At 69.2% G+C, this 57,671-nt stretch carries 45 protein-coding genes and 1 riboswitch (2 of these 46 cut by a window edge); of the genes, 29 read left to right on the top strand and 16 right to left on the bottom strand.

Annotated features, from left to right (window positions below):
• From ACZ60E_RS37380 to ACZ60E_RS37395, 4 genes are all read left to right on the top strand, one after another.
• On the top strand, positions 1-1,190 hold the 3' portion of the coding sequence (locus ACZ60E_RS37380) for a M16 family metallopeptidase (RefSeq protein ID WP_469446420.1). It extends 175 nt beyond the left edge of the window; the window shows 1,190 of its 1,365 coding nt (coding positions 176-1,365); its start codon lies off the left edge, out of view; it ends in the stop codon at positions 1,188-1,190.
• Entirely contained in the window at positions 1,187-2,575 is a 1,389-nt protein-coding gene (locus ACZ60E_RS37385) for a M16 family metallopeptidase (RefSeq protein WP_385830750.1), read from the top strand. Before ACZ60E_RS37380 ends, ACZ60E_RS37385 begins: the two co-directional genes overlap by 4 nt.
• Before the next feature lie 247 nt (positions 2,576-2,822).
• Positions 2,823-2,978, top strand: a riboswitch (cyclic di-AMP (ydaO/yuaA leader).
• A gap of 12 nt (positions 2,979-2,990) precedes the next feature.
• Positions 2,991-3,764 carry a M23 family metallopeptidase gene (locus ACZ60E_RS37390; RefSeq protein ID WP_469446361.1) on the top strand — a complete coding sequence of 258 codons (774 nt, stop codon included), beginning with the start codon at positions 2,991-2,993 and terminating at the stop codon, positions 3,762-3,764.
• Between the two features lie 260 nt (positions 3,765-4,024).
• Positions 4,025-4,717, top strand: a complete 693-nt coding sequence (locus ACZ60E_RS37395) for a GntR family transcriptional regulator (protein WP_384798586.1) — start codon at positions 4,025-4,027, stop codon at positions 4,715-4,717.
• Positions 4,718-5,034: 317 nt separating this feature from the next.
• Here the strand turns inward: ACZ60E_RS37395 and ACZ60E_RS37400 are convergent, their stop codons facing one another.
• Positions 5,035-5,316, bottom strand: coding sequence for an HPr family phosphocarrier protein (locus ACZ60E_RS37400; protein ID WP_107021509.1), 282 nt, complete (start codon positions 5,314-5,316; stop codon positions 5,035-5,037).
• Between the two features lie 172 nt (positions 5,317-5,488).
• On the opposite strand from ACZ60E_RS37400, the gene ACZ60E_RS37405 reads away from it, so the two are divergent.
• The 4 genes from ACZ60E_RS37405 (at position 5,489) to ACZ60E_RS37420 (ending at position 11,076) form a co-directional block, all read left to right on the top strand.
• On the top strand, positions 5,489-8,521 hold the full coding sequence (locus tag ACZ60E_RS37405; RefSeq protein ID WP_469446364.1) for a bifunctional acetate--CoA ligase family protein/GNAT family N-acetyltransferase: 3,033 nt from the start codon (positions 5,489-5,491) through the stop codon (positions 8,519-8,521).
• Positions 8,522-8,562: 41 nt separating this feature from the next.
• The gene (locus ACZ60E_RS37410; RefSeq protein ID WP_107021511.1) at positions 8,563-9,150 is read left to right on the top strand and encodes a DUF5998 family protein; all 588 of its coding nucleotides are present in this window, start codon (positions 8,563-8,565) and stop codon (positions 9,148-9,150) included.
• A complete protein-coding gene (locus tag ACZ60E_RS37415) occupies positions 9,150-10,337 on the top strand; it encodes an alkaline phosphatase family protein (RefSeq protein ID WP_469446366.1) in 1,188 nt (395 codons plus the stop codon). The genes ACZ60E_RS37410 and ACZ60E_RS37415 overlap by 1 nt, the downstream gene beginning before the upstream one ends.
• 82 nt (positions 10,338-10,419) lie before the next feature.
• Positions 10,420-11,076 carry a thymidine kinase gene (locus ACZ60E_RS37420; protein WP_384798578.1) on the top strand — a complete coding sequence of 219 codons (657 nt, stop codon included), beginning with the start codon at positions 10,420-10,422 and terminating at the stop codon, positions 11,074-11,076.
• Between the two features lie 10 nt (positions 11,077-11,086).
• Here ACZ60E_RS37420 and ACZ60E_RS37425 read toward each other — a convergent pair whose 3' ends face one another.
• Positions 11,087-11,881: a VOC family protein gene (locus ACZ60E_RS37425; protein ID WP_384798575.1), complete on the bottom strand. Its 795-nt coding sequence runs from the start codon at positions 11,879-11,881 to the stop codon at positions 11,087-11,089.
• Positions 11,882-12,194: 313 nt separating this feature from the next.
• On the opposite strand from ACZ60E_RS37425, the gene ACZ60E_RS37430 reads away from it, so the two are divergent.
• The gene (locus ACZ60E_RS37430) at positions 12,195-13,022 is read left to right on the top strand and encodes a sulfurtransferase (RefSeq protein WP_469446368.1); all 828 of its coding nucleotides are present in this window, start codon (positions 12,195-12,197) and stop codon (positions 13,020-13,022) included.
• A 170-nt stretch (positions 13,023-13,192) separates the two neighbouring features.
• On the opposite strand, the gene sepH is transcribed toward ACZ60E_RS37430, so the two are convergent.
• The 3 genes from sepH to ACZ60E_RS37445 form a co-directional block, all read right to left on the bottom strand.
• Positions 13,193-14,287, bottom strand: coding sequence for a septation protein SepH (gene sepH / locus ACZ60E_RS37435; RefSeq protein ID WP_384798570.1), 1,095 nt, complete (start codon positions 14,285-14,287; stop codon positions 13,193-13,195).
• 471 nt (positions 14,288-14,758) lie between these two features.
• Positions 14,759-16,078 (bottom strand): D-arabinono-1,4-lactone oxidase, encoded by a 1,320-nt coding sequence (locus ACZ60E_RS37440; RefSeq protein ID WP_469446370.1) that lies wholly within the window; start codon positions 16,076-16,078, stop codon positions 14,759-14,761.
• Positions 16,038-17,276 carry an MFS transporter gene (locus tag ACZ60E_RS37445; protein WP_384798564.1) on the bottom strand — a complete coding sequence of 413 codons (1,239 nt, stop codon included), beginning with the start codon at positions 17,274-17,276 and terminating at the stop codon, positions 16,038-16,040. The genes ACZ60E_RS37440 and ACZ60E_RS37445 overlap by 41 nt, the downstream gene beginning before the upstream one ends.
• Positions 17,277-17,439: 163 nt before the next feature.
• Here ACZ60E_RS37445 and ACZ60E_RS37450 point away from each other — a divergent pair, with 163 nt between their 5' ends.
• The gene (locus ACZ60E_RS37450; RefSeq protein WP_469446372.1) at positions 17,440-18,567 is read left to right on the top strand and encodes a ferrochelatase; all 1,128 of its coding nucleotides are present in this window, start codon (positions 17,440-17,442) and stop codon (positions 18,565-18,567) included.
• Entirely contained in the window at positions 18,564-19,388 is an 825-nt protein-coding gene (locus tag ACZ60E_RS37455) for an inositol monophosphatase family protein (RefSeq protein ID WP_384798558.1), read from the top strand. The genes ACZ60E_RS37450 and ACZ60E_RS37455 overlap by 4 nt, the downstream gene beginning before the upstream one ends.
• Positions 19,389-19,527: 139 nt before the next feature.
• On the opposite strand, the gene ACZ60E_RS37460 is transcribed toward ACZ60E_RS37455, so the two are convergent.
• Positions 19,528-19,701, bottom strand: a complete 174-nt coding sequence (locus ACZ60E_RS37460) for a hypothetical protein (RefSeq protein WP_169801958.1) — start codon at positions 19,699-19,701, stop codon at positions 19,528-19,530.
• Positions 19,702-20,126: 425 nt separating this feature from the next.
• Here ACZ60E_RS37460 and ACZ60E_RS37465 point away from each other — a divergent pair, with 425 nt between their 5' ends.
• From ACZ60E_RS37465 to ACZ60E_RS37480, 4 genes are all read left to right on the top strand, one after another.
• Positions 20,127-20,780, top strand: a complete 654-nt coding sequence (locus ACZ60E_RS37465; protein WP_006380516.1) for a response regulator transcription factor — start codon at positions 20,127-20,129, stop codon at positions 20,778-20,780.
• Positions 20,781-20,786: 6 nt separating this feature from the next.
• On the top strand, positions 20,787-22,028 hold the full coding sequence (locus tag ACZ60E_RS37470) for a sensor histidine kinase (protein WP_210889176.1): 1,242 nt from the start codon (positions 20,787-20,789) through the stop codon (positions 22,026-22,028).
• A gap of 392 nt (positions 22,029-22,420) precedes the next feature.
• On the top strand, positions 22,421-22,717 hold the full coding sequence (locus ACZ60E_RS37475) for a DUF4193 domain-containing protein (RefSeq protein WP_005481602.1): 297 nt from the start codon (positions 22,421-22,423) through the stop codon (positions 22,715-22,717).
• Positions 22,718-22,730: 13 nt separating this feature from the next.
• Positions 22,731-23,627: a hypothetical protein gene (locus tag ACZ60E_RS37480; protein WP_469446374.1), complete on the top strand. Its 897-nt coding sequence runs from the start codon at positions 22,731-22,733 to the stop codon at positions 23,625-23,627.
• Positions 23,628-23,837: 210 nt separating this feature from the next.
• On the opposite strand, the gene ACZ60E_RS37485 is transcribed toward ACZ60E_RS37480, so the two are convergent.
• On the bottom strand, positions 23,838-24,299 hold the full coding sequence (locus tag ACZ60E_RS37485; protein WP_469446375.1) for a DUF3093 domain-containing protein: 462 nt from the start codon (positions 24,297-24,299) through the stop codon (positions 23,838-23,840).
• 58 nt (positions 24,300-24,357) lie between these two features.
• Here ACZ60E_RS37485 and ACZ60E_RS37490 point away from each other — a divergent pair, with 58 nt between their 5' ends.
• The 10 genes from ACZ60E_RS37490 to ACZ60E_RS37535 all read left to right on the top strand — a co-directional run bounded on the left by ACZ60E_RS37490 (position 24,358) and on the right by ACZ60E_RS37535 (position 34,484).
• Positions 24,358-24,942, top strand: coding sequence for a PaaI family thioesterase (locus tag ACZ60E_RS37490; protein WP_384798547.1), 585 nt, complete (start codon positions 24,358-24,360; stop codon positions 24,940-24,942).
• On the top strand, positions 24,939-25,460 hold the full coding sequence (dut, locus tag ACZ60E_RS37495; RefSeq protein ID WP_469446377.1) for a dUTP diphosphatase: 522 nt from the start codon (positions 24,939-24,941) through the stop codon (positions 25,458-25,460). The genes ACZ60E_RS37490 and dut overlap by 4 nt, the downstream gene beginning before the upstream one ends.
• Before the next feature lies 1 nt (position 25,461).
• Positions 25,462-26,220: a DUF3710 domain-containing protein gene (locus ACZ60E_RS37500; RefSeq protein WP_469446378.1), complete on the top strand. Its 759-nt coding sequence runs from the start codon at positions 25,462-25,464 to the stop codon at positions 26,218-26,220.
• A gap of 443 nt (positions 26,221-26,663) precedes the next feature.
• Positions 26,664-27,554 (top strand): peptidoglycan-binding domain-containing protein, encoded by an 891-nt coding sequence (locus ACZ60E_RS37505; RefSeq protein WP_469446379.1) that lies wholly within the window; start codon positions 26,664-26,666, stop codon positions 27,552-27,554.
• A gap of 122 nt (positions 27,555-27,676) precedes the next feature.
• On the top strand, positions 27,677-28,927 hold the full coding sequence (locus ACZ60E_RS37510; protein ID WP_469446380.1) for an alginate lyase family protein: 1,251 nt from the start codon (positions 27,677-27,679) through the stop codon (positions 28,925-28,927).
• Between the two features lie 85 nt (positions 28,928-29,012).
• Positions 29,013-29,720 (top strand): ABC transporter ATP-binding protein, encoded by a 708-nt coding sequence (locus ACZ60E_RS37515; RefSeq protein WP_384798535.1) that lies wholly within the window; start codon positions 29,013-29,015, stop codon positions 29,718-29,720.
• 243 nt (positions 29,721-29,963) lie between these two features.
• A complete protein-coding gene (locus tag ACZ60E_RS37520; protein ID WP_469446381.1) occupies positions 29,964-32,618 on the top strand; it encodes a DUF4118 domain-containing protein in 2,655 nt (884 codons plus the stop codon).
• Complete coding sequence (locus tag ACZ60E_RS37525; protein WP_385830789.1) at positions 32,615-33,298, top strand: response regulator; 684 nt, start codon at positions 32,615-32,617, stop codon at positions 33,296-33,298. Before ACZ60E_RS37520 ends, ACZ60E_RS37525 begins: the two co-directional genes overlap by 4 nt.
• A 46-nt stretch (positions 33,299-33,344) precedes the next feature.
• The gene (locus ACZ60E_RS37530) at positions 33,345-33,743 is read left to right on the top strand and encodes an OB-fold nucleic acid binding domain-containing protein (protein ID WP_107021532.1); all 399 of its coding nucleotides are present in this window, start codon (positions 33,345-33,347) and stop codon (positions 33,741-33,743) included.
• A gap of 3 nt (positions 33,744-33,746) precedes the next feature.
• Positions 33,747-34,484, top strand: a complete 738-nt coding sequence (locus tag ACZ60E_RS37535; RefSeq protein WP_210889158.1) for a DUF3159 domain-containing protein — start codon at positions 33,747-33,749, stop codon at positions 34,482-34,484.
• A gap of 76 nt (positions 34,485-34,560) precedes the next feature.
• Here ACZ60E_RS37535 and ACZ60E_RS37540 read toward each other — a convergent pair whose 3' ends face one another.
• Positions 34,561-35,238: a potassium channel family protein gene (locus ACZ60E_RS37540; protein ID WP_384798527.1), complete on the bottom strand. Its 678-nt coding sequence runs from the start codon at positions 35,236-35,238 to the stop codon at positions 34,561-34,563.
• The gene (locus ACZ60E_RS37545) at positions 35,238-35,909 is read right to left on the bottom strand and encodes a potassium channel family protein (RefSeq protein ID WP_189774659.1); all 672 of its coding nucleotides are present in this window, start codon (positions 35,907-35,909) and stop codon (positions 35,238-35,240) included. The genes ACZ60E_RS37540 and ACZ60E_RS37545 overlap by 1 nt, the downstream gene beginning before the upstream one ends.
• A 540-nt stretch (positions 35,910-36,449) precedes the next feature.
• Between ACZ60E_RS37545 and ACZ60E_RS37550 the strand changes: the two genes are divergently transcribed.
• The 3 genes from ACZ60E_RS37550 (at position 36,450) to ACZ60E_RS37560 (ending at position 41,906) form a co-directional block, all read left to right on the top strand.
• On the top strand, positions 36,450-38,501 hold the full coding sequence (locus ACZ60E_RS37550; protein ID WP_384798524.1) for an APC family permease: 2,052 nt from the start codon (positions 36,450-36,452) through the stop codon (positions 38,499-38,501).
• Between the two features lie 145 nt (positions 38,502-38,646).
• Positions 38,647-39,987: a class I SAM-dependent RNA methyltransferase gene (locus tag ACZ60E_RS37555; RefSeq protein WP_384798521.1), complete on the top strand. Its 1,341-nt coding sequence runs from the start codon at positions 38,647-38,649 to the stop codon at positions 39,985-39,987.
• A gap of 1,196 nt (positions 39,988-41,183) precedes the next feature.
• Positions 41,184-41,906, top strand: coding sequence for a hypothetical protein (locus tag ACZ60E_RS37560; RefSeq protein WP_469446385.1), 723 nt, complete (start codon positions 41,184-41,186; stop codon positions 41,904-41,906).
• Between the two features lie 6 nt (positions 41,907-41,912).
• On the opposite strand, the gene ACZ60E_RS37565 is transcribed toward ACZ60E_RS37560, so the two are convergent.
• The 4 genes from ACZ60E_RS37565 to ACZ60E_RS37580 all read right to left on the bottom strand — a co-directional run bounded on the left by ACZ60E_RS37565 (position 41,913) and on the right by ACZ60E_RS37580 (position 45,531).
• Positions 41,913-42,968 (bottom strand): hypothetical protein, encoded by a 1,056-nt coding sequence (locus ACZ60E_RS37565; RefSeq protein WP_469446387.1) that lies wholly within the window; start codon positions 42,966-42,968, stop codon positions 41,913-41,915.
• 494 nt (positions 42,969-43,462) lie between these two features.
• Positions 43,463-43,624 carry a transposase gene (locus ACZ60E_RS37570; protein ID WP_469446389.1) on the bottom strand — a complete coding sequence of 54 codons (162 nt, stop codon included), beginning with the start codon at positions 43,622-43,624 and terminating at the stop codon, positions 43,463-43,465.
• Between the two features lie 60 nt (positions 43,625-43,684).
• Positions 43,685-44,845, bottom strand: coding sequence for an ImmA/IrrE family metallo-endopeptidase (locus ACZ60E_RS37575; protein WP_469446391.1), 1,161 nt, complete (start codon positions 44,843-44,845; stop codon positions 43,685-43,687).
• A 32-nt stretch (positions 44,846-44,877) separates the two neighbouring features.
• Positions 44,878-45,531, bottom strand: a complete 654-nt coding sequence (locus tag ACZ60E_RS37580; RefSeq protein ID WP_469446393.1) for a hypothetical protein — start codon at positions 45,529-45,531, stop codon at positions 44,878-44,880.
• Between the two features lie 1,350 nt (positions 45,532-46,881).
• Between ACZ60E_RS37580 and ACZ60E_RS37585 the strand changes: the two genes are divergently transcribed.
• Positions 46,882-52,233, top strand: a complete 5,352-nt coding sequence (locus ACZ60E_RS37585) for a sacsin N-terminal ATP-binding-like domain-containing protein (RefSeq protein ID WP_469446395.1) — start codon at positions 46,882-46,884, stop codon at positions 52,231-52,233.
• 796 nt (positions 52,234-53,029) lie between these two features.
• Here ACZ60E_RS37585 and ACZ60E_RS37590 read toward each other — a convergent pair.
• The 3 genes in view from ACZ60E_RS37590 to pglZ are tightly spaced (each overlapping or abutting the next) and all read right to left on the bottom strand, a layout consistent with a single transcriptional unit that may run on beyond the window.
• Positions 53,030-55,156, bottom strand: a complete 2,127-nt coding sequence (locus tag ACZ60E_RS37590; protein WP_469446396.1) for a DEAD/DEAH box helicase — start codon at positions 55,154-55,156, stop codon at positions 53,030-53,032.
• Entirely contained in the window at positions 55,153-56,481 is a 1,329-nt protein-coding gene (gene brxD / locus ACZ60E_RS37595; RefSeq protein WP_469446398.1) for a BREX system ATP-binding protein BrxD, read from the bottom strand. The genes ACZ60E_RS37590 and brxD overlap by 4 nt, the downstream gene beginning before the upstream one ends.
• Positions 56,478-57,671: the final stretch of a BREX-2 system phosphatase PglZ gene (gene pglZ / locus ACZ60E_RS37600; RefSeq protein ID WP_469446400.1), read on the bottom strand. 1,578 nt of this gene lie beyond the right edge of the window; the window shows 1,194 of its 2,772 coding nt (coding positions 1,579-2,772); its start codon lies off the right edge, out of view; it ends in the stop codon at positions 56,478-56,480. Before pglZ ends, brxD begins: the two co-directional genes overlap by 4 nt.

The raw sequence follows: 57,671 nt of genomic DNA on the forward strand, positions 1-57,671 counted from the left end.
CCCACCTCTTCGAGCACCTGATGTTCCAGGGTTCCGGCCAGGTGAAGGGCAACGGCCACTTCGAACTGGTCCAGGGAGCGGGCGGTTCGCTCAACGGCACGACGAGTTTCGAGCGCACCAACTATTTCGAGACCATGCCGACGCACCAGCTGGAGCTCGCTCTCTGGCTGGAGGCCGACCGCATGGGCTCGCTGCTCGCCGCGCTCGACGACGAGTCGATGGAGAACCAGCGGGACGTCGTCAAGAACGAGCGCAGGCAGCGCTACGACAACGTCCCCTACGGCACCGCCTTCGAGAAGCTGACCGCCCTCGCGTACCCGGAGGGCCACCCCTACCACCACACCCCGATCGGCTCGATGGCCGACCTGGACGCGGCCACCCTTGAGGACGCGCGCGCGTTCTTCCGCACCTACTACGCGCCCAACAACGCCGTGCTGTCGATCGTCGGGGACATCGACCCGGAGCAGACGCTCGGCTGGGTCGAGAAGTACTTCGGTTCCATCGCCGGGCACGACGGCAAGCCCGCCCCGCGCGACGGCTCGCTCCCGGAGACCATGGGCGGGCAGCTGCGCGAGGTTGTCGAGGAGGAGGTCCCGGCGCGCGCGCTGATGGCCGCCTACCGGCTCCCGGAGGACGGCACGCGCGCGTCGGACGCCGCCGACCTCGCCCTGACCGTGCTCGGCGGCGGCGAGTCGTCCCGGCTCTACAACCGGCTCGTACGCCGTGACCGCACCGCCGTCGCGGCCGGGTTCGGCCTGCTGCGCCTCGCCGGAGCGCCCTCCCTGGGGTGGCTCGACGTGAAGACGTCCGGCGACGTCGAGGTCCCGGTCATCGAGACCGCCGTCGACGAGGAGCTCGCCCGGTTCGCCGAGGAGGGCCCCACCGCCGAGGAGATGGAGCGCGCCCAGGCCCAGTTGGAGCGCGAGTGGCTGGACCGTCTCGGCACGGTCGCGGGCCGCGCGGACGAACTGTGCCGGTACGCGGTCCTGTTCGGCGACCCCCAGCTCGCCCTGACCGCCGTGCAGCGCGTTCTCGACATCACCGCGGAGGAGGTCCAGGAGGTCGCCAAGGCCCGCCTGCGCCCCGACAACCGCGCGGTGCTGGTCTACGAGCCGGTCGCCCCCGAGGAGACCGACGCGGCCGAAGAGACCGGCGCCGCCGACAACACCGACGAGGAGGCGGCCAAGTGACCGAGCTCGCCACGATGGAGTTCCACCCGCAGCCCCAGGCCGGCGAGGCCAGGCCCTGGGCCTTCCCGGCGCCCGAGCGCGGCACCCTGGGCAACGGCCTGACGCTGCTGCGCTGCCACCGCCCCGGCCAGCAGGTCGTCGCCGTGGAGGTCCTTCTCGACGCCCCGCTGGAGGCCGAGCCCAAGGGCCTCGACGGCATCGCCACGATCATGGCGCGGGCCTTCTCGGAGGGCACCGACAAGCACTCCGCCGAGGAGTTCGCCGCCGAGCTGGAGCGCTGCGGCGCCACCCTGGACGCCCACGCCGACCACCCCGGCGTACGGCTCAGCCTCGAAGTGCCCGTCTCCCGGCTGCCCAAGGCACTCGGCCTGCTCGCCGACGCCCTCAGGGCACCCGCGTTCGAGGACGGCGAGATCGAGCGGCTGGTGCGCAACCGGCTCGACGAGATCCCGCACGAGAGTGCCAACCCGGCCCGGCGGGCCGCCAAGGAGCTGTCCCGGCAGCTCTTCCCGGCGGACTCCCGGATGTCGCGCCCGCGCCAGGGCACCGAGGAGACGGTCACCGCGATCGACTCGGCGGCCGTACGCGCCTTCTACGAGAAGCACGTACGCCCCGCCACGGCCACCGCGGTCGTCGTCGGCGACCTCACGGACGTCGACCTCGACGCGCTGCTCGGGGACACGCTCGGCACCTGGACCGGCTCGCAGGCCCAGGCGCGTCCCGTGCCCTCGGTGACCGCCGACGACACCGGCCGCGTGATCATCGTGGACCGGCCCGGAGCCGTCCAGACGCAGCTGCTCATCGGCCGCGTCGGCGCGGACCGCCACGACCGCGTGTGGCCCGCCCAGGTGCTCGGCACGTACTGCCTCGGTGGCACCCTCACCTCCCGCCTGGACCGCGTCCTGCGCGAGGAGAAGGGATACACCTACGGTGTGCGGGCGTTCGGCCAGGTGCTGCGCTCCGCTCCGGACGGGACGGGCATCTCGATGCTCGCCATCAGCGGCTCCGTGGACACCCCGAACACCGGCCCGGCGCTCGACGACCTGTGGAAGGTGCTGCGCACCCTCGCCGCCGAGGGTCTGACGGACGCCGAGCGCGACGTCGCCGTGCAGAACCTGGTGGGTGTCGCGCCCCTGAAGTACGAGACCGCGGGCGCCGTCGCGGGCACGCTCGCCGACCAGGTCGAGCAGCACCTGCCGGACGACTTCCAGGCGACGCTGTACAAGCAGCTCGCCGCGACCGGCACCGTGGAGGCCACCGCTGCCGCCGTGAACGCGTTCCCGGTGGACCGCCTGGTGACCGTCCTAGTCGGGGACGCCGCGCAGATCGAGGAGCCCGTCAGGGCCCTCGGCGTCGGCGAAGTCAGCGTCGTGACGGCCGAGTAGGGATCCGCGACCGGGCAGGGCCCGCGATCGGGCGGGACCTGTTCACGGTCGGGGCCCGGGTGACTGGACGAGTCACCCGGGCCCTTTTCTGTCCTTCTCCGTCCATGGTTTGTCCGTATTGCAGGGAAGTTGCCTGTCTGCCCTGTGGCATGCGCTACAAAAATGGTGATCCGTTTGTCTATTGAAAGAGGCGCCGCTTAGCGTCGGTCCGGCTGTTCGTCAGGCACTGCGCCGCGTCCGCGGCACCGGACAGTCATCGCCGAGTCCCCGTATGGCGCGAGCCAGGGGAGCCGGGGACCCAGGTCCCTGGGGTGAATCGGACGCCCTTCCCGAAGGGGGTCCGTAGGAGACCTTCCTGCTCCGAACCCGTCAGCTAACCCGGTAGGCGAGAAGGAAGGAAAGGACCAGCCACTTCATGGCGTTCACCCGCGCCACGGGGAAGCACCGTCTTCCCAGCCGCATGACGCGCACCACCCGCAGGACCGTCGGCGTCGCCGCCCTGGCCACCACCGGTGTCGTGGGCACGCTGGCCGCCCCGGCGTTCGCCGCCGAGAGCGAGATCGAGCAGACGGGCCCCCTCAAGGCCGTCACCATGGGCGACTCGGTCGCCCACGAAATCGACGCGCAGGCCGTCGCCCAGCGCCAGGCCGCCGACCAGGCCGCCGCCCGCGAGAAGGCCGAGGCCGCCGCGAAGAAGCGTGCGGAGGAGGCCAGGGCGAAGGCCGAGAAGGAGCGCGAGGCCAAGGCCCGTGCGGCCCGCGAGGCCGAGCGCAAGCGCCTCAACGCCTACACCGCGCCGATCACCGGCTCGTACGTCTCCACGTCCTACCAGGCCGGCGGCGGCATCTGGTCCTCCGGCAGCCACACCGGCATCGACTTCCACGCCGCCAGCGGCACCGCCGTGCACGCGGTGGGCTCCGGCACCGTCGTGGAGGCCGGCTGGGGCGGTTCCTACGGCAACCAGATCGTCATCAAGATGGTCGACGGCACGTACACCCAGTACGGGCACCTCTCGTCCATCGGTGCCTCGGTCGGCCAGACGGTCACTCCGGGGCAGCAGATAGCCCTCTCCGGGGCGACGGGCAACGTCACGGGGGCGCACCTGCACTTCGAGGCGCGGACCACCGCCGAGTACGGCTCCGACATGGACCCGATCGCTTACCTCCGCGGGCACGGCGTGAACGTCTGACCGCACGGCACCCGCCGCCGCGGTTCCGCGCGGCACCGCATCTCCGTCGTAGGCCCCGGCTCACCGAGCCGGGGCCTACGCGCGTTCGGACGGCTTCCGGTCACTTTCGTACCGGACGACCGCCTGTTCAGAAGCCCGGTGTGTCCAAAAAATATCCATGGATTCCCGGCTGCCTTCGGAATTTCCCGTTCTCTGCAATAGAGTCACCGAACAAGCGTCAATCGACCGCGTTTCGCGGGGATTAAGGCGGAGGTCCGGTCATGCGTATTCCCGCGCGCTCGGTATGCACGGCGATCCGGGACGACATCGTCGCGGGTGTCTACGAGCGCGGCAGCCGGCTCACCGAAGAACTGCTCGCGCGCCGCTACGGCGTCTCGCGGGTCCCCGTGCGCGAGGCGCTGCGCACCCTGGAGGCGGAGGGCTTCGTGGTCACCCGCCGGCACGCGGGCGCGTGCGTCGCGGAACCCACGGAGCAGGAGGCCGCCGACCTCCTGGAGATGCGCGTGCTGCTGGAGCCGCTGGGCGCCGCCCGTGCCGCCCAGCGGCGCACCGAGGCCCATCTCAAGGTGCTGCGCGGCCTGGTCAGGCTCGGCCAGGAGCGGGCCAGGCGGGGCAACAGCGAGGATCTGCGCTCGCTCGGCGGCTGGTTCCACGAGACGCTCGCGCAGTCCTCGGGCAGCCCGGCGCTGACCTCGACGCTCGGCCAGCTGCGGCACAAGATCGCCTGGATGTACTCGGTCGAGGCGCCCGCGCACCCCGCCGAGTCCTGGACCGAGCACGGGGCCATCGTGGACGCCGTGGCCCGCGGTGACAGCGACCGGGCCAGGGCGATCACGGCGCTGCACACGGAGCGGGCGATGTCCGCGCACCGGCTGCGTTTTCCCGGCGGGGACCGCGCCGAGCGTGTGAGGACTTCGCAACATCCCGTAAACACAGCGGGCCTGCGGCATTAACAGAAGCACCGTATACAAAGAGAGATATTCGGCAGGGCCCTATTTCCGGTGCCCTTTTCTTCCGCGTGCCCTGAATTGTGGAGCACGTCATTTCAGTGCGCGCGGAAGCGGGTGGAGGCGGGCGGAAATCAATACGCCGCACGCAGGAAAAGAACGGCCCCGGCCCCGTACGCTCCCGGACGCGCGAACGGCGGAGCCGCGTCGCCCGGGGTGTGGGTGACGCGGCTCCGCCGTACGGGGACCGATGGGGTCCGACGGAGTCCGGGGAGACCCGAAGGGTCCCAAGAGGTCCCAAGGGGTCCGAGAGGGCCTGAGGGTCAGACGGTCTCGGGGAGTTCGTCGAGGCCCTCGGCGACCAGCTTCGCGAGGCGGTCGAGCGCGGCGTCCGCACCCTCGGCGTCGGAGGCCAGGACGATCTCCTCGCCGCCCTGGGCGCCCAGGCCGAGGACCGCGAGCATGGACGCGGCGTTGACGGGGTTGCCGTCGGCCTTGGCGATCGTCACGGGGACGCCGGTGGCCGTGGCCGCCCGGACGAAGATGGAGGCGGGACGGGCGTGCAGGCCCTCGGCCCAGCCGACGTTGACGCGGCGCTCAGCCATGTGATGCTGCCCTTCAGGTGTCAAGGTTGTCTAGACCAGTGTTCCATACGGTGAACGGTGAGGCGTGCCGTGCGCGGGTGCGGGCCCGGACCGGCCCGGGCCCCAAGACTGCCCCGGGTCCCCGCCGGGCGCGAACCCGCCGTTGTCGGACCCGAGTCGTACTCTGGGCCCCATGCAGACCCCGACGGACCGGCACGAGTACCCCGCTCACTGGGAGGCCGACGTCGTGCTGCGCGACGGCGGCACCGCGCGCGTCCGGCCCATCACGGCCGACGACGCGGACCGCCTCGTCAGCTTCTACGAGCAGGTGTCCGCCGAGTCGAAGTACTACCGCTTCTTCGCGCCGTACCCGCGTCTGTCCGCCAAGGACGTCCACCGTTTCACCCACCACGACTTCGTGGACCGGGTGGGACTCGCGGCGACCGTAGGCGGCGAATTCATCGCCACCGTACGGTACGACCGCATCGCCGCGGACGGCCGGCCCGCCTCCGCCCCCGCGGACGAGGCGGAGGTCGCCTTCCTCGTCCAGGACGCCCATCAGGGCCGCGGCGTGGCCTCCGCCCTGCTCGAACATGTCGCGGCCGTCGCCCGTGAGCGCGGCATCCGCCGCTTCGCCGCCGAGGTGCTGCCCGCCAACAGCAAGATGATCAAGGTCTTCACGGACGCCGGGTACCAGCAGAAGCGCAGCTTCGAGGACGGCGTCGTACGCCTGGAGTTCGACCTGGAGCCCACCGACCGTTCCCTCGCCGTGCAGCGCGCGAGGGAGCAGCGGGCGGAGGCGCGTTCCGTGGCCCGGCTCCTGGCACCCGGTTCGGTCGCGGTCGTCGGAGCGGGCCGCACCCCCGGGGGAGTGGGCCGCAGCATCCTGGACAACCTGCGCGACGCGGGCTTCACCGGGCGCCTGTACGCGGTGAACGGCGAACTTCAGGAGAAGGAGCTCGCCGGAGTCCCCGCCCACCGCTCCGTTCGCGACATCGGCGAGCCCGTCGACCTCGCGGTGATCGCCGTCCCGGCCGAGCGGGTCCCCGAAGCGGTCGCGGAGTGCGGCGAGCACGGGGTGCAGGGGCTCGTCGTGGTCTCCGCGGGGTACGCCGAGAGCGGCCCCGAGGGCAGGGAGCGCCAGCGCGAGCTCGTACGCCAGGTGCGGACGTACGGGATGCGGCTGATCGGGCCGAACGCCTTCGGAGTCATCAACACCTCGCCGCGCACCCGGCTCAACGCCTCGCTCGCCCCGGAGATGCCGCGCACCGGACGCATCGGCCTGTTCGCCCAGTCCGGAGCCATCGGGATCGCGCTGCTGTCCCGGCTGCACCGGCGCGGCGGCGGGGTCACCGGGGTGACGGGCGTGTCGACCTTCGTCTCCTCCGGCAACCGCGCGGACGTGTCCGGCAACGACGTCCTTCAGTACTGGTACGACGACCCGGACACCGATGTCGCGCTCATGTACCTCGAATCGATCGGCAACCCGCGCAAGTTCACGCGCCTCGCCCGGCGGACGGCCGCGGCCAAGCCGCTGGTCGTCGTCCAGGGCGCGCGGCACGGCGGAGCCGCGCCCCAGGGACACGCGGTACGGGCCACCCGGCTGCCGCACGCCACGGTGTCCGCCCTGCTGCGGCAGGCCGGGGTCATCCGGGTGGACACGATCACCGAGCTGGTCGACGCGGGGCTGCTCCTGGCGCGCCAGCCCCTGCCCGCGGGCCCGAGGGTGGCGATCCTCGGGAACTCCGAATCGCTCGGGCTGCTGACGTACGACGCGTGTCTCGCCCAGGACCTGCGGCCGCTGCCGCCTCGCGACCTGACGACGGGCGCCTCCGCCGAGGACTTCCGGGACGCGCTGGCGCACGCCCTGGCCGACGACGCCTGCGACGCCGTCGTGGTCACCGCGATCCCGGCGGTGGGCGAGAGATCGGCGGCGGACGCCGCGCTGGCGGAGGCCCTGCGTTCGGCCTCGGCGGCGGCTCCCGCCAAACCGGTCCTCGTGGTGCACGTGGAGCTGGGCGGACTCGCGGAAGCCCTGTCCGCGGCGGCCAGCACCGCACCGGCCGGAAGCACGGCACCGGCCGACACCACAGCGGACGGCACCGCGCCGGCCGACACCACAGCGGACGGCACGTCACGGGTCGCCACCACAGCGGATGGCGCCACACTGCTCGGCACCGCGTCAGCGGCATCCGGCCCCGCCCCGCGAACCGCTCCCGTCCTCCCCGCTCCCGCCCTCCCCGAAGCGGCGGACGGCGCCGGGGCGGAGAGCGCCGCGGTGGACTCCCGGCTCATCCCCGCCTACCCCGCCGCCGAGCGGGCCGTGCGCGCGCTCGCGGAAGCGGTGAAATACGGCCAGTGGCGGCACGAGGCCGCCGATCCGGGGCGGGTGCCCGAGTACGAGGACATCGACGAGAAGGGCGCGGCCGAACAGATCGGCCGCCTTCTCGTCGACGGGGAGGGCAGCACCACCGCGGAAGCGGGACAGACGGAGCCGGGAGCGGCGGTGCCGGCGTGGGAGCCGGGCCCGGCCGAGGGCGCGCTCACCCTCGGCCCCGACGACACCTGCGCCCTCCTCGCCCGGTACGGCATCGACGTCCGCCGAGCCCTTCCCGCGCCCACCCCCGGGGAGGCCGTCGCCGCGGCGGAACACCTCGGCTACCCCGTGGCCCTGAAGACCACCGCCCCCCACCTGAGGCACCGCGCCGACCTGGGCGGCGTCCGCCTCGACCTGGCGGACGAGGAGCAACTGCGACGCGCGTACGCCGAGTTGACCAGCCTCTTCGGAGAGCCCGAGGAACTGCGCCCGGTGGTACAGGCCATGGCACCGCGCGGCGTGGACACCGTCGTACGGGCGGTCATCGACCCGGCCGCCGGAGCGGTGCTCTCCTTCGGGCTCGCCGGAGCGGCGTCGGAACTGCTCGGAGACACCGCGCACCGACTGATTCCGGTCACCGACCGCGACGCCGCCTCACTGGTCCGCTCCATCCGGACCGCGCCCCTCCTCTTCGGCTGGCGCGGCTCGGCCCCCGCGGACGTCGCGGCACTGGAGCACCTGCTGCTGCGCCTGTCACGGCTCGTCGACGACCACCCCGAAGTCGTCTCCGTGTCCCTGGAACCGGTCGTCGTCGCCCCGCGCGGGCTGAGCGTGCTCGGCGCGTCCGTACGGCTGGCGCCGCCGCCCGCCCGCGACGACCTCGGCCCACGCACGCTTCCTGTGTACTGAGCGGTGCCTCGCAGTCAGTACGCCCCCGTAGAATGGACATCATGGCCAAGACCAGTACGACGACCCAGGGGCTGCGAGCGGCGATCGAGCGCAGCGGCTACTACCCGGCCCTCGTGGCCGAGGCGGTGGAGGCCGCTGTAGGGGGCGAGCCCATCCGGTCGTATCTGGTCCACCAGGAGACGACGTTCGACGCGAACGAGGTGCGCCGGCATGTGACGGTGCTCGTTCTCACGGGTAACCGTTTCATCGTGAGCCACACCGACGAGCAGGCGGCGGACAGCACGTCCCCCACGCCGTACGCGACGACGTCCACCGAGTCCGTGAAGCTTGGCCGGATCTCGTCCGTCGTGCTCAGCCGGGTCGTGGCGAACCCCGAGAAGTACGTGGTGGGGACCCTGCCGCGCGAGGTCGTCCTCACCATCGGCTGGGGCGCGGTCGCCCGTATCGACCTGGAGCCCGCGGCCTGCGGCGACTCCAACTGCGAGGCGGACCACGGCTACACCGGCAGCTCGACGGCGGACGACCTGAGCCTGCGCGTCAGCGAGGCCGGTGACGGGCCGGACGCCGTGCGCCAGACGCTCGCCTTCGCGCAGTCGCTCTCCGAGGCGACCGCGGACGTCACCCGCTGATGTCCCAGCAAGTCTGGGACGACCCGGAACCGCTCACCGTCGAATCAGCGCCCGTACCCGAGTACGGAACGGGGTCGCTCGCCGACCTCCTGCCCACCCTGGCCGCGGGCATGGACGTACCGGACATGACCGCCTCGCTCGGCGAACTGAGCCCGGCCGACCGGAACTGCGTCTTCCTCATCGACGGCCTCGGCTGGGAACAGCTGAAGGCCCACCCGGACGAGGCCCCGTTCATGAGCTCCCTGCTGGGCAGCTCGCGCGGCGGCACCGGCCGGCCGATCACGGCGGGCTATCCCGCGACCACCGCCACCTCGCTGGCCTCGGTCGGCACCGGACTGCCGCCGGGAGCCCACGGACTGCCCGGCTACACAGTGCGCAACCCGGAGACCGGCGAGCTGATGAACCAGCTCCGCTGGATCCCCTGGACCAAGCCGGGCAAGTGGCAGCCGTACCCCACGGTGTTCCAGCTGGCCGACGCGGCGGGTGTGCACACGGCCCAGGTGTCGGCCCCGCACTTCCAGAACACCCCCCTGACCAAGATCGCGCTCAGCGGCGGCACGTTCCACGGCCGGCTGACCGGCGAGGACCGCATGGACATGGCGGCCGAGCAACTGGCCGCCGGGGACCGCTCGCTGGTCTACACGTACTACGCGGAGGTCGACGGCAAGGGGCACCGCTTCGGCATCGACTCCGACGCCTGGCGCGGACAGCTCATGTACGTGGACCGGCTGGTCCAGCGCCTGGCCGAGCAACTGCCGCCCCGCGCGGCCCTGTACGTCACGGCCGACCACGGCATGATCGACATCCCCTTCGACGAGCAGCACCGGATCGACTTCGACGAGGACTGGGAACTGCGCGCGGGCGTCGCCCTCCTCGGCGGCGAAGGACGCGCCCGGCATGTGTACGCGGTCCCGGGCGCCGGGTCGGACGTCCTGACCTGCTGGCGCGAGGTGCTCGGCGAGCAGTTCTGGGTGGCCTCGCGCGACGAGGCGATCGCGGCGGGCTGGTTCGGCCCGCACGTCGACGAGCGGGTGTACGCGCGCATCGGCGACGTGGTCGCGGCAGCCCGGGACGACGTGCTGATCACCGCGTCCGAACGGGAACCGAAGGAGTCGCTGATGGTCGGCAACCACGGCTCGATGACCCCGGCGGAACAGCACGTTCCACTGCTGGAAGTGCGTTCCTGACCCTCCGCCCGCCGCGCGTCGTCACCCGCCCACCCCTCGCTCCACCGCTGCTCCGTCCCTGCTGAAAGGTGCTCGACTCCCCATGCCCGAGCTGGTGTTCTTCTCCGGAACCATGGACTGCGGGAAGTCGACGCTGGCTCTGCAGATCGAGCACAACCGCTCGGCCCGCGGCCTGCAGGGCATGATCTTCACCCGGGACGACCGCGCGGGTGAGGGCAAGCTCTCCTCCCGGCTCGGTCTGGTCACGGACGCGGTGGAGGTCGAGGAGGACCAGGACGTGTACGCGTACCTCGTCGAGCATCTCTCGCGGGGTGGCAGGGCGGACTACGTCATCGCCGACGAGGCACAGTTCCTCGCCCCCGAGCAGATCGACCAACTCGCGCGCGTGGTCGACGATCTGGACATCGACGTCTTCGCCTTCGGCATCACCACCGACTTCCGCTCCAAGCTCTTCCCGGGCTCGCAGCGACTCGTCGAACTGGCCGACCGCGTCGAGGTCCTGCAGGTCGAGGCCCTCTGCTGGTGCGGCGCCCGCGCCACCCACAACGCCCGCACCATAGGCGGCCGGATGGTCGTCGAGGGCGCCCAGGTCGTCGTCGGCGACGTCGACCAGTCGGAGGACATCGGCTACGAGGTGCTGTGCCGCCGTCACCACAGCCGGCGGATGACCGCGGCGACCGCGCGGGCGGGCGTCCTGTCCCCGGACGTACTCCCGGTGGACACCGCGGCGCGCGGCTGACGCGTACGTCCTAGCGGCTGGTCCGCACCAGTGAGAACGCCGCGCCCTCCAGGTCCGCCACCTTGGCGACCCGGCCGTACGCGCTGTCGTGGGCCGGCCTGAGGACGTGGCCGCCCAGTTCGACGACCAGGGCCACCGCCGCGTCCACGTCGACGACCTCGAAGTACGTCATCCAGTGGGCGCCCCGGTCGCGGGGCAGGGCGTTGCCGACGCCGTGGATGCCAGCCACCGGGCGGCCCTTGATGTGGAGGGTGACGTAGTCGGAGTCGGCGGAGACGACGGGCTCCTCCTCGTAACCGAAGACCGTCTCGTAGAACTTGGCCACACCCGCGGATTCCCTGGTGACCAGCTCGTTCCAGGTGGGGGTCCCGGGAACCCCGGCGAGGCCCGCACCGAGATGGGCCGCGGCCTGCCAGACGCCGAACACGGCGCCCGAGGGGTCCGAGGCGATCGCCAGGCGGCCGGCGGCGTCGGCGACCAGCGGACCGACGCCGACCGTGCCGCCGCAGTGCCGGACCGTCTCCGCCGTCAGGTCCACGTCGTCCGAGGCGAGGTAGGGCGTCCACGCGACGGGCAGATGCCGGTCCGGTGGGAGCTGGCCGATGCCCGCAACCTCCTGCCCGTCCAACTGCGCCCGCACGTAGGCGCCCAGCTGCTGCGGACCGGGTTGGAACTCCCAGCCGAACAGCTCCCCGTAGAACTCCTGGGTCGCGGCCATCCCGTGCACCATCAGACTCACCCAGCAGGGCGTGCCGGGCGTGTACGCAGAGCCGTTCAGGCCGGCCGACTCCCGTGCCTCGGTCATCGTCACCCTCTCCTCGGCGCCTCGCGGGGCCGCTTCACTTCCGCTGTCGAACCGGGCGTACCGCCGTCCTGGACCACGGCGCCCGGTGCCGATGGTCGCACCACCGGCGGTGGGCCGCGCCACGGCCGGACGGCCCTCGGCGGGAGGATGCCCGCATTCCTGTTGCCCATCCGTTTCCCCGCGATTGCCTGAGCATGTCCATCGGCCGTACAGCGTGTGCCCGTTCCTGCACGCCGTGTGGTCGGGTCGGCCCGGCGGAGCACAGTAGCCGGACCTGGACGAAGTGGCCACCCCGTGCGCGAGGATGGTGGCCATGAACGCCATCATCTCCGCATCCCGACTCGCGAGCGACCTGACGGGGCCGAACCCGCCGGTCGTGCTGGACATCCGCTGGCAGCTGGGCGGCCCCAACCTGCGCCGCTCCTACGAGGAGGCACACATTCCGGGTGCCGTCTACGTGGACCTGGACACCGAACTCGCCGGTCCCGCCGGCGCGGCGGGACGCCACCCGCTGCCGGACCCGGAGGTCTTCGCCGAGGCCATGCGCGCGGCCGGGGTCTCCGAGGACCGTGACGTCGTCGTGTACGACGGGGGGCTCGGCTGGGCCGCCGCGCGGGCCTGGTGGCTGTTGCGCTGGATGGGTCACCCGTCGGTGCGTGTGCTTGACGGCGGACTCGCGGCCTGGAGCGGACCGGTCGAGAGCGGCCGTGCCGCTCCGGCCGCCGGCACCTTCGTACCCGCTCCGGGGAAGGTGTCCCTGCTCGACGCCGACGGCGCCGCGGCGCTGGCCCGCACCGGTCTGCTGCTCGACGCCCGGGCCGCCGAGCGCTATCGCGGTGACGTCGAGCCGATCGACCGGGTCGGTGGCCACATCCCCGGCGCGGTCTCGGCGCCGACCACCGGGAATGTGGCCGAATCCGGTCGCTTCCTGCCGACGGGTGAACTCGCCGACCGCTTCGCCTCCCTGGGCGCCGACGGCTCTTCGGAGGTCGGCGTCTACTGCGGGTCGGGCGTCTCCGGCGCGCACGAGGTTCTCGCGCTGGCGGTCGCGGGCATTCCGGCCGCGCTGTACGTGGGGTCCTGGTCGGAATGGTCGCGGGACGAGGGGCGCCCGGTCGCGACCGGCCCCGATCCGCAGTAGCACCGGGGGCACCGGCGGACGGTCCGACACGGAAGGGTGAACCCGTGAGGAACGTCGGACCCGCAGGAGCAGCCGGACCGGTGGGCGAGGGCGGACCGGTGACGAAGGGCTGACGGAAGAGCGGAGGGCTCGCACCGAGACGGTGCGAGCCCCTGTCACTTCGCCACTTCCTAGTCCTGCTTCTTGCGTCGCGTCCCGAAGACGATCTCGTCCCAGCTCGGTACGGCCGCTCTGCGTCCCGGACGGACGCCGTCCGCTTCGGCCTGCCGGTCGGTGGCGCCGACGAGCCGGTCGCGGTGGCTGGCCACCGAACGCGGCATGAGCACGTCCGCGTAGGCCGAACCGGCCGAGGCCGCGGGAGCCGGCGGCTCCTCCACCTCGGGCTCCGGTACAGGCGGTTCCTCCGTCGCGGAGCGTTCCGTGGCCGAGGTCGTGGAGGCCGTCGAGGCGGCGGGTCCTGCCGAGGGCCGCTCGGGCACGACCATGTCCCCGCGGAAGCTGGGCACCGCCTCCAGGAGGCTGGTCAGCGAGTCGCGCTCACGCTCGCTGATGCCCTCCTCGATGTCCGGCTCGGACGACGGCGGCAGGCCGGGCCGCTCGATCTGCCGGTCCAGGGCGCGGTCCAGCGGACGGTCGCGGGGCAGCCGCGCGATGCGCGGTACGAACGGGAAGCTGGGTTCGGCGGAGCCGAGGTCGTCGGACTCGCCGATCAGCGAGCGCGCCTCGTCGTCGACGGCCTGGACGAGCCGCCGGGGCGGGTCGTACGTCCAGCTCGCGGAGTGGGGTTCGCTCGCCACGCGGTAGACGAGCAGTACCTCCCAGGTGCCGTCGTCGCGGCGCCAGGAGTCCCACTGGACGGTCTCCTTGTCGGCGCCACGGTGCAGCAGGCGCTCCTGCACGGCCTCGCCGAGCTGGGGACCGGTCGTCTCGCCGGGGCGGCGGACGGGCGTCTTGCGGGCCCGCTCCGCCATGAAGGCACGCTCGGCGAGCACGGGTCCCTCGAAGCGGCGCACCCGGTCGACGGGGATTCCGGCGAGCTGGGCGACCTCTTCGGCGGATGCTCCCGCGCGTATGCGGGCCTGGATGTCTCGGGGGCGGAGATGGCTCTCCACCTCGATCTCGATCTGGCCGAGGCGGGGACGATCGCCGCGTACGGCGGCGCGTAGACGCTCGTCAATCGGAAGCGTGTACTCCGTGCTGTCCGCAGCCTTCAGCACCAGCCGTGTGCCGTCGTTGGAGACGGCCACGACACGCAGTTCGGGCATGGGGACCTCCCGGGTGGTGCCTGCCGACGTCACGTGCGTCGCTGCTTCCGCTAGTCGAGTGTGGCCTGCCCGGGTGCAGCCTGCCACAACCTTGCCGAGTTGCCCGGCGTGTCGGACGGTGGCCCGAACTCGCCGTTATGGCACGGTTACCTATTCGCAACGCTAAGTGACGAACCTCATCACCCTGTGCAACGGGCCCCCTCTCGGCGGTCCTGTACGGCTCCGGACACCCTGGCGTGCGTCCGGTCCCAGGGCTCGCAACAGTACTCCATTCGGGCCACTTGCGTGGATCGGCACGCCACCGAACTTCTGTCCGGAGGCGGGAGTTGGCCGTCCGGGGTGACATTCTCGTGATCATGGTGAGACTGATTCTTCACATGATCGCCGGAAGTGGAGGGAGTCGCTTCGACCGTACGTCCTGTGCTCGGGCAATCGGTCGGGGGGAGGGCTGCTCATGGTCTGTCCGGACCGTCAGTCGCCCAGGATCCGCCGCAGGTAGTCGTTGCCGAAACGCCGTTCCGGGTCGAGGCGGTCACGCAGCACGGTGAACTCGTCGAAGTGCGGATAGACGCCGGCGAAGTACTCCGCGTCCCGGGTGTGGACCTTGCCCCAGTGGGGCCGGCCCTCGTGCGCGGTGAAGATCCGCTCGGCGGCGCTGAAGTACGCCTGGTACGGAGTCCCCCTGAACATGTGGACCGCGATGTACGCGCTGTCCCGGCCGGACGCGGTGGAGAGGGTGATGTCGTCCGCGGGGGCCGTGCGTACCTCCACCGGGAAGCTGATGCGCAGAGGCGAACGGTCGACCATGGCCTTCAGTTCGCGCAGGGTCTCGACCAGAGCGGCTCGCGGAACCGCGTATTCCATCTCCGTGAAACGCACCCGGCGGGGAGAAGTGAAGACCTTGTAGGGAATGTCGGTGTAGGTGCGCGCGGACAGGGCGCGGCTGGAGATCCGGGCGATCGAGGGGATCGTGGCGGGGACGGCCCGGCCCACGTAGTTGGCCGCCTGGAAGACCCCGTTCGAGAGGAACTCGTCCTCGTACAGGCCGCGGACGGTACCGACCGGCTTCTCCGGGCCCACGCTGCGGTTGTTGCGCTTGGTGTTGCAGTTGCCGGTGTGGGGGAACCAGTAGAACTCGAAGTGCTCGTTCTCCGTGAACAGTTCGTCGAAGGAACCCGTCACCTCGTCGAAGCTCATCGGCTCCTCGCGGGCCGAGAGGAGGAAAAGGGGCTCTACGGAGAAGGTGATCGCGGTGATGATCCCCAGGGCGCCTATCCCGATCCGGGCCGCCGCGAAGATCTCGGGGTTCTCCTTCTCGGAACAGGTGAGGACCGAGCCGTCGGCGGTCACCAGTTCAAGTCCCGCGATCTGGGCGGCGATCGAGGCGGAGTCGCGGCCGGTGCCGTGCGTACCGGTGCTGGTCGCGCCCGACACCGTCTGCTCCATGATGTCGCCCATGTTCGTGAGCGACAGGCCCTCCCGGGCCAGGGCGAGGTTGAGGCGCTTGAGCGGTGTGCCGGCCTCGACCGTGACGGTGCCGTTGTCCCGGTCGATCCTGCGGATGCCGGTCAACAGTTGAGGGCGGATCAACACGCCGTCGGTCGCCGCCGCCGCGGTGAAGGAGTGGCCGGTGCCGACGGCCTTGACCCTGAGTCCGTCCTCGGCGGCCCGGCGCACGGCGGCGGAGAGTTCCTCGACGGAGGCAGGAGTGACCTCCCGGGCCGGCCGGGCGGTGACGTTCCCGGCCCAGTTACGCCAGGTGCCGCTCTTCGCGCTCACTGTGCTTCTCATGGGTTCCTCCCCGCTGCGGAACCGGCCTGCTGAGCCGGCGATACCCGAGGAAACCCACCGCGACCGCGACAGCCCCGGCCGCGACCGGGACCCCGTACCCGGCCCGCGCCCCGGCTGTGTCGATCACCCAGCCGGACAGGGAGGAACCGAGCGCGACCCCGACCGCGAGCCCGGTGCTCACCCATGTCATGCCCTCGGTCAGTTTCGCGCGTGGTACGTGCAGTTCGACGAGGGCCATCGTCGTGATCATCGTCGGTGCGATGGACAGGCCCGCAACGAACAGCGCCACAGCCAGGAACGGCAAGTTTCCGACCAGTAGCAGAGGGATCATACTCACGGCCATGGCGCAGATGCCCAGTACCCACCTGCGGGCGGGCGCCCCCGCGAAGCGCAGCAGCCCGAAGACGGCCCCGGCCACGCACGAGCCCGCCGCGTAGACGGCCAGGACGACGCTCGCCGCGCCCTTGTGGCCCTCCTCGTCGGCGAAGGCCACGGTGACCACGTCGACCGCGCCGAAGATCGCGCCGGTCGCCACGAAGGTGGCCACCAGGACCTGGAGTCCGGCCGAGCGCAGCGCCGAGCCGCCCGTGTGGTGCCCACGCGGATGCGGCGGGGGTTCGGTGGCGCGCTGGGACGTCAGCCAGAAGACACCGGCCGCCAGGAAGAGGGCCGCGAGCAGCGGCCCGGCCTCCGGGAACCACACCGTGCACAGGCCGATGGAGATGATCGGCCCGAAGATGAAGCAGATCTCGTCGATGACGGACTCGAAGGCGTACGCGGTGTGGAGTTCGGGCCTGCCCCGGTAGATGAGCGCCCAGCGCGCCCTGGTCATCGCGCCGACGCTCGGTACGCAGCCGATACCGGCCGAACAGAGGAACAGCACCCAGTCCGGCCCGTCGAAGCGGGTGGTCAGCAGGAGCCCGGCGGACGCGGTGAGCGCGGACAGTGTGGCGGGCCGCAGCACCCGCCGCTGCCCGTACCGGTCCACCAGGCGGGATATCTGGGGCCCGAGCACCGCCGCGGAGAGCGCGATCGTCGCCGAGAGGGCGCCCGCGAGCCCGTACCGCCCGGTGACCTGGGAGATCATCGTGACCACGCCGATGCCCATCATCGACAGCGGCATCCGGCCGAGGAGGCCCGCGGTGGTGAAGCCCTTGGAGCCGGGCGCGGCGAACAGGGCGCGGTAGGGGCTGAGCACGGGTGGTCTCCGGTGAGGGTCCGGTAAGGCGTGAATCCGACGGATACAGCTTACGAGCCAGGTGACCCTAACCCATCCGCTGATTTCCCCGTCCACCGTGTCCACCTGCCGTTCGGCCCCCCGCCGATGCCCGGCTGTCGGAGGCGGATGGCAGGATCGAGGCATGCGAGACGCGCTCGATGCCACTCCCTACGACGCCCTGCTCCTGCTCTCCTTCGGCGGCCCCGAAGGCCCCGACGAAGTGGTCCCGTTCCTGGAGAACGTGACCCGGGGCCGGGGCATCCCCAAGGAACGCCTCAAGGAAGTGGGGCAGCACTACTTCCTGTTCGGCGGGGTCAGCCCGATCAACGACCAGAACCGCGCCCTGCTGGACGCCCTGCGCAAGGACTTCGCGGAGCACGGCCTGGACCTGCCCGTGTACTGGGGCAACCGGAACTGGGGTCCGTACCTGACGGACACCCTGCGCGAGATGGTCGCCGACGGCCGCCGCCGCGTCCTGGTGCTGGCCACGAGCGCGTACGCCTCGTACTCGGGCTGCCGGCAGTACCGCGAGGACCTGGCCGGGGCCCTGGCGACCCTGGAGGGGGAGGGTCTGGAGCTGCCGCGGATCGACAAGCTCCGGCACTACTTCAACCACCCGGGCTTCGTCGAGCCGATGACCGAGGGCGTCCTGAAGTCCCTCGCCGAGCTTCCCGAGGACGTCCGCGCGGGCGCGCACATCGCCTTCACGACGCACTCGATCCCGACGTCCGCGGCGGACACCTCCGGACCGGTGGAGGGCCACGGGGACGGCGGGGCGTACGTACGGCAGCACCTGGACGTCGCCCGGCTCGTCGCCGACGCGGTGCGCGAGCGGACCGGGACCGAGCACCCCTGGCAGCTCGTCTACCAGTCGCGCTCGGGAGCCCCGCACATCCCGTGGCTGGAGCCGGACATCTGCGACCACCTGGAGGGGCGGCACACCGCCGGCGTCCCCGCGGTCGTGATGGCACCCATCGGGTTCGTCTCGGACCACATGGAGGTCCTGTACGACCTCGACACGGAGGCCGCGGCGAAGGCCGCGGAGCTGGGGCTGCCGGTGCGCCGCGCGGCCACCGTGGGCGCCGACCCGCGCTTCACCGCCGCGATCCGCGACCTCGTCCTGGAGCGGGCCGCCACCGAGAACGGCAGAGACGTTTCGCCCTGCGCCCTCGGTGCCCTCGGCCCGAGCCACGACCTCTGCCCCGCGGGCTGCTGCCCGGCCCGCGCCCCCAAGCCCGCCGCCGCGGGCGCCGACAGCCCGTACGTATGAGGAGCCCCGTGACCGCCACAGCGAACGACGAGCTGAAGGCCGAACTGCTGGAGATCGCGCTCGACGCGGCCCACCGCGCGGGCGCCTTCCTCCGGGACGGCCGCCCCGACGATCTCGGCGTGGCCGCGACCAAGTCCAGCGCCGTCGACGTCGTCACCGAGATGGACATCGCCTCCGAGAAGCTGATCACCGGTCTGCTGGCCGACGCCAGGCCGGACGACGGCGTCCTGGGGGAGGAGGGCGCCGACATCAAGGGCAGCAGCGGCGTCCAGTGGGTGATCGACCCGATCGACGGGACGGTCAACTATCTGTACGGCCTGCCCAGTTGGGCCGTGTCCATCGCGGCCCGCAAGGACGGCGAGACGCTCGTCGGGGTCGTGCACGCCCCGATGCGCGCGGAGACCTACCGGGCCGTCCTGGGCGGCGGTGCCTTCGTCGACGACCGTCCCGCGCGCGTGCGGCCCGCCCCCGACCTCGGGCTGGCCCTCGTCGGCACCGGCTTCGGCTACCTCGCGGACCGCAGGACCCGGCAGGCCGAGGTGGTCGGACAGCTGATCGCCCAGGTCCGCGACATCCGCCGCGGCGGCTCGGCGGCCATCGACCTGTGCGACGTGGCGACGGGCCGCCTGGACGCGTACTACGAGAGGGGACTCAACCCCTGGGACTACGCGGCGGGTGACCTGATCGCCCGGGAGGCGGGCGCGCTGACCGGCGGACGCCCCGGAGAGCCCCTGTCGACCGACCTGACCGTCGCCGCCCCGCCCGGCCTCTTCGAGACCCTCCAGTCCCGGCTCGACGAACTCGGCGCCTGGCACGACTGACACCGCGCGACCTACAGGGCGTGACCGATACCGCGCGACAGGTACACAGTTTGTTGTGCGCGGCAGGCGGCGCGTCACAGACGACCGAGCGGGGCCCCGGGCTGGATCTGCCGGGGCCCCGCTCCTGTCACGAGCTGGGTCAGACGTGTGACACGCCGACCTGCACACCGTGCTCCGCGGCAAGGCGGTGCAGGTCGTCGAGTTCGGCCTGCTCGACCTCCGCGAGGAAGTCGTCGCCGGTCTCGCGAGCCATCGTCAGGTCGGACTCGGTCGCCCTTATGCGCTGCAGAAGTCCTGCGGTGAATGCGTCCATGCTGCGCCCCCTCGTCCTGGGTCGTGGGTCGGTAATGGCACGGGGGTGTGCCGTTCGGAAGGGGCGATCACGTCTCCAGGGATGCCCGGCGCTGCCCAGCCGGGCGGCGTCAGTGCCGGACACCCACGCCCGCTCTGCGGAAGCGGACCATGACGTACCGCCGGGTGGTGCGGCACAAGCAGAGCGTGATCGCGGGGTGTAAAGCCGTCCTCCCCTCGCTCCCTTTCACGGAAACCTCAACCTCCCGAGAAAATCTGGCATTCCCCGCTCCTGAACCCGTCTTACAGCCGACTTATGGCCGAAAAGGGCAGGATGGAGTCCCACCCTCCCTGCTCTCGGCTGCGTTCGAGCGGGAGGACCCCATCGGACCCGCCCGTGTACGCCGCGAAGGCGCTACGCGGGTGGACACAGGAAGGACAAGCGACGTGCGCGTACTCGTCGTCGAGGACGAGCAGCTGCTCGCCGATGCGGTGGCCACCGGACTGCGCCGGGAGGCCATGGCCGTCGACGTCGTGTACGACGGCGCGGCCGCCCTGGAGCGCATCGGCGTCAACGACTACGACGTGGTCGTCCTCGACCGTGACCTCCCGCTCGTGCACGGCGACGACGTCTGCCGGAAGATCGTCGAGCTCGGCATGCCGACGCGCGTGCTGATGCTCACGGCCTCCGGGGACGTCAGCGACCGGGTGGAGGGCCTGGAGATCGGCGCCGACGACTACCTCCCCAAGCCCTTCGCGTTCAGTGAACTGACGGCACGCGTGCGTGCACTCGGCCGACGTACGAGCCTGCCGCTGCCGCCCGTCCTGGAGCGCGCCGGGATCAAGCTCGACCCCAACCGCCGCGAGGTCTTCCGCGACGGCAAGGAGGTCCAGCTCGCGCCCAAGGAGTTCGCCGTCCTGGAGGTCCTGCTGCGCAGCGAGGGCGCGGTCGTCTCCGCCGAGCAACTCCTGGAGAAGGCCTGGGACGAGAACACCGACCCGTTCACCAACGTCGTGCGGGTCACGGTGATGACCCTGCGCCGCAAGCTCGGCGAGCCGCCGGTCATCGTCACCGTGCCCGGCTCCGGATACCGGATCTGACCCCCGATGACCACCACCCCCGCGCCTCCCAAGGCGCCCCCGAAGCCCACCTGGGACCCGAGGAAGCCGGAACCCCCCTTCCCCTGGCTGCGCCCGACCATCCGGATACGGCTCACGCTGCTGTACGGCGGGATGTTCCTGATCGCCGGGATCCTGCTGCTGTCGATCATCTATCTGCTGGCGGCCCAGGCCCTGCACGAGGGCAGCGGCGTCGACTTCCAGGTGACCGGCAGCAACCTCGAACTCACCAGCGCCACCTGTCCGCAGCTGAGCGGAGCCGGTAACAACCAAGAGCTGAACGCCATGCTCAAGGAGTGCACCGCCGTCCAGCGCCAGCACGCCCTGGACGGACTGCTCAGCCGCTCGCTGATGGCCCTCCTCGGCCTCGCCGTGATCGCCTTCGCGTTCGGCTACGCGATGGCCGGCCGGGTTCTCTCACCGCTGGGCCGCATCACCCGCACCGCGCGCGCGGTGGCGGGCTCGGACCTGTCCCGGCGGATCGAGCTGGACGGCCCGGACGACGAGCTCAAGGAGCTGGCGGACACCTTCGACGACATGCTGGAGCGGCTGCAGCGGGCCTTCACGGCCCAGCAGCGGTTCGTCGGGAACGCCTCGCACGAGCTGCGGACGCCCCTGGCGATCAACCGCACGCTCCTGGAGGTGCACCTGTCCGATCCGGGCGCCCCCATGGAGCTGCAGCAGCTGGGCAAGACCCTGCTCGCCACCAACGAGCGCAGCGAACAGCTCGTCGAGGGCCTGCTGCTGCTCGCCCGCAGCGACAACCAGATCGTCGAGCGCAAGCCGGTCGACCTCGCCGAGGTCGCCTCGCAGGCCATAGACCAGGTGCGCGGCGAGGCCGACGTGAAGGGCGTGGAGGTCCGCGGGGAGCGGGCCGCCGCGGTCGTCCAGGGCAACGGCGTCCTCCTGGAGCGGATCGCCCTGAACCTCGTCCAGAACGCCGTGCGCTACAACGTGGCACAGGACGGCTGGGTCGAGGTCGTCACGCAGGTGCAGCACGGACAGGCGGTCCTCACGGTGTCCAACACCGGACCCGTGGTCCCCGCGTACGAGGTCGACAATCTTTTCGAGCCGTTCCGGCGGCTGCGCACCGAGCGGACGGGAAGTGACAAGGGTGTGGGGCTGGGACTGTCGATCGCCAGGTCGGTGGCCCGCGCCCACGGCGGCCACATCGTCGCGGAACCGCGCGAGGGGGGTGGCCTGGTGATGCGAGTAGCCCTACCTATCTGAGACCATGTCGCCGACACGCGAGGATGTTCGCTTTGCGCGGAATTTCCCGGGCAGACGAAAGGCACGCTCGTGTGTGATCGATCACAGGGCCAATTTTCGGTCATCTACCCTCCGTGATCAATAGGGCCGCCGGAAAGCCGGGAAAATCCGGGTTTTCGGGGGTCGAGATCACGGGAAGTACACGGTGAGACGCCTTTGAAGTGCGGCATTCGGACCGTGTACGGTCCGCTTCGCCATCCAAGCCGATCACTCCTCGGGAGTCCGGTTGGGTGTCGATTGAGTAACAGACCTTGATGTGAGGCAAAATCTCCGCCTCAGGTCGGGCACAAGTCCGGCCTCTCACGCGTTACCTGCGCTGAGACACCGCAGACACCCAGAGGGGGAGAGCGACAATGGCAACGGATTACGACACCCCACGCAAGACCGACGACGACGTCGACTCGGACAGCCTTGAAGAACTGAAGGCTCGCCGGAACGACAAGTCGACTTCGGCGGTCGACGTGGACGAGTTCGAGGCGGCCGAAGGCCTGGAACTGCCCGGAGCGGACCTTTCGAACGAGGAACTGGCCGTCCGGGTCCTGCCGAAGCAGCAGGACGAGTTCACCTGCATGAGCTGCTTCCTGGTCCACCACCGCAGTCAGCTGGCCCGCGAGAAGAACGGTCAGCCGATCTGCCGCGACTGCGACTGAGGCAGGGTCGGCCGTGACAGGCTCGACCCCGCCCTGGAAGCGCCGCTTCCGTGACCGGGGAGCGGCCGGTCCGTCTCAGGACGGCTTGCACGACGACGAGCGGGGCCACCCGGCCTCGCTCGAAGCAGCGGACGCGACAGGCGCTTCCGGCGCCCTGGAGGTGCCGGTGACCAAGGCGCCTGTCGCCAGACGCCGGGCGGCCGCCGTCGGCCACGGGGTCGCGGAGGGCGTCCGTAAGGGCGGCAGCCGGGCCAGGGCCGCCCTGGCGTACGTCACCGACCGCATCATCGAGATGGCCCCGCGGATCCCCGTACGCGACCTCGCCGCACTCCGCCGGCAGTTCCCGGGCCTGGGGCCCGAACAGCTCGCGGACAAACTCGTCGCGGGCGCGTGCAACGCGACGTCCACCGTGGGCGCGGGCGTCGGCGCCGCCGCGATGATGCCCGTACCGCCGGCCATGCCCACGGAGCTGGCCGCCGAGGTCACCGGCGTCGCCGCGATCGAACTGAAACTGATCGCCGAGCTGTACGAGGTCTACGGCCTGCGACCGCCCGGCAACCTGAAAGAGCGCTCCACCACGTATCTGAACTCGTGGTCCGAGGAGCGCGGCATCGACGTGACCAAACCGTCGACGCTCAACGCGGCCCTCGGGGGCCAGATGAAGCGCGAGCTGCGCCAGCAGATCATGAAGCGCACGGTCCGCAACCTGCCGAACCTGATGCCGTTCATGGTGGGCGCGGCCGTCGGGGCGCTCATGAACCGCCGTGACACGAGAAAGCTCGCGGACCGGGTCCGCAAGGACCTCCGCAAGGTGCAGGTGCCCTGGGACGCCCTCCCGGCGCTGCCGCCCCTGGAGGAGCCGGCCGACCCGCTGAGCATGGGCGACCTCCGCGGAGAGCTGGAGCGCTGATCCCGCACGGATCCACTGGCCACCACCGGTCCCGCCCCCCCCGCGGCGGGCAAAGTTCTGACCGCTCAAAGGAAAAGTTTCCGTACGAGTACACGTACGGAAACTTGTTCGGGTTCGGGCTCGGACACAGATCCGGGTCGGACCTCGGGCCGGACGTCGTGGTGGACACCGGGACGGCCCCGGTGCGGTCCGGCCACGGTCGCCGCCCGTCTACGCGTTCGTGCGCGCGGACTCCAGGGCCGCCGCCAGCCGCTCCGGGTCGCGGGTCGACAGATAGACGTACGGAGTCGGGTCGGCCGGGTCGGTGATGTTCACGCGCAGGGCCGTCGGGATGTAGGCCCGCAACAGCATGTGGGCGCGCGCGTCGGCCTTGAACGACCGCCAGGCGCGGGCCTCTTCGGGGTCGAGGACGTGTGCCTCGCCCAGGGCGGAGACCGGGATCCTGGCCTCCCCGGCGATCAGGGCGCCGCCCACCACACGGATCCGTGCGGAGCCGTACGAACTGGCCACCACCGCCGACACCGCCGTGCCGCCGACCAGCCCGCCCAGCAGGGGAAGCGTGCCGAAGGGGAGCAGGATCAGCGCCATCGAGACGCCCACCAGCAGGCAGACGAACCACCAGGATCGGGGCGCGGTCAGACGTTCTTCGTACGGCGAGGCGGAGGGCTGCATACCGCCAAGCCTGCCACGGTGCGTACGGGCCGCTGACGCGGAGGTAAGGTCTGCGCCTGTGAGTGGTACATCTTCGGCCCTGCGGCCCCCGGCCGACGCCGTGGCGCCGGTGCGCCATCCCGACGCGCCCGCCCCGGGCGAGCTCCTCGGCGCGCACTACGCCCAGTGTTTCGGCTGCGGCGGCGGACAGACGCACGGACTGCACCTGGAGGCCCGCGCGGGCGACGGGGTGCGGATCACCGCCGAGTTCACCGTGCAGAGCGCGCACCAGGGTGCTCCCGGCCTGGCGCACGGCGGCGTCCTCGCCAGTGCCCTCGACGAGACCCTCGGCTCGCTGAACTGGCTGCTGCGCACCATCGCCGTCACCGGCCGCCTGGAGACCGACTTCGTACGGCCCGTGCCCGTGGGCACCGTGCTGTACCTGGAGGCCGAGGTCACGGCGGTGGCCGGACGCAAGATCTATTCGTCCGCCACGGGACGGATCGGCGGCCCCGAGGGGCCCGTCGCCGTCCGCGCGGACGCTCTCTTCATCGAAGTGAAGGTCGACCACTTCGTGGACAACGGCCGGCCGGAGGAGATCCGGGCGGCCATGGACGACCCCGACCAGGTCCGTCGTGCCCGTGCTTTCGAGGTGAACCCGTGACCCCCGCCAAGGCCCCGGTGGGCGTGCTGATCAAGCGCGTCGACCCGGACGTACCGCTTCCGCACTACGCGCATCCCGGCGACGCCGGCGCGGACCTGCGGACCACCGAGAGCCATGTGCTGGAGCCCGGCGAACGCGCCGTGCTCCCCACCGGGGTCTGCATCGCGCTTCCCGAGGGGTACGCCGCCTTCGTGCACCCCCGTTCGGGGCTGGCCGCCCGCTGCGGTGTCGCTCTCGTGAATGCCCCGGGGACGGTTGATGCCGGGTACCGTGGGGAGATCAAGGTGATCGTGGTGAATCTCGACCCGCACAAGTCCGTGCGGTTCGAGCGCTTCGACCGGATTGCCCAACTGGTCGTCCAGCAGGTCGAGAAGGTGAGCTTCCAGGAAGTCGCGGAGCTTCCCGACTCGGCGCGGGCCGCAGGGGGCTTCGGGTCCACCGGCGGGCATTCCGCGGTGGGCGGCACAACGGGTGGGAATCGATACGCTTCGGTCGTATCCGACCGGGAAGGACAGTGACGTGTTCGGACGTCGCAAGAAGGGCAGTGCCGCCGAGGACGCGGCGGGCGAGGCCGAGCAGGTCGACGGAGTCGGCACTGAGGCGGACGGGGCGGAGCGCGAGCGCGTGAGGCTCGAACCGGAGCCGCGCCCCGACGGTCCCTGGGACAGCTCCGAGGTGCGCGATCCGGCCGACGGCCGGGTCGACCTGGGCGGCCTTTTCGTGCCCGGGGTCGACGGCATGGAGCTCCGGGTGGAGGTCGCGGGCGACGCGATCGTCGCGGCCACTGTGGTGCTCAAGGACAGCGCCGTCCAGCTGCAGGCCTTCGCCGCTCCCAAGCGCGAGGGCATCTGGGGCGAGGTGCGCGAGGAGATCGCCACCGGCATCACCCAGCAGGGCGGTGTCATCGACGAGGTCGAGGGTTCGCTGGGCTGGGAGCTGCGCGCTCAGGTACCGGTGCAGCTGCCGGACGGCACGGGCGGCTTCCAGGTCGTCCGGTTCATCGGTGTGGACGGTCCCCGCTGGTTCCTGCGCGGAGTGATCTCCGGGCAGGGCGCGGTGCAGCCGCAGGCCGCCGGTCTGCTGGAGCAGATCTTCCGGGACACCGTGGTGGTCCGCGGAGAGGGCCCGATGGCCCCGCGCGACCCGATTGTGCTGAAGCTGCCGGACGACGCGCAGATGGTCGCTGAGGGTGTTCAGCAGGAGGAGCAGGCAGGGTCCCGCTTCTCCGGCGGCATGGGGCAGTTGCAGCGCGGACCGGAGATCACCGAGGTCCGCTAGCGCTTCGACGGCCGCGTACTCGTACGTGTGCGACGGGCCGCATTCCCTTCGGGGAGTGTGGCCCGTCGTCGTGCGCGGCCGTGTACGGCCAGTGCGCCCCGGATGGGGCTCGCGGGGTCGTCAACCGCAGGTTGGCGTGGGTGTGCCGGACGATGGGCGAGCCATGGGGCACCGGCGGACGGGCCGGGTCGGAGTGAGGAGTGGCGGGCGCGGCGGGGGTGGTGGTCGCGGACGCTCTTCATGCCGTCCCTCCCTCGTCCGTATCTGGACATTGATGCCTTTCGAGAGGCTGCGTGTGGGCCAAACGAGTGAAGAAGACCCCGAGTCACCCTCCGGATGTGACTACGCTGCGTCACCCTGGGCATGACGACGGAGGGTGGAGCGTTCAACTTCCTTGATCCACACCCGACTTGCCGATCATGCGAATCCATGGGGGATGCGAAGTGGGTACCAACTGGATCGAGAAGGCGCAGCGCTTGGGCGACGGGAGCATCGGAGGCGCGATGGATCTCCCGTCGGTTCCGGGCCGGGTCGTCTGGCACACCACCGAGAGCGGCGCGGGCGACGACGCCTTCAAGGCCGTGGCGGCGCATCTGATCCGCAAGACCGCCGAGCCGCACCTGCTGTACGACCCGACGACCGACCGCCTCGGACAGTTCGGCCCGCTGAACCACAGTGCCCGCGCACTGCTCAACGACGGGTCGACGAGGACCAACCGCGTCGGAAAGGTCTGCATCCAGATCGAGGTGCTGGGACGGGCCGCCAAGCCGTTCACCAAGACCTGGGAGCCGGGCCCGAACTACCGGGCCATGATGGCCGCGATCCGCTCCTGGAAGATCCCTGACACCTTCCCGGCCGGGCGCCTCGCGACCTCGGCCGCCGACGCCACCAACCGCCCCCGCTCGGTCTGGATGAGCAAGGGCGGCCACTACGGCCACGCGAACATCCCGGGCAACGACCACTGGGACCCGGGCGACATCGACAGATCCGCCCTCTTCGAAGCGGCCCCGGCCGAGAAACCGGACGGTGGCAGCGCGGCCGTCAAGCCCGTCGTCGACCTCAGCAATCTGATCGCCGCCGCGCGCCGCGACCCGGGGCTGCCCCAGGGCGGCAAGACACACAAGCCGGACGTCCTGGTCGTCGAAAAGGCTTTGGTGGCCGAGGGGTTGCTGCCCGCTCAGTGGGCCGACGGGTCCTTCGGCAGCAGGACCGTCGAGGCGTACGCGGCCCTGCAGCGCCGCTACGGCTTCAGCGGCGCGGAGGCGAACGGCATCCCGGGGCAGACCACCCTCAAGAAGCTCGGCCGACAGCACGGCTTCACGGTCAAGGCCTGAGCGGTCCGCAGTCGGCGCCCGCCGTTTCTCTTGACGCGGACATGGTCTGTACCTATGGTCCCGGCCAACGCCTGTGTTCATAAAGGCATTCCGTGTTCACATACGAGAACGGATGGCCCCCCATGAAGCCGACCGCTCCGATCCCCCCACGTCCCTCACGCTCACGCCCGGCGCGCCCCGCGCGCCGGCGCCGGGCCTCCCGCTTCGCGCTCCTCGCCACCGTCACCGCCCTCCTGGCCGGCGCCCTCGCCTGGCCCGCCGCCCAGCGCGCCGAGGCGGCCCCCGCGACCTTCGCGCACCCCGGGGTCACCGTCTCCCGCGGCCAGTTGGACTTCGCCCGACAGCAGGTCAACGCGGGTGTGCAGCCCTGGAAGGGCGCCTATGACCAGATGATGTCGAGCAAGTACGGCTCGCTCACGCGCACCGCCAAGCCCCGCGCGGTCGTGGAGTGCGGCTCGTACTCGAACCCCAACTACGGCTGCACCGACGAGCGCGAGGACGCGATCGCCGCGTACACCCAGGCGCTGGCCTGGTACGTCACGCGCGACACCCGGTACGCGAAGAAGGCGATCGAGCTGATGGACGCCTGGTCGGCGACCATCAGGGATCACACCAACAGCAACGCACCGCTCCAGACCGGCTGGGCGGGCTCGTCCTGGCCCAAGGCCGCCGAGATCATCAAGTACACGTACGACGGCGGCTGGGCGAACTCCGGGCGCTTCTCGACGATGCTGCGTGACGTCTATCTGCCGAAGGTCATCAACGGCTCGAACTCCAACGGCAACTGGGAACTGTCGATGATGGAGGCCGCCGTCGGCATCTCCGTCTTCCTGGAGGACAAGGCCTCGTACGACAAGGCCATGGCCAAGTTCCGCACCCGTACGGCCGCCTACGTCTACATAGCCGCCGACGGCGCCCTGCCGAAGACCGTGCCGAGCCAGAACCTCGACACCACCCAGAAGATCGTCAACTACTGGCAGGGGCAGTCCACCTTCGTCAACGGGGTCACCCAGGAGACCTGCCGCGACTTCACCCACACGGGATACGGGATCTCCGCGATCGCGCACATCGCCGAGACCAGCCGCATCCAGGGCCAGGACCTGTACGGCACCGACGTCGGCGAGCGGCTGCGGCACGCGCTCGGCTTCCAGGCGAAGTACCAGCTCGGCGAGGCGGCCCCGAGCTGGCTGTGCGGCGGGTCGCTGAACCTCGGGCTCGGACCGGTCACCGAGGTCGGTTACAACGCCCTGCACAACCGGCTCGGCATCGCCATGAGCAACACCGAGCGGCTGACGGCGCAGAACCGTCCGGCGGGCAGCAACAACCTGTTCGTCGCCTGGGAAACGCTCACGCACGGCGACAACCCGAGCTGAGCCGTTGCAGGTCCGGGCGTCGGACGGTGATACTGACGCCCGGTCCACGGGGGACGCGAGGGGACACGGGGGAGGGGCGAGAGGCATGACTCAGGTCGTCGCGCACACGGTCGGCACGGACACGATGGTGCGGGTGGAGAGCGTCCGCCGCTCGTACGGGAGCGGTGCCACCGCCGTACACGCCCTGCGCGGGGTGTCGTTCGACATACCGCGCGGCGAACTCGTCGCGCTCAAGGGGCGCTCGGGGTCGGGCAAGACCACACTGCTGAACCTCGTCGGTGGACTCGACGAACCGGACGGCGGACGGATCACCGTCGACGGGCTCGACCTCTCCGGGCTCGGCGAGAACGGACTGCTCGAGCTGCGCCGGGACCGTATCGGCTTCGTCTTCCAGTCCTTCGGGCTGATCCCGATCCTGACGGCGGCCGAGAACGTGGGCGTGCCGATGCGGTTGCGCCGGGCCGATCCGCGTGAGCGCGAGGAACGCGTCGAGCTGCTGCTCTCGCTGGTCGGGCTCGCCGACCATGCGGCACAGCGGCCCGGTGAGCTGTCCGGAGGGCAGCAGCAGCGTGTCGCCATCGCTCGTGCCCTTGCGAACAATCCGGCGCTCCTCATCGCCGACGAGCCGACCGGGCAGCTCGACGCCGAGACCGGTATCGGGGTGATGGAGCTGTTGCGGGCGGTGGTGCGCAGTGAGCGGGTCACCGCGCTCGTGGCTACGCACGACGCCGCGCTCCTGGATCTGGCCGACCGGGTGCTGGAGCTGAGTGACGGGGAGATCGTGGAGCGCTGAGACGCTGGCCGCTTGGTCCCTTGTCTCGTCTGCGGGTCCGGTGGGGGCTGGGCGCGCCGTTCCCCGCGCCCCTTGGGGGCTGCGCCCCCTGAAAGATTGCGCCGTTCCCCGCGCCCCTGAAGGTCCGTGTGCGTCAGGGTTGTGTCAAGGACAGGGTTGGGCTTGCTCGCCGTCTCATTTGTCCGGATCGTCGGTCGTATGGTCTATCCAGCCACGCAGTGCGTTTGGGAAGACAATGAGGCCATGGGACGCGGCAAGCTTCGGATCTATCTCGGTGCGGCACCCGGCGTCGGCAAGACGTACGCGATGCTGTCCGAGGCGCACCGCCGTGTCGAGCGGGGCGCGGACTGTGTGGTGGCCTTCGTGGAGCACCACGACCGGCCGCGCACGGAGGTGATGCTGCACGGTCTGGAGCAGATCCCCCGCAGGGAGCTGGCCCACCGCGATGCCGCCTTCACCGAGATGGACGTCGACGCGGTCCTGGAGCGCGCCCCCGCAGTCGCCCTGGTGGACGAACTGGCGCACACCAATGTGCCCGGCTCCCGCAACGCCAAGCGCTGGCAGGACGTCGAGGAACTGCTCGCCGCCGGCATCGACGTCGTCTCAACGGTCAACATCCAGCACCTCGAATCGCTCGGTGACGTCGTGGAGTCGATAACCGGCGTACGCCAGCGTGAGACCCTGCCGGACGAGGTGGTGCGGCGGGCCGACCAGATCGAGCTGGTCGACATGTCGCCCCAGGCGCTCCGCCGCCGGATGGCGCACGGCAACATCTACAAGCCGGACAAGGTCGACGCGGCCCTGTCCAACTACTTCCGCCCCGGCAACCTCACCGCGTTGCGTGAACTGGCCCTCCTCTGGGTCGCCGACCGCGTCGACGAATACCTCCAGCAGTACCGGGGCGAGCACGGCATCCGCACCACCTGGCAGGCCCGCGAACGCATCGTCGTCGGCCTCACCGGCGGTCCCGAGGGCCGTACGCTGATCCGCCGGGCCGCCCGCCTCGCCGAGAAGGGCGCCGGCGGCGAGGTACTGGCCGTCTACATCGCCCGCAGCGACGGCCTGACCTCCGCCTCGCCCAAGGAGCTCGCCGTCCAGCGGACCCTCGCCGAGGACCTGGGCGGCACCTTCCACCACGTCGTGGGCGACGACATCCCCTCCGCGCTGCTTGAGTTCGCCCGCGGCGTCAACGCCAGCCAGATCGTGCTGGGCTCCTCGCGCCGCAAGGCCTGGCAGTACGTGTTCGGGCCCGGCGTCGGCGCCACGGTCGCCCGCGAGTCCGGGCCCGACCTGGACGTGCACATCGTCACGCACGACGAGGCCGGCAAGGGGCGCGGCCTGCCCGTCGCCCGGGGCGCGCGCCTGGGCCGGTCCCGGATCATCGCGGGCTGGCTGACCGGTGTCGTCGGCCCGGCGATCCTCGCGCTGCTGCTGATCAACGCCGACGCGGACCTCGGGCTCGCCAACGACATGCTGCTGTTCCTGACCCTGACCGTGGCGGCGGCCCTGCTCGGCGGACTGCTCCCGGCCCTCGCCTCGGCGGCCTTCGGCTCCCTGCTGCTGAACTACTTCTTCACCCCGCCGCTGCACCGGCTGACCGTCTCGGACCCCAAGAACATCGTCGCCATCGTGATCTTCGTCGGAGTGGCCATCTCGGTCGCCTCGGTGGTGGACCTGGCGGCCCGCCGCACCCACCAGGCGGCCCGGCTGCGCGCCGAGTCCGAGATCCTCTCCTTCCTCGCGGGCAGCGTCCTGCGCGGCGAGACCAGCCTCGACGCCCTGCTGGAGCGGGTCCGCGAGACCTTCGGCATGGAGTCCGTCGCCCTCCTTGAGCGCACGAGCGACGTCGACCCGTGGACCTGCGCGGGCAGCGTGGGCCCGCATCCGCCGACGCTCCCCGAGGCCGCCGACGTGGACATGCCCGTCGGCGACCACACCGCGCTGGCCCTCTCCGGCCGGGTGCTGCCCGCCGAGGACCGCCGGGTGCTGGCCGCCTTCGCCGCCCAGGCCGTCGTCGTCCTCGATCGCAAGCGCCTCCAGCAGGAGGCCGACCAGGCGCGCACGCTCGCCGAGGGCAACCGCATCCGCACCGCGCTGCTGGCCGCCGTCAGCCATGACCTGCGTACGCCGCTGGCCGCGATCAAGGCCGCCGTGTCCTCCCTCAGGTCGGACGACGTGGCCTGGTCCGAGGAGGACGAGGCGGAGCTGCTTGAGGGCATCGAGGCGGGCGCCGACCGGCTCGACCACCTGGTGGGCAACCTGCTCGACATGTCCCGCCTCCAGACCGGCACGGTCACCCCGCTGATCCGCGAGATCGACCTCGACGAGGTCGTCCCGATGGCGCTGGGCGGCGTACCGGAACACAGTGTCGAACTGGAGATCCCCGAGACGCTGCCCATGGTCGCCGTCGACCCGGGCCTGCTGGAGCGCTCGGTCGCCAACCTCGTCGAGAACGCCGTCAAGTACAGCCCCGGGGGCGAGCGCGTCCTCGTGGCCGCCAGCACGCTCGGCGACCGGGTGGAGGTACGGGTCGTGGACCGGGGCCGGGGCGTCCCGGACGAGGCGAAGGACCGTATATTCGCCCCCTTCCAGCGGTACGGCGACGCCCCGCGCGGCGCCGGGGTCGGCCTGGGCCTCGCGGTCGCCCGGGGGTTCGCCGAGGCCATGGGCGGCACGCTCAACGCCGAGGACACCCCCGGCGGGGGCCTCACCATGGTCCTCACGCTCAGGGTGGGCCCCTCCCGCGCGGAACGCCCCGCGGAACCCGTGCAAGAAGAGGCCATGCAAGAAAAGGGCGTACAAGAAGAGGCCGCGCGAGCAGAACGCGTACAAGAAGAGGCCCTGCAGGCAGAACGCGTACAAGAAGAACCCGTACAACCGGAAAGGCAGGCTTCATGACCCGGGTCCTCGTGGTCGACGACGAGCCGCAGATCACCCGAGCCCTCGTGATCAATCTCAAGGCACGCAAGTACGAGGTCGACGCGGCCCCCGACGGCGCCACCGCCCTCCAGCTCGCCGCCGCCCGCCACCCCGACGTCGTCGTGCTCGACCTGGGTCTGCCCGACATGGACGGCGTCGAGGTGATCAGGGGACTGCGCGGCTGGACACGCGTACCGATCCTCGTCCTGTCCGCGCGGCACTCCTCCGACGAGAAGGTCGAGGCCCTGGACGCGGGCGCCGACGACTACGTGACCAAGCCCTTCGGCATGGACGAGCTGCTGGCCCGCCTGCGCGCCGCCGTCCGCCGCGCCGAGCCCACCGGCGGCGGCGAGGACGACGTGATCGTCGCGACGGAGGACTTCACCGTCGACCTGGCCGCCAAGAAGGTCCACCGGGACGGCCGCGACGTACGCCTCACCCCCACCGAGTGGCACCTCCTGGAGGTGCTGGTACGCAACACGGGCCGCCTGGTCAGTCAGAAACAGCTCCTCCAGGAGGTCTGGGGCCCCTCCTACGGCACCGAGACGAACTACCTGCGGGTCTACATGGCCCAGCTCCGCCGCAAACTGGAGGTGGACCCCTCGCATCCGCGGCACTTCGTCACCGAGCCGGGCATGGGGTACCGGTTCGAGCGTTAGTGCTACGGGTACGTTCCTGTCAGCGGCCCCCGGTACGCTTTGAGGTATGAGTGCTGTCCCTCGATCCGAAAAGCCGGCGGGCCGGTTCCGGCGCATGATCGACCGGCTCTCCTCCTCCCAGGAGGACCTGGAGTCGGAGGAGCTGCGCGAGGACGCCGAGACCGCGGGCTGCACCCGTATCGGTGACTGCCGCGACCGACAGGTGGTCACGGTTACTGGTACCTTGCGCACGGTCACGCTGCGCCCGAGGGCCGGTGTCCCGGCCCTGGAGGCCGAGCTGTTCGACGGTTCGGCCGCCCTGGACGTGGTGTGGCTCGGCAGGCGTTCCATCGTGGGGATAGAACCGGGGCGCAAGCTGATGGCGTCGGGCCGTATCTCGATGAGCCGGGGCCGGCGCGTGCTGTTCAATCCGAAGTACGAACTCAGACCCCTCGGACGGGAGTAGCCGGTGACGTCGCTCGACAAGCCGACCGAAGACGCCCAGCGGGACGCGCAGGATGCGCAGGACTCACGGGCGGTGACCGAAGCCGCCCTTTTCGAGGCGTTCGGCGGTCTGCGGGGCATGATCGAGACAGTCCTGCCGGGCCTGCTCTTCGTCACGATCTTCACGATCAACAAGGACCTGCACTCGGCGGCCATCGCGGCGCTCGGTGTCTCGATCCTGCTCGTCGTGGTCCGACTGGTCATGAAGGACACCGTCAAGCACGCGTTCAGCGGTGTCTTCGGTGTCGCCTTCGGTGTCGTCTTCGCGATGATGACGGGCAACGCGAAGGACTTCTATCTGCCGGGCATGCTGTACACGCTCGGGCTCGCCCTCGCGTACATCGTCACGACGCTCGCCGGAGTGCCGCTGATCGGCCTGATCCTCGGCCCGGTCTTCAAGGAGAACCTCTCCTGGCGTACGCGCAATCCTGGCCGCAAGAAGGCTTACGCGAAAGCCAGTTACGCGTGGGGTCTCATCCTGCTCGCCAAGTGCGCGATCCTTTTCCCGCTCTACTGGTGGGCCGACACGACCCAGTTCGGCTGGGTTCTGATCGCGCTGAAGATCCCGCCCTTCCTGCTCGCGGTGTGGCTGACGTGGGTCTTCCTCGCGAAGGCTCCGCCGCCGATCGATGTCTTCGCCGAGATGGAGGCCGCGGAGAAGGCCGAGAAGGAACGGCAGGCTGCGGCTCGGTCCGCGGACTAGGTGCACTGCGTCCACGCATGAAGAAGAGGGGCACCCGGAGAAATCCGGGTGCCCCTCTTGCTTGTCCTCTGCCGCGTCAGTCCGTCGTGGTCTCGCGGCGTACCGACAGCAGGTCCTCCAGTTGTTCCTCGCGGGCCTGGGCCGCGACGAACAACAGCTCGTCGCCCGCTTCCAGGGAGTCCTCGCGGGTCGGGGTGAGGACCCGGGTGCCGCGGATGATGGTGACCAGCGAGGTGTCCTCGGGCCAGGCCACGTCGCCGACCTGGGTGCCGGCCAGCGCGGACTCCGGCGGCAGGGTCAGTTCGACGAGGTTGGCGTCGCCGTGGCTGAAGCGCAGCAGGCGGACCAGGTCGCCGACGCTCACCGCCTCCTCGACCAGGGCCGACATCAGGCGCGGGGTCGAGACGGCGACGTCCACGCCCCACGACTCGTTGAACAGCCATTCGTTCTTGGGGTTGTTGACGCGGGCGACGACCCGCGGGACCCCGTACTCGGTCTTCGCGAGCAGGGAGACGACGAGGTTGACCTTGTCGTCACCCGTGGCCGCGATCACCACGTTGCAGCGCTGGAGCGCCGCCTCGTCCAGGGACGTGATCTCGCAGGCGTCGGCGAGCAGCCACTCCGCCATCGGGACGCGTTCGACCGAGATGGCGGTCGGCGCCTTGTCGATCAGCAGGATCTCGTGCCCGTTCTCCAGGAGCTCGCCCGCGATCGAGCGGCCCACGGCGCCGGCACCGGCAATGGCGACCCTCATCAGTGACCGCTCTCCTCTTCGGGGCCCTCGGCGAACGACGCCTCGACCTTCTCGATGTCGTCCGTGCGCATCATCACGTGCACGAGGTCGCCCTCCTGGAGCACCGTCTGCGAGGAGGGCAGCACCGCCTCACCCAGGCGGGTGAGGAAGGCCACCCGTACGCCGGTGTCCTCCTGGAGCCGGCTGATCCGCTGGCCCACCCACGCGGTCGACGCGTGCACCTCGGCGAGCTGCACCCCGCCGGTGGGGTCGCGCCACAGCGGCTCGGCGCCCGAGGGCAGCAGGCGGCGCAGCATCTGGTCGGCCGTCCAGCGGACGGTGGCGACGGTGGGGATGCCCAGGCGCTGGTAGACCTCGGCGCGGCGCGGGTCGTAGATGCGCGCCGCCACGTTCTCGATGCCGAACATCTCGCGGGCCACCCGGGCGGCGATGATGTTCGAATTGTCGCCGCTGGAGACGGCGGCGAAGGCGCCCGCCTCCTCGATGCCCGCCTCGCGCAGGGTGTCCTGGTCGAAACCGACGCCGGTCACACGACGGCCGCCGAAACCGGAGCCCAGTCGTCGGAAGGCGGTGGGGTCCTGGTCGATCACGGCGACCGTGTGCCCCTGTTGCTCCAGGGTCTGGGCGAGAGCGGAACCCACTCTGCCGCAGCCCATGATGACGATGTGCACGACCGTCCTTCCGGTGTGAAAAGTTACTGCTCAGGCTGAAACAGGGTCTCAGACCGACGCCCAAGCTACACACGCGCGGTCCGTCGGCGGCACCCCCGTGCACATTGGCCCCACACCGTGATGACGATCAGCCCGACAGCGTGCCGACGTTCGGCCGGCCGGTGCTGTCCCGGTGCCGTCCTGTGCTGTCGTGCTGCTGTTCCAGTGCTGTCGGCGGTCAGCGGCGGCTGATGCTGCGCACGCTGACGAGGGCCAGGATGCTCAGGCCGACCAGTCCGGCCGCGGCACCGATGAGTTCGGCGGTGGCGCCGGCGAGTTCCGCGGTGGCGAGCATGAAACCTCCATGAATTGGCAAAGGGGAGCAAAGGTTTGGCTTTTTTCATATAGGCACGGAGATTCGTCTGGCCAGGGATTACATAAGCGAGCGCACACCGGATTTCACTCGTAGAGCAGATCCCGGTCACAGATCCCACCGATCAGGCGTCCCGGTGGGCGGGGGAGGGTGGGCGAGGCCGTGTTCGAGCGCTTACGATCCTCACCGTGTCCAAACTGACCGACGTGCCCAAACGGATCCTGATCGGGCGCGCACTGCGCAGTGATCGGCTCGGGGAAACTCTCCTGCCGAAGCGCATCGCACTCCCCGTTTTCGCTTCCGACCCGCTCTCCTCCGTGGCGTACGCGCCGGGAGAAGTGCTGCTCGTCCTGTCCATCGCGGGCGTGTCGGCCTATCACTTCAGCCCCTGGATCGCCGTCGCGGTCGTCGTGCTGATGTTCACCGTCGTGGCCTCCTACCGGCAGAACGTGCACGCCTACCCCAGCGGCGGCGGCGACTACGAGGTGGCGAACACCAACCTCGGCCCCAGGGCCGGTCTCACCGTCGCCAGCGCGCTGCTCGTGGACTACGTACTCACCGTCGCCGTGTCGATCGCGTCGGGCATCGAGAACCTCGGCTCGGCGATCCCGTTCGTCGTCGAGCACAAGGTCCTGTGCGCGATCGCCGTGATCGTGCTGCTCACCCTGATGAACCTGCGCGGGGTCAAGGAGTCGGGCAAGCTCTTCGCGATCCCGACGTACGTGTTCGTGACCGGGGTCTTCCTGATGATCGCGTGGGGCGCGTTCCGCGGGCTCGTCCTCGGCGACACCATGAAGGCGCCGACCGCCGACTTCACGATCAAGGCCGAGCACCAGGGGCTCGCGGGCTTCGCCCTCGTCTTCCTGCTGCTGCGCGCCTTCTCCTCCGGCTGTGCGGCGCTCACCGGCGTCGAGGCGATCAGCAACGGTGTCCCGGCCTTCCGCAAGCCCAAGTCCAAGAACGCGGCGACCACCCTCGCCGCGATGGGCCTGCTGGCCGTCACCATGTTCTGCGGCATCATCGCCCTCGCCATGGCGACCAACGTCCGCATGGCCGAGCGCCCGGCGCACGACCTGCTGGAGAACGGGGTCGCGGTCGGCTCCGACTACGTCCAGAACCCGGTGATCTCCCAGGTCGCCGAGGCCGTGTTCGGCAGCGGCAGCTTCCTGTTCATCGTGCTCGCCGCGGCCACCGCGCTCGTACTCTTCCTGGCCGCGAACACCGCGTACAACGGCTTCCCGCTGCTCGGCTCGATCCTCGCCCAGGACCGCTACCTGCCGCGCCAGCTGCACACCCGCGGAGACCGGCTCGCCTTCTCGAACGGCATCGTGCTGCTGGCCGGCGCGGCCATCCTGCTGATCTGGATCTACGGCGCCGACTCGACCCGCCTCATCCAGCTCTACATCGTCGGCGTGTTCGTGTCCTTCACACTGAGCCAGACCGGCATGGTCCGGCACTGGAACCGCCACCTGGCCACCGAGAAGGACCAGGCCAAGCGCCGCCACATGGTCCGCTCCCGCGCCATCAACGCCTTCGGCGCCTTCTTCACCGGCCTGGTCCTGGTCGTCGTCCTCGGCACCAAGTTCACGCACGGCGCCTGGGTCGCCCTGCTCGGCATGGTCATCTTCTACGCGACGATGTCCGCGATCCGGAAGCACTACGACCGGGTGGCCGAGGAGATCGCCGCGCCCGAGGGCCCGTCCGACGACACCCTGCGCCCCTCGCGTGTCCACTCCGTCGTCCTGATCTCCAAGATCCACCGGCCGGCGCTGCGTGCCCTCGGCTACGCCAAGCTGATGCGCTCCGACACCCTGGAGGCGCTGAGCGTCAACGTCGACCCGGCCGAGACGAAGGCCCTGCGGGACGAGTGGGAGCGACGCGGCTTCACCGTCCCGCTGAAGATCCTCGACTCGCCGTACCGCGAGATCACCCGGCCGGTCATCGAGTACGTGAAGGGGCTTCGCCGCGAGTCCCCGCGTGACGTGGTGTCCGTGATCATCCCCGAGTACGTGGTCGGCCACTGGTACGAGCACCTGCTGCACAACCAGAGCGCGCTGCGGCTCAAGGGCCGGCTGCTGTTCACGCCGGGTGTGATGGTGACGTCGGTGCCGTACCAGCTGGAGTCCTCCGAGGTGGCCAAGAAGCGGGCCCGCAGGCGTTCGGAGTGGACCGCTCCCGGTTCGGTGCGGCGCGGTCCCGCGGAGCACCGGCCGAAGGAGCCGTCGGGGCCCAAGCGCTGAGGGCCCCGGGGGCCGGGCCGATGTGCTCGTGGTGAGCGGTCGGGCGCTGTCCACGTAGACTGGTGGGCTGTTGTCCGGCTGCCCCGGCAGTTCCGGCCGCCAGTTCCGGCAGACCGTTCCCTTTCGCATCTGGAGTCACCCCGCAATGCAGGCAGAACCGAAGAAAACGCCGGCGGGGTCGCTCGTGGGGCAGGAGTACGAGGTCGAGGTCGGCCCCGTCGCGCACGGCGGGCACTGCGTCGCCCGCACCGACGCCGGCCAGGTCCTCTTCGTACGGCATGCGCTGCCCGGCGAGCGGGTGCTCGCGCGGGTGACGGACGGCGAGGAGGACTCGCGGTTCCTGCGCGCCGACGCGGTCGAGATCCGGGAAGCCTCCAAGGACCGGGTGGCGGCCCCCTGCCCCTACGCGGGCCCCGGGCGCTGCGGCGGCTGCGACTGGCAGCACGCCAAGCCGGGTGCGCAGCGGCGGCTCAAGGGCGAGGTCGTCGCCGAGCAGCTGCAGCGGCTCGCGGGCCTCACCCCGGAGGAGGCTGGCTGGGACGGCACGGTGATGCCGGCCGAGGGCGACAAACTGCCGCCCGGCGAGGTGCCCGCCTGGCGTACGCGCGTGCAGTACGCGGTCGACGAGGACGGCAACGCCGGTCTGCGCCGCCACCGTTCGCACGAGGTCGAGCCGATCGAGCACTGCATGATCGCCGCCCCCGGGATCTCCGAGCTGGGCATCGAGAAGCACGACTGGTCCGGCATGGAGTCCGTCGACGCGATCGCCGCGACGGGTTCGCAGGACCGCATGGTCATCCTCGAACCGAAGCCCGGCGCCCGGCTGCCCCTCGTCGAACTCGACAAGCCCGCCTCCGTGATGCGCGTCGAGGAGCACGACGGCGGCATCCACCGGGTGCACGGCCGCGCCTTCGTCCGCGAGCGCGCCGACGGCCGTACGCACCGGGTCGGCAGCGGCGGCTTCTGGCAGGTCCACCCGCAGGCGGCCGACACCCTGGTGAAGGCCGTCATGCAGGGCCTGCTGCCGCGTAAGGGCGACATGGCGCTCGACCTCTACTGCGGCGTCGGCCTCTTCGCCGGCGCGCTCGCCGACCGCATCGGTGACAAGGGCGCGGTGCTCGGCATCGAGTCCGGCAAGCGCGCGGTGGAGGACGCCCGGCACAACCTCGCCGCGTTCGACCGCGTCCGCATCGAACAGGGCAAGGTCGATGCGGTCCTGCCGCGCACCGGCATCACCGAGGTCAACCTCATCGTCCTGGACCCGCCGCGCTCCGGCGCAGGCAAGAAGACGGTCCAGCAGCTGACGTCACTGGGCGCCCGCAAGATCGCCTACGTCGCCTGCGACCCGGCGGCGCTGGCGCGGGACCTGGCGTACTTCAAGGAGGGCGGATACCGGGTGCGGACGCTGAGGGCGTTCGATCTGTTTCCGATGACGCATCATGTGGAGTGCGTGGCGATCCTGGAACCGGTGGCGAAGGGCGCCTGACCTGGGGTTTTGCTCGTGCCCATTATGCGTGGTGTGGGCGTTACGGGCGATATCTTGACGCTGAAATGACGCTCGTGACGCTCATTTGACGCTCGTTCTGATGGGGTGTCAGGTGGGTTGCGTCGCTGGTCGGACGATCCGATGCGTAGGCCGGTCAAGCGTGATCGCCGAGGATTTCTGCCAATGCGGTCAGGCTCAGCCGCTGGTGCGGACCGCCCGGCGGGTTCTTTGCCTTCTGGTGGTACAGGGCTCGCACGTCGCTGACCAGTAGAAACGATGCTGGTTGGAATGTGTGACCGGCCGTAGGCCCGCGTCTGGTCCGGATCTTGGCTTCGGAACCTTAGTTCAGAGCGTGCCCCGGTAGTCAGTGGAATCAGTCTGTGGACGCACGCTGTCGGCCGGGTTGATTCCTTGTAAAGAGGAACAGCGGACTCATAATCCGCCGGCCGTGGGTTCGAGTCCCACCCGCCCCACCAGCGCAGGCATCTGACCTGCGGAAACGTTCATTTTTGGGTGCTGGATCGTCAACTTTTCCTGAACGGACTGGATCCGCTGCTCGTGAGTTCGATCTCGTGGTCATTGTGAGCATTCGGACTGCTCTGACCAGCATTGATGTGCCCGTCTGCAGACGGTGAACCAGCCGCACATGGGTTCTGCGGCTGGGGCGACGTCTAATTTGGGATGCTCGCAGGACGCAGGGAAACGGATGAGACTGTTCCGCTAGCCGTGTAGTCGACGTGCGTCATGGCCGGGAAGGGGAGTCGGCATGGTGAGGCGGCAGGAGGATGGGCCTCCGTGGTTGGATCACGGACCGCTACTGAGGTCGGCCGGAGCTGCGGGAAGCCGCCCGTACTGGAAAATGGTCTAGGGACTTTTTGACGAGTTGCGTGACGATGCCCTGAGACGTGGCTATGAGGTGTGGCACATCGGTGGGCCGTCCGTTGATAACCGAACCGGACCCTAATTGCTGAGTCCGTGGGCTTGCGAGCCTGGTGCGGACGACCCCGGCTGTAGTCCCCTGGCCGATGTTCCCCACGTGCAAGGGCACCGATCCGACGTTTTCTTTTCCCTGCTCCCCGCGGGGAACAGTCGACGGAGCCCAGCCGGGTGTCCGGTGTAGCCGCCTCGACGCATGGCCTGGTGCGCCAGGTCGACAGTGCTTCAGTACTCTTCAGCGCATCGCGGGAGGGGCGCTGGTGAATCGTTTGCGCATAACGTTCGGGCTTGTCGTCGTGATCTTGAGCACGGTTTGGCTGCTCGACGGTGGTTCGGCTCTCCGCTCGGGTGGGCGCTGGGTGCTGATCGCATTGCCGTATATCCTCATTGTGCTGGGTTTGGTGCTGGTCCTACGCGCAGCCCTGCCACGGGGCCTGTTGGTCGGCCCGCTGACGCTGATTGCCGGCGGGGCGTTGTGGGGCGCGTATGACCTCGGGTACTTGGGCGGCACAGCAGGGAGTAAGGTGCTGCCGACTCTGGCGATCGCGGTTGGGGCCTCGCTGGCCCTTATGGGCAGTGGCACGGGGCAGGCCAGCGGCGAGGACCACCCGTTGAGGCAGTATCGGAGCGTGCTGCTGCCGGTGCGGCGGAAGGTGCTGACGGGCTCCATCGACTTGGTGAAGGTCGGCATCGGGTCCTACTTCGGGGACGCGCGGATAGATCTCTCTAGCGTCTCGTTCGCGCAAGACCGCATGGGGCACGGACGGCGTGTCCTTCAGGTCGATGTCACGGTGCTGTTCGGCCGAGTCGAGCTGGTCCTCGACGCTGCGTGTGTCGTCGTCAAGGGCAACGTGGAGAACAGTCCGGCAGTCCACTTCGCCGAGCAGGTCCGAGTGCACATGACGCCGCCCGAGGGGGCGGAGCGGCAGATCGTGCTGAACGTCCTGGGAGTCGGTGGGTCGGTGGTGATCCGTTCGCTGTGACGTGTTCTAGGCGTCGTCCGGGTGCTTGAAGTCCTTACTTTCCAGGGCTTCGTGATCGCGAAGCGGGGCGACGAAACCGGGCTTGAGGAAATCGGTAATGTCCTTGTTGAGCTCGTACTCCGCTCGCGGGTTCTCGGGTAATTCGTAGTGCATCGCCTTGGCCAGGTCGAACCGGTGCAGGTCGAAAACCGTGGCGAGAAGCCTGGAGTGGCCGTGGGACGCGGCTATCGCACCTCGGTAGGCGAGCAGGGATAGGGCTCCCGCGAGGAGCGGTGTCGTGGACCAGGGGTCGAGACGGGCCAGCAGCGGGGTCGTGGCGAGTGACAGCAGGCCAAAGGAGATGCCCAAGGAGGCGGTGGAGGTGATCAGTTCGAACTGGCGGGCGACCGCGCTTTCGAGCCGGTCGGAGATATGCGGATACAGCCGCGGGTACACGACCATCATGTCCAGGCCGTACCGGTCTCCCGCCACCCGCTCCCCACGGCGGAGAACGTTCCCGAGCAGGGTCGGCAGGAGGTCCGGTGAATGGGCTGCCGCTTTGAGACGCTCCGCCGCCAGGCTGTCATCGGGCGGGTACGTGTCACGCACCTTCTCCGCTTGCGACTTCATGCGCACCACTCGCGAAATCCTACGATCACGGTGGGCGAGTTCCCGAAGCGTGGAATGCGCGCCGGGCGGTGGCACCGTGAAATCGAACTGGGCCACGATCTTCGCGTCGTCCCTGCGTCGCCGGTGGCGCTCCACGGTGGCGGGGACGAGGCCGGCGATGGGGAAAGGGCTGACCCAGTAGCCCTCAAGCAGTTGGATCAGGGCAGTTTCGAAGGGGCGCAGGAGTATTCCGCACAGCAAGGCGGCCAGTCCGAACAGGGCGATGGCGAGTGCGTCCTGCTTGTCTTTCGGAAGCACGTTCTCGAAGCGCAGGGGCTCGTTCGGCGAGTACGCACCGGCCCGGGCGAGCACGACGACGGTGGTGACGATGACGGTGGCCGGAAGGACGTTCAACAGGCTGAAGCGCGATCCGCCGAGGGCTTCGGTACTTGCGGAGACCAGTCCTCCGAGCATGCTCAAGACCTCCCTGAGGTGCCAAACTTCACCATGAGGCATTGAAGACACTGTGGACACTTCAGTCCAGGGTCTACATCTGCCGCGTTAATGACTAAATTGGGGTATTCGACAGATCCGATGCAACCGATGCAGACGAAGACATTGAGGTTCGTCTTCCCGATGAGCGTTCCCAAGAGTCGGGGATCTTCCGCTGCTCGGTACATCGCCCGGTCCATCGGCTGGCCGCAGCACATCTGGGTCGCGTTCGACGAGACCTTAAGGACACGCTTGGCGCCCGCAGTGCACGATGGGTCGGAGCACACGAAGACGCGTTCCCCGTTGTGCAGTTGGCCGGCCGACCCGAAATACGGCTGCGATTGCACCAGTAGCAGCCGCTGCAGCGTCAGTAGTCGTACCAGCAAACCCTGATACCGGTACCCGCTCAGCACACATGCCACGGCGTCCTCCCCGAAAGCGGTGCCCTGAGTATGCCGTCCGGCCAGCCGCGCCGACTAGCTATCCGCCCGGTGGGCACGGGGGACCCAGCTCGCCAGCCTGGTCTCGTTGATCCCCAGGTCTTTGGCGATCTCTGCGATCGTCTTGCCGGTCTCCATGACGATCCGTACAGCTCTCTCATGGAACTCCGGCTCGAACTGTCGTCGCTTCTCCACCATGCCTTCCAACTTTTCTTGCAGTCGCGGTCTCTACGCTACGAGGGGAGGGACAGAATCTGTTTAGGCTCGACGTAGCGTGACGACGTTGCTGGGGAGCGAGGCATGCGCTGTCTTGGCGTGCTCCTGGACTACCGCCGGGGCTTCCCTCAGACCGGAGGTGATCTGCTCCATCAGGTCGGGGGCCCAGCCGCCGGTGAGCGTGGTGAAGAGGCCTGGGGTAGGCCGTTGCTCCAGACCTCGTTCGGCCATGACGGCGAGAAGGCGTGGCCGCTCGGGTTCCAGGTCGGCCCATCCGGGTTCTTGGATCCGCCAGGTGACTCCTGTATGCGGATCGCGGCGTGCGGAGAGCTGCTTGAAGAGGCCCGTGGCGCGGTGCTCCTCAATAAGCCCGAGGTGCTTGCCGTGTGTGATGATCGCCGCGAGCGACATCTTCCAACGCTGCTTCAGCGGCATCAGGGATGTGAGTGTCACGGCACCTGGCCACTCCTCGCGGAGCATGTCAGCGGGAAACAGGAACTCGTTGGCGAAGCGGTTGGCGGCATCTTCGTCTACCTCGCCCGTGGTTCCACGATGCAGGATCAGGTGGCCTGCCTCATGGGCGATCGACCAACGCGTGCGCTCCCACGAGTTCACCGGCCGCGCGACAATCAGGGGTTGCTCATGAAAGTCCCCACCCCATACCGAGAAGGCATCGTGTCTAGCATCCGGCATGTCGATGTCAGTGACCGCAACGGGAACGCCGGCGCGTTCCAGCGTGTGGATAACATGGGGCAGCGGCTCGGACGCGGGAAGGTCGAGTGCCTGGCGGGTCTGGCGGGCAGCCTCTTCGGGGCTGATGCCCTGGCGCAGCGTCATCGGCAGACGGAGCGGGGGTTGCGTGGCGTGTTCGCCGAGGGCAGCCACGAGCTCAACAATCATCTCGGCCAAGGCGGTGAGGGCGTCGATCTGCGCCACCTTGATCGACTTCTTGCTGCGGAACAGCAGCGAACCGCGGTGAATGGGCAGCCCCGGAGGCTGAGAGAAGAACTCGACGGGAAACCTCAAGCGGGTCGCAAGGATTCTTAGTTTGAGACGCGACATGTCCGTAGATGTCGAGCGTTCGAGTGCGGTCCACGCCGAGGGCGACATGTCCAGCATCTGAGCGAGAGGCTTGATGGGGCTGTGGCGGATCGTCCGTGCCTGACGGACCCGATATCCGTAGACAGCGATCGTCTCAGCCACAGCAGCCCATCTCCATCGTCTATCTGCGAGGGCTACGCCTGAGATGGTGTATCCCCTGTTCCGTCGGCTTCGCGAGGGCGACGCCGGTCGACCAGGTCATCGAAGTCGTCGTTCACCGCGCTGGCCGCGGTCGCAACGTTAGCGTCCTTCAAAGTGGCGAGAAGAGGCACCTCCGCCGTCGCGCAGACAGTCATCGGAGAGCGGTTGAGTTCATCGAGGCCGTCCACGATGACAGCCCTGAAATCGGCCATGAGATCACTCGGGTCGATGTGCCAGACAAGGACGGGGGACAGGCCAGAGTCCAGACCGTCGCCGTCGGCGTCGAAGATCGGGGGCTGGTGGACGTCGGGAGGACGGTACGCCGCTGCGTTGAGCATGGGCGGTTCTTTGGTCTTGCGGATGCGTATTTCGTGGCCAGTGCGCTTCTCGCGGAGACACACTGAGCGGTTCGACTTCTCCACGAGGGTGAACTTGCCCGATCTGAACACCGGGTTGTCGGCACTGAGCAGGACACGGTCCCGCATCTCCATGGCTACCACCGCCCCTTGAACCTTCTTGGGGACTGGCCGTTTCTTCCGCTCGACCTCCATGGCGACAGCGAGACTCTGTTCGCAGTACTCACGCATCCGCGCCAGATCCACCGCATTGCGCTCCACGAACGCATCGAGCCACGACTGTGGGTTCATGCGTGAAATTTTCGCGATGTACCCACATGTCGTCAACCCAGTTCAGGAGGACTGAGGTGACGTACGGTCAGGTCAACGTGAGTGGAGGCGAATAGCTGCAGGTCAGTGAGGTGCAATACTCGGCAGGGGCTTCCTGGAAAATCTTGTGAACCTCTTGAGCGTCATGAGGTCAGTTAGGGTTCGTCTCCCTGAGTAGCCCTGCTGTGGATTGTTTGTCGCGCAAGGACGGTCCCCGCTGGGGACCTCGGGTGCGGCGCAGGAGCTCGGAGAGCGCGGCTCCTTCGTGGAATTGAGCCAGCTTGTACCTGACCTCGCTGGTGGGCTCCCGACCTCATCGGGGCCCTCGTTGTCGTCACCTTGGTCTGTGGCATTGGCCTCTCCACCGTCTTTGCGCCCTTTGCTATGACGCTCGCCAGCCCCTGTCCTGGCGCACAACCTACGGCTGTCCTGGTCGTGGTCCTCGCCTCGCGTCACTGTGCCCGCTCGGAGCCTTCCTTGGCGAGGGAGCGGCGTCGGCTCCTGCAGTTTTACGGTGTGGTGATGGAATGGATGCCCTTGGCCAGCACCATCGTCGGTGCCGGAATTGCTACGGTCTCAGTCGGATTCAATGAGCGAAGGCGGTGGAAGCGGGACCGGGGCGATCGGCAAACAGAGATACGACGAGTCCTCTACGGCGCTTACCTCGCCAGCCTCTCCCAGGCTCGGCTTGCTTGTAGCGTCCTCGCCCGAGATCCGGACGTGTCGCTTAACGACCGCAGGAAGACGGCGTGGGACGCCTTCGAATCTTGTGTCAGTCTCCGCTACCAGATTGCCATCTCCGCTCCGGCTGGAGTCGTAACGCCTGCGGAGAACACGTTCCGCCAGCTCCGAGGCCTACGGGATGCGATGGCGGAAGGACTGCTCGTTGGTAGTAATGAGTACGCGAGCCACCGCACCGGTTATGACACGGCGCTGCAAGCTTTACGGAGCGCGATGCGCGATGACCTCGGCGCCGATGCGTAACAAAGGTCGACCAGTGGCGTGAACCTGACTATCCGAGGGATCACAGCAATGGTCGACCAGGGGGCCACGCGGGCACGGTGCGTGGGAGACCCCACTACCGCTCTCAGTGCCTGTGAGTCGGCCCGGACCGGTTTCAACGCGTGAACTTCCGTCCGACGCGCAGTGGTTGGCGCAACGATTACGGGGGCTTTTTGCTCGGCCAGGTCGACGTCTGGCGCGTTGGCGTAGCGGTTCCTGACGGTGTGTTGGTCAGGCAGATTTGGCGATCTTCACCCGATCGGGGTCTTTGGACGATAAGTGTCAGTGGTGCGGGATACGGTCGCTTCCGATGTTGAGGCGAGGGGGGCCATGACCGGCGACGCGTGTGCGGATCAACTCCGGGAGTACGCACTCGGAGTTCTGGAAGATTGGCGGCGGCCGACGAGATGGCGGCCGGCCCTTCAGCTGCGTGCTCTGTCCTTCAGTAGCGCCCGGGACTACGCCGGACGCTTCCTGCTGGAGCTCCTGCAGAACGGTCATGACGCGCACCCCAAGGAGCGTCATGACGGCCAGGTGCATGTGCTGCTCGACGAGGACGAAGGCGAGTGGGGAACTCTATACGTCGCCAACGGCGGTACACCGTTCACCTGGCGGAACGTTGAGGACGTGTGCAAGATCGCCCAGAGTTCGAAGGTCATCGGGGAGGGGATCGGCAATAAGGGCGTGGGTTTCCGGAGCGTCCTGCTGATCAGCAAGGGGCCCGAAATCTACAGCTCTGATCCGGACGGACCGGGTGATTTGGAACTGGACGGCTACTGCTTTCGGTTTGCTCGGGAGAGCGACGTAGAGGAGCTTCTTGGGGACGCGGACACGGCGCGCAGAGCGGTCGCAGAATTTCCACCGTTCCAGATTCCATTCCCGGTTGATCAAGTGCCCCCGGTCTGCGTCGAGCTGGCCAAGTTGGGGCACGTCACCGTTGTCCGGATCCCCTTGCAGAGCGAGGCCGCCCGCGCCGAGGCTCGCCTCCGGTTGGCGGAGCTCGCTGAGGCCAAGGCGCCGATCATGCTGTTTCTGGACCGTCTCTCTCGTCTGACACTCGAGCGCAGGGTGGATGGCGAAGTGCGCGATCTCCATGAACTGACGCGCGTGGAACGCCCGTTCGCTCCCGTGGACGAAGACGCCTCGACCGCCACGCTCTTCTTCGCGGAAGTGGATTTGGGGCCGGCCGGGGTTTTCCTCGTCGCGCGTGGCAGGGTGGCGCCGGAGCGATTGGACCAGACGCTCGTGGAAGCCGTCGACCTCGGCCTCCTGGATGACAAGTGGCGGCAGTGGGCCGATTCTGCTGTGATCGAGATTGCTGCACCGCTCGCCGTCACCGGGAAATCACGGCGCGGACAGACCTATACCTTCCTGCCGCTGGGCGAGGGCGTGACGACACCCTTCGCCGGGCACGTCAACGCCCCGTTCTTCACCAAGATGGACCGGACCGACCTCGACCGCGAACATCCGCTGAACGCCATGCTGTTTGACGCCCTTGCCGAGACCTGTCTGGCCGCCTCCGCGCGGCTGCGCACGGTGCAGCATCTACGGCTTCGGCAGGTGGCGGTAGACCTGGTGAGCTGGGAGAACGGGAGCCGGTCCGCGGGACTGCTGGTCACAGCGGCCCGGCGTGTACACGGCTGCGAGCTGGCCGACGTACCGCTCGTGCCCGTCCTCTCCAGCGATGGCGCGGCGCCTCACCTGACCTGGGCCTCGCCCCGGCGTGCGGTCCTCTGGCCCGATCTCAACTTGTCCGTGCTCACAGCACAGCGCGCGCACGAGGCCGGTGCCGTGGTTGCAGACCCGGAGCTTGGCACCGATCGCCTCAGTCGACTTGCCGTGATGTGCAAGGGCCTGAAGTGCACCTGGGAGCCGACACCGGAGGCGCTCGCTGATCACGTGGAGCGGATGGCCGCTACGCTCCCCTTGCCCACGTCCGGTGGTGGTGAGCCCGTCGGCGTATGGAACGCCGTGTACGACGACTTGGCCGCTCTCTTCGAGGAAGACGGCCGCGTGTTGCGCGGCAAGAGGCTGCTCCTGGCCGACGACGGAACTCTGCGACACGCCAACGGCGATGCAGAGAAAGGTGGTTCTCAAGGCAAGCGGACCACACGTCGGGCTCGGCGTGACGCGTTCTTCCAGCCAGTGCGCGGGGAGACAGACGACTCGAAGGCGCTGTCGGTTCCCGCGCTGCTCGGCAAGCGGCTCTTCTACCTACACCCAGGCCTTACCTGGACCGATGGCGCGGGGCACGTACGGCGCCTGCCCGCCCGCACTTTCCTTGAGAGCGCAGGGCTCGTCAGGCCCTTCGACATAAAGGGCCTGCTGGAACATGTGAGCCGTGCCCTTGTGGAAAGCAAGGACCACAAGCTGCGCCTCCAAGCCCTCCGGTTCGTATTTCGGCTGTGGCGATCGCGGCGGTCACCGGGCGGATTCGCGGCCCCGTCGCTGGGACTGTACGTACCGTCCGCAGACGGAGCCTTGATCGAGGCGAACGGCGCGGCCTTCGGCCGAGGGTGGAACGGCACCACCGGGGACGATCTGGCCGCAGTTGTCACCGCTGGACAGGAGGCGTCCCAGAGCCTCAGATGGATCGCCAAGCGACTGATCGCGGCACCGGACGCATTCGTCAAGCGAGGGGAAACGGCCGACGAGTGGCGGGCGTTCCTGAGCGAAGCGGGGGTGACCGACGGATTGATCCCGATCTCCACCAGAGGGGCCACGACACGCGCGGACGGCCATGAACTGACCACTCGCCCGTTGGTCCGCATGGCGAACGTGCCCGCCGAGGTAATGGCGCAGTGGGAGCCGCACATCGACCGTCGGCGGTCCAACGCGCGCTATCCCCAAACGCCGTACACCGGCACCCCTGCTTACCGGATCCCGGGCCAGGACATTGTCAGCCGGCTCGACGAAAGCGCCCAGATGGCATACGCGAGGCTCGTCCTACACGCTCTCGCCCACTGGCGGGACGCGTATTTCACTAGCACATGGACTAGTGCAGGAAGCCGAAGGGACGACCAGGAACAGGTGCTGACACCCCTGGCCGCCTTCATCAGGGGGCAACCATGGCTTCCGGTACGGGACCGCAGCCGGACCGTACGGTTCGTACGACCGGCCGATGCCTGGCACTGCCCGCCCGGGCTGGAGGACGAACCTGCCTACGCGCCGACCGTCGACCACCGCATACGCCATCTGCTCCAACCGGATAAGGTCAGCACCCGGCTGCGCTCCATGGGGCTGCCCACCTGGGATCACGCATGGGACAGCGCCCGCCTCGTCACCGCGTTGGGGCGCTTCGCGGCGGAGGACGCGGTCAGAGGTGAGGACCGGCCCGCCGCGCAGCGCACCAACGAGCGCGCCTGGAAGCACCTTGTGCAGCAGCCATACGGCGTGCTGCCTGAGGACGCAGTCCTGCTCGCCGAGTCGGGGCAGCGGCTGGTAGCGGTGCCGCTGTCCGAACTGAATGGCACGGACACCGTGTTGTACGTCAGTGGCGAGCGCGACGGCCTGACCGGCCGGCTGGTACGCGAGATGGAGTGTCCGCTCTTGGTGGTTCCTGGCGTCGCCGCGCAGGTCGCCGAACGCCTCAGGCTCGGCCGTCCGAACGCAATCCGACACGTCGATGATGTGACGTTCTCAGTGACCGTCGACGGCGAGGAAGTGAATCCCGCCACCATGGGCGAGCCGCTCGTCGGCCGTATGCCCTGGCTCACCCTGGCCGTAGGCGTTCTCGCCGACCACGTGGCGGACGGCCCTCGACCGAGCGAGGCGGAACTGACCAACCTGACGTCTGCCGTCCGCCGTATCCGGATGCACCGCTATGGCTCCTGGGAGATCAAACTCGACGGCCGTATCGTGACGATGCCGGACCGACTTGGTGGGATGCTGCCCCTCGCCGATCCCAAGCATCCCCTTCTGCTGGCCCGGCAAGCGGACCTAGACTGGGCGGAGGTAGCCCGGCTTTCGGAGGCGCTCGCCGATCTGCTCGGACACCGGGAATTCGGCATCCGGCTGCGCCTCGCCGCCCTCCAGCTCGCGTCCTGCCACGCTGATCTGCGCTCACCCGCGCAAGACCAGTTCGCCGAAGCTCTCGGCGTCATGGCTCATCAGGTTGAGGAGACCAGTCGGCGTATTGACGGAGCCATCGGTGTGGTCCTGCAGCGATGCCATCCTTTCCTCGTTCACATCCTCGGTGCCGATACGGCGGATTTGCTGACCGTGCCGCCGCCACGCGACACCAGGGAATTCCGGGCCTCTCTCGAGAAGTACGCACACGAACTACCGGTGCCGCCGCAGCAGTTCATTGATCTGGCTCGCTCGGCCCGGGGCATCGATGAACTGCGCCTCGTCCTCGAGATCGACTTCGCCGCTCTGAATGACACACTGCAGTCTCTGGCGCCACACCATGATCCGATCGGCCACGAGGAGGCCCACGAGGAGGCAGTGCGCGGCTACCTGGACCTACACAAGAAGGAGCTTGTGAACCGGCTGCGCTGGGCAGCCAAGAATGACTTCGACGCACGGCGGCCATTGGCGGACTGGCCGTCGTTGCGCTCATTGGACTGGATCACGGCCCCGGCGGCATGGACGTACACCGTGGACACAGCCAGCAGCGAGCTGCTGGAGCGGCACGTCGAAGAGCAGCTAACGCTGCGGCTGGGCGAACCAGCTCCCCGCAAGGGCGACACTCTCCCGGCGATCGACCAGGTGCGGAGCGGAAACAACCGAGTGATCGCCGCCACGGCCACCGACCTCGTCGCTCTAGTCAAGGCAGCGGGGCGCCCGCTACCTGCGGCGCTGGCCGGTGGCAATCCGGCGGAAAGCATCACCGCGCCCCTTGACGAGGCCGGGGCGCTGGACTTTCGCCTCCTCGCCCCAGACGACGTCGTTGCGTGGCTGGCCGTTCTCGGCCATTGGCCGGACGGGATGCCAGCGACGACCGATCCCGGTCGGCACGGGCTGACCACAGTTGACTTGGACCGGGTGCGGAACGCGGCGGAACACGAGCGTCGCGAGCGGGAGCGCCGACGGAGAGTGCTCTCCGTCGGCGGCCGGGAATTCGACGTGCAATCGGGCGATTTCACCGAACTGACTGTCGAGCTCCAACGGGCCCTCGACAACGGCGCAGTCCCCGGACTCTCAAGTGGCCGCGCTATCTTCACCCGGCTCCAGCCAATGAAACCCGCAAGTCGGACACCCGAGACCGATCGCAGGCGCGAAAGGCGGTACGGCGGCGCCCCGGACGCTGGGCTGTCGTCGGCCCAACGCGAAGCCCTCGGATACATGGGGGAGTGGTACGCGTACCACTGGCTCCGCGGGCGGTACTCCGTCGGTATAGACGAGACGAGCTGGGTGTCGAGCAACCGCGGGAAGGCCTTCCCCGGGCCGTTCGGAGACGACGGCCTTGGGTTCGATTTCAAGGTCGGCTCTGGTAAGCGGCCCATGATGTTCGAGGTGAAGGCGACTCGAGGTGACGGTGGCCAGATCGAACTGGGGGAGAGCGAGGTACGCGCGGCGCAGCAGCATGCAGGCAATGAACGCTGGCGGCTTCTCGTGGTTACCTCCGTCCTCGACCCGGAACGGGTGGACATCCACATGCTCCCGAACCCCTTCGGTAAGCAAGGACGCGGCCGCTACCGCGAGGAGGGCGGCGCGCTGCGCTTCTCCTATCGGCTGTGACGCGACACCAGAAGATACGTGACCAGTCGGTAGCCTGCACGTAGATCTCCTGGACCGCGACTATAGCCACAGAGGCTCCATCTCGAATGCCGGGGCGGAGCCTCTATGCGTTGGAATGACAATCCACTGCGGGCGGGTTCAGGACCGGTTCCCGAGCTGGCGCGATCGGTCTCGGGCTTCTTGAGCCCGTCCGTCCTGGGCGCGTTCGGGACGCAAGAATGGGAACAGGCTGACAAAGGCAGAGGGGCATCGGCATGGCTGACCCCTCCTGAGCAGCCAAAACGTCATGGATGGGCGCGGATCGGCACGGGCCGCCAAGATCCTCGAAGGACTCATAATCCGCCGACCGTGGGTTCGAGTCCCACCCGCCCCACCTCAGTAGTGCCCTGACCTGCGGAAACGTTCCTCGTGAGGTATCGGAGGGGCAACTTCGGTTGAACGGACTGAATCCGCGGCTCGCGAGTTCGGAATCTCGTGGGTGCTGTGTTGTGCTGATCGGAAGCTCCTTAATGCCTCTGACCTGCGACGGCACAGGTACTCAAGATTGTTGTTGGCCTCCGAGGTCTCCGCCCTGGAACGGAAGGTTTAGGGACCAGACAGGGAACCAAGTCGGCGCTGACACGATGCATCGCCTGGGTGGGATCAGGGCCAGGGCACCTCTCATCGCTGGCTGTGAGCCGTCGTCCGCGATGTACCGGAGTCCTTAAGGAAGTGCAGCAGCAAGACGCACGAGCCTGATCTCCTGAGGCAGGATCACGTCTGTCAGCTCTTGACCTCTCGTTGATCGACGCCCTTGTCACTGTCCTACGAACCTGGTCGGTTCTCTGAGCGCAGCCGTCGCACCGTCCAGATCCGCGAGCCGAGCGGCAAGGGTGGCCTCCGCGAGCCGGGTCGGCAGTGCGGCGCTGAACTTGAGGCCGTTCAGCGCACGCGCGTCCACTGCCGGAAGGCACAGCTGATCGGCGGCCTCCGAAGTGACCTTTCTCCACTCTGTGGGTGTCGCGTCCTCGCGAAGGCGGATGCACGTGTCCGTTGGCCTCTGGAGCGGATCGGCGATCGTGGTGAGTGTGGCAGCCAATGTGGCGTTGGCCCGGTAGCCGGCCCAGGTCCACCAGCGCACGTTGGTGTCACGTCCGCCCCTTACTACCACTGTCCCGTCGGGGTGGACCAGTTCCGAGCTGCTCTCGCGTGCTTGGGCGAGTGCGGTCCTGGCCCGCCCGGTCAGGGTGACCGGCGGGTCGGCGCCGAGAAGTACTTCCCGTGCCGCGCGAGTCAGTTCGTACGAGGCGGTCCGGCCGGAACCAGTTCCTCCCCAGCGTGCCTTGCCGCCGCCATCGACCGGTTCGACGAAGCATCGCCGCCGGGACCAGTCGATGTACGTAACCTGCCAGCTCTGCCCGGCGAGGAGCAGGCGCCGAGGTCCTACCACCTCTTCGGTCAGCAGCGCGGGATTGGTCGTGCCGATCTCGGTGCGTCCCGAAAGCACCGTGAATTCCGGAGCTGCGGTGAACACTGCAGTGAGGTCCATGAAGTGCCGGTAGCCGAAGCGGCGTTCCGCCTCAGGACCGATGAACAGCATCCCTCCGTCCCGGTCCAGGAAACCCTCCTCGATCAGGTGGCGCACGATGGGCTCGGCCGAAGTGCCGAATGGGCCCAGCCCACCCCACCATTCCGGCCACAGCCGGTCCCCGACCCGGTGCTCCTGCAGGCAGAGTGCCAGTACTTGTTGGGCGACGATGTGTCGGGGCTCTGGTGGGGCCAACACTGGCTCTACCCAGCCGCGCGACCACAGAAGAAGCAAGGCTGCCGCGCCGATCAGTCCGTCCTCGTCGACGGTGAGGAAAAGACAGTTGCGGGTGGAACCCGTCCGCCGGCCGGTCCGGCCAAGGCGCTGGAGAAAGGAGGCCACGGTGGTGGGTGCATCGACCTGGATGACGCGGTCCAAGTCGCCTACGTCGATGCCGAGTTCGAGGGTGCTGGTTGAGACGATCACGCAGTCGCGTGCTTCGGTGAAGGCTTCCTCTGCCCGCCGCCGTTCATCTACTGACAGGGACGCGTGGGACAGGAAAGTGGTCACCCCCTTGGCCCGCAGGCTCTGTCCGAGCTTCTCGACCTGTCGGCGCGATTCGCAGAACACGAGCCGCTTCTCGCCGCGGTGCAGCGCAGTGATCACTGTGGCCGCGTTCTCGAGGGAGCCCACATAGTCGACCTGGATGTCGCCGGGCGGTGGCAGCACAGGGGATGCCTCGCGCAGGTGTGGGGCAACGACCCGCGCCGCGCGGTGCCCGCTCCCGGATCCTTGCAGCCAGGTGAGCAGGTGATCCGGGTTGCCCACCGTCGCGGAAAGCCCGATGCGTTGTACCGGTCGTCCGACGACGCGTTGCAGGCGTTCGAGCACGGCCAGCAGGTGCCACCCCCGGTCGTCCCCTGCGAAGGCGTGCACCTCGTCGACGACGATGGCCTGCAGTCCTGAGAAGAACGCGCGGTGATCGACATTGGTGCTGACGAGCATCGCTTCCAACGATTCCGGTGTGGTCAGCAGTACGTCCGGCCGGTCCCGCAGGATCCTCTTGCGGCGCGGCTGCGACACGTCTCCATGCCACAGTGCGGCGGTCCGCCCCAGCCAGGAGGCGTACGTCTCCAGGCGCGGCAGAAGGTTGTTCAGCAGCGCCTTCAGTGGACAGACATACAGCACGGAGGTGTCGGTCCAGTTCTCCTGCGCCATCTTCGATAGCAGCGGGAAGGAGGCGGCCTCGGTCTTCCCGCCAGCGGTCGGGGCCAGAAGGACAGCGTCCGAGCCGTCGAGCAGCGGCTCGATGGCCTCCTTCTGGAGAGGGCGGAGCTCGGGCCATCCCAAGGTGTTGACGATGTGATGGACCAGTCCGGGATGCAACCGGTCGAGCGGTTCGGGGGCGCCGGTCATGGTAGCTCCAGCTCGATCTCGTCGGCGCTGTCTGCTGCCGCGTTGCGCTCGACCTCGCTCAGCTCAATGGCGTTCACTGTCAGCGCGTAGTGCTTGCGTGGGGCGAAGTCGTCGAATTCGTCGACCCGGTCCAGTACGTCCGCGACCAGCTTGCGCAGGAACAGCCGTGGGGCAATCCCGGCCCGCCCGCCGAGCTTGCCTGTCATGGCGGTGGCCAGCTCGGCGACGTACGCGTCATCGACCAGTGCCTCGATGCGCTCAGGGTGCTTGGCCGCGCCCGCGTACAGGTTCCTTACGGAACAGCCGAGTTCGCCGAGTCTTACGAGATCGAAGCCGGTCAGGCGCAGTTGGACCGCCCGCGGTGAGTCGAAGCGCGGATCGGTCGAGAAGTCGGTCGCCAGCCGTTGGGCGAGCGGTGGGAGTCGCTGTATGCCCTGCTGTCCATCGTAGAAGGCGGGGGTTCCGGTGATCACCAGGAAGAGTCCGGGAAAGCGGCCCGCGTCGATCTCGTCGAGGAGCTGACGCAGTGCGTTCAGCCCCTTCTCACGTACGTCGCCTCGCACCCGCTGCAAGGTCTCGATCTCGTCCAGGACCACCAGGAGCCCGGGATGCCCACAGTCCTTCAGTACGGTGAGCAGACCCTGGAGGAAGCCGAGCGCCGCGAAGTGGTCCAGGTCTCCGCGTACTCCTGCGGTTCGTCGTGCGGAGGCGGCCACCGCCTTCTGGCCGCCAAGCCAGGCGATTACAGCCTCGGCGGCCGCCGAATCCCCGGCAAGCGTGGCCTTGCGGTAACCGCGCAAAGCCGCAGAGAACGCCGGCGTGGTCCGGGCGACCGCGCGCAGTCGTTCCTCCAGCAGGTCCTCGACCGCCTCCTCCAACGCCGCGTTGTCCCCGGCGAGTTCGGGATGCGCCTCGTCCACCTCTTGCTCAAGGGTGTAGAACCATCCGTCGACCACCGAGCGCAGCGCACTGGCCGGTTCGGTCGCGGTGGTCAGCCGCTCGGTGAGCCGGCGGTAGACGGTCTCCAGCTTGTGCAGCGGGGTTTCCGTCTCCGAGATCTGAATCTCGGCGGTGGCCAGCCCGGACCGCTTGGCCCGTTCTGCGAGCCAGCGTGCGAAGAACGTCTTGCCGGACCCGTACTCTCCACGGATCGCGTGAAAGGACGCGCCGCCCGATGCGATCGTGGAGATCCGCTCGTCCAACGCGGGCGTGAAACGGTCCAGACCGACCGCGAACAGGTCGAGTCCCGACTGCGGCACGGTCCCGCGCCGCAACGCGTCGATGACCTCGCGGCGGCGGGCCGCGCTGACGGATGCGACGCTCACATGCTCTCCTGGGACAGCTCGAACTGCTCACGCAGCGTCTCACGATTGAGCCGGACCCTGGTCCGGGAGTCGATCAGACTGATGACCTCGTAGCCCTCGATGTTCAACAGCCGGGTCAGCACGGTCACAAGGCCCTCGGTTCGGGTGTTCGTACGGCCACCCGAACCGAGGGCGGCCGCGGCGACCGCCGCGAGCGAGAGCGTGCCGCCCGCGTGGTCGAGCGCGTCGATGACGGCGGCCACCACCTTGTGCTCCGGCGGCTTGCGGACGAACTTGCGCTGATGCTTGTAGACCGTGGTGTCGAGGATCTGCTGACCGAGCGTGAGCACCGCCGGCTCCGCCGGTGGGGTGGCGGCGGGCACCTCGACCGCATCGTCGGCGAAGAGCTCACCTTCCTGCGGTCGTGGCTTCGGTTTGACCTTCGCTGCCCTCTTCGCCGGCTTGACAGGGATGGGCACCGGTAGGGATGTGGCTTCCGCCTCCCACCACGACGGCTGTACGGTTTCGCGTGGCAGCTCGCTCCACTCCGCGGGTGCCAGCTCTGCCGACGGTGCCAGGACCAGCACCGGCACCGTCATCTCGGCGAGCGCAACACCGCCGTGGTACCCGGACTTGCGCGGGGTGTAGCGGATCTCCTCCGACCAGGGCACGGTGACCCGGCCGCCGTTCTCCAGCACCCGGGGCCCGGAAAGCGAGACCTCGCCTTCACCGACTTCCGGCCCCGTACGCCAGCGGGCCGACTCCACGCCCTCGGCGGTGGACGGCGTGGCCTCGGTTCCTGTTCGGTCCAGCACATGCCCGTGGCCGGACACCAGTACCACCGGACGACCTTGCCCACGAGCGGAGTTGAGGAGCTCGGTGAGGTACTTCACCCGGCTCACCGGCCAGTCGGCGAGCGCGCCCCGCTGCCCGTGATCGAGACTCTCGCTGATCGTGTTCAGTACGACGCCGACCACGTAGTCCGAGGCGATCGCTGCGACCAGCCGCGGGTCGAGCAACTGCCCGGCCGGTCCAGGGATTTCGTCCTTGTGGAAGAGGACCGCCGTGTGCCGGTGCTGTTTCCAGAAGGCAGCGAACCCCTCCCTCTCCACGCTCTGACCGCCCGCAGACGGCCGTCCACACAGCAAGGTCGCCCGGCTGATCGCCGTGACCGAAGGGACCACAGCGACGGCAGCGGACCGTCGTCCCTC

Source organism: Streptomyces sp. NPDC102514 (assembly GCF_055584525.1).

Excerpts from the sequence above, each read along its gene's own strand:
- ACZ60E_RS37420 (WP_384798578.1), top strand. The coding sequence starts at position 10,420 with ATGCCCGAGCTGGTGTTCTTCTCCGGAACCATGGACTGCGGGAAGTCG.
- ACZ60E_RS37570 (WP_469446389.1), bottom strand. The coding sequence starts at position 43,624 with ATGGTGGAGAAGCGACGACAGTTCGAGCCGGAGTTCCATGAGAGAGCT.
- ACZ60E_RS37390 (WP_469446361.1), top strand. The coding sequence starts at position 2,991 with ATGGCGTTCACCCGCGCCACGGGGAAGCACCGTCTTCCCAGCCGCATG.
- ACZ60E_RS37425 (WP_384798575.1), bottom strand. The coding sequence starts at position 11,881 with ATGACCGAGGCACGGGAGTCGGCCGGCCTGAACGGCTCTGCGTACACG.
- ACZ60E_RS37450 (WP_469446372.1), top strand. The coding sequence starts at position 17,440 with ATGCGAGACGCGCTCGATGCCACTCCCTACGACGCCCTGCTCCTGCTC.
- ACZ60E_RS37565 (WP_469446387.1), bottom strand. The coding sequence starts at position 42,968 with ATGCTCGGAGGACTGGTCTCCGCAAGTACCGAAGCCCTCGGCGGATCG.
- ACZ60E_RS37525 (WP_385830789.1), top strand. The coding sequence starts at position 32,615 with ATGACCCGGGTCCTCGTGGTCGACGACGAGCCGCAGATCACCCGAGCC.
- ACZ60E_RS37485 (WP_469446375.1), bottom strand. The coding sequence starts at position 24,299 with ATGCAGCCCTCCGCCTCGCCGTACGAAGAACGTCTGACCGCGCCCCGA.
- ACZ60E_RS37520 (WP_469446381.1), top strand. The coding sequence starts at position 29,964 with ATGGGACGCGGCAAGCTTCGGATCTATCTCGGTGCGGCACCCGGCGTC.
- ACZ60E_RS37410 (WP_107021511.1), top strand. The coding sequence starts at position 8,563 with ATGGCCAAGACCAGTACGACGACCCAGGGGCTGCGAGCGGCGATCGAG.
- ACZ60E_RS37530 (WP_107021532.1), top strand. The coding sequence starts at position 33,345 with ATGAGTGCTGTCCCTCGATCCGAAAAGCCGGCGGGCCGGTTCCGGCGC.
- ACZ60E_RS37510 (WP_469446380.1), top strand. The coding sequence starts at position 27,677 with ATGAAGCCGACCGCTCCGATCCCCCCACGTCCCTCACGCTCACGCCCG.
- ACZ60E_RS37460 (WP_169801958.1), bottom strand. The coding sequence starts at position 19,701 with ATGGACGCATTCACCGCAGGACTTCTGCAGCGCATAAGGGCGACCGAG.
- ACZ60E_RS37475 (WP_005481602.1), top strand. The coding sequence starts at position 22,421 with ATGGCAACGGATTACGACACCCCACGCAAGACCGACGACGACGTCGAC.
- ACZ60E_RS37590 (WP_469446396.1), bottom strand. The coding sequence starts at position 55,156 with ATGACCGGCGCCCCCGAACCGCTCGACCGGTTGCATCCCGGACTGGTC.
- ACZ60E_RS37515 (WP_384798535.1), top strand. The coding sequence starts at position 29,013 with ATGACTCAGGTCGTCGCGCACACGGTCGGCACGGACACGATGGTGCGG.
- ACZ60E_RS37540 (WP_384798527.1), bottom strand. The coding sequence starts at position 35,238 with ATGAGGGTCGCCATTGCCGGTGCCGGCGCCGTGGGCCGCTCGATCGCG.
- ACZ60E_RS37470 (WP_210889176.1), top strand. The coding sequence starts at position 20,787 with ATGACCACCACCCCCGCGCCTCCCAAGGCGCCCCCGAAGCCCACCTGG.
- ACZ60E_RS37405 (WP_469446364.1), top strand. The coding sequence starts at position 5,489 with ATGCAGACCCCGACGGACCGGCACGAGTACCCCGCTCACTGGGAGGCC.
- ACZ60E_RS37585 (WP_469446395.1), top strand. The coding sequence starts at position 46,882 with ATGACCGGCGACGCGTGTGCGGATCAACTCCGGGAGTACGCACTCGGA.
- ACZ60E_RS37455 (WP_384798558.1), top strand. The coding sequence starts at position 18,564 with ATGAGGAGCCCCGTGACCGCCACAGCGAACGACGAGCTGAAGGCCGAA.
- ACZ60E_RS37400 (WP_107021509.1), bottom strand. The coding sequence starts at position 5,316 with ATGGCTGAGCGCCGCGTCAACGTCGGCTGGGCCGAGGGCCTGCACGCC.
- ACZ60E_RS37580 (WP_469446393.1), bottom strand. The coding sequence starts at position 45,531 with ATGAACCCACAGTCGTGGCTCGATGCGTTCGTGGAGCGCAATGCGGTG.
- ACZ60E_RS37555 (WP_384798521.1), top strand. The coding sequence starts at position 38,647 with ATGCAGGCAGAACCGAAGAAAACGCCGGCGGGGTCGCTCGTGGGGCAG.
- ACZ60E_RS37440 (WP_469446370.1), bottom strand. The coding sequence starts at position 16,078 with ATGAGAAGCACAGTGAGCGCGAAGAGCGGCACCTGGCGTAACTGGGCC.
- ACZ60E_RS37415 (WP_469446366.1), top strand. The coding sequence starts at position 9,150 with ATGTCCCAGCAAGTCTGGGACGACCCGGAACCGCTCACCGTCGAATCA.
- ACZ60E_RS37395 (WP_384798586.1), top strand. The coding sequence starts at position 4,025 with ATGCGTATTCCCGCGCGCTCGGTATGCACGGCGATCCGGGACGACATC.
- ACZ60E_RS37430 (WP_469446368.1), top strand. The coding sequence starts at position 12,195 with ATGAACGCCATCATCTCCGCATCCCGACTCGCGAGCGACCTGACGGGG.
- sepH (WP_384798570.1), bottom strand. The coding sequence starts at position 14,287 with ATGCCCGAACTGCGTGTCGTGGCCGTCTCCAACGACGGCACACGGCTG.